50 protein-coding genes and 6 pseudogenes (1 of these 56 cut by a window edge) are annotated in these 56,596 nt (G+C 70.3%); 35 read left to right on the forward strand and 21 right to left on the reverse strand.

The features are described 5' to 3' along the window. Window positions 1-202 precede the first annotated feature (202 nt). From ACZ3X1_RS34980 to ACZ3X1_RS34990, 3 genes are all read left to right on the forward strand, one after another. Complete coding sequence (locus tag ACZ3X1_RS34980; RefSeq protein WP_467283275.1) at window positions 203-661, forward strand: hypothetical protein; 459 nt, start codon at window positions 203-205, stop codon at window positions 659-661. 818 nt (window positions 662-1,479) lie between these two features. Beyond that, entirely contained in the window at window positions 1,480-1,686 is a 207-nt protein-coding gene (locus tag ACZ3X1_RS34985; protein ID WP_467283277.1) for a hypothetical protein, read from the forward strand. A 199-nt stretch (window positions 1,687-1,885) separates the two neighbouring features. After that, window positions 1,886-2,170: a hypothetical protein gene (locus ACZ3X1_RS34990; protein WP_467283279.1), complete on the forward strand. Its 285-nt coding sequence runs from the start codon at window positions 1,886-1,888 to the stop codon at window positions 2,168-2,170. Window positions 2,171-2,473: 303 nt separating this feature from the next. On the opposite strand, the gene ACZ3X1_RS34995 is transcribed toward ACZ3X1_RS34990, so the two are convergent. Further along, window positions 2,474-3,739, reverse strand: a complete 1,266-nt coding sequence (locus ACZ3X1_RS34995; protein ID WP_390077400.1) for a cation:proton antiporter — start codon at window positions 3,737-3,739, stop codon at window positions 2,474-2,476. 94 nt (window positions 3,740-3,833) lie between these two features. On the opposite strand from ACZ3X1_RS34995, the gene ACZ3X1_RS35000 reads away from it, so the two are divergent. The 5 genes from ACZ3X1_RS35000 (at window position 3,834) to ACZ3X1_RS35020 (ending at window position 9,092) form a co-directional block, all read left to right on the forward strand. After that, on the forward strand, window positions 3,834-4,367 hold the full coding sequence (locus ACZ3X1_RS35000) for a DUF4241 domain-containing protein (protein ID WP_467283283.1): 534 nt from the start codon (window positions 3,834-3,836) through the stop codon (window positions 4,365-4,367). Between the two features lie 238 nt (window positions 4,368-4,605). Beyond that, complete coding sequence (locus ACZ3X1_RS35005) at window positions 4,606-6,213, forward strand: hypothetical protein (protein WP_467283285.1); 1,608 nt, start codon at window positions 4,606-4,608, stop codon at window positions 6,211-6,213. A gap of 218 nt (window positions 6,214-6,431) precedes the next feature. Beyond that, window positions 6,432-7,019, forward strand: coding sequence for a hypothetical protein (locus ACZ3X1_RS35010; RefSeq protein ID WP_467283288.1), 588 nt, complete (start codon window positions 6,432-6,434; stop codon window positions 7,017-7,019). A 438-nt stretch (window positions 7,020-7,457) separates the two neighbouring features. Continuing rightward, entirely contained in the window at window positions 7,458-8,099 is a 642-nt protein-coding gene (locus tag ACZ3X1_RS35015) for an esterase/lipase family protein (RefSeq protein ID WP_467283389.1), read from the forward strand. Between the two features lie 231 nt (window positions 8,100-8,330). Continuing rightward, on the forward strand, window positions 8,331-9,092 hold the full coding sequence (locus ACZ3X1_RS35020; RefSeq protein ID WP_467283290.1) for a hypothetical protein: 762 nt from the start codon (window positions 8,331-8,333) through the stop codon (window positions 9,090-9,092). Window positions 9,093-9,551: 459 nt separating this feature from the next. On the opposite strand, the gene ACZ3X1_RS35025 is transcribed toward ACZ3X1_RS35020, so the two are convergent. Next, a complete protein-coding gene (locus tag ACZ3X1_RS35025) occupies window positions 9,552-9,842 on the reverse strand; it encodes a hypothetical protein (protein ID WP_467283292.1) in 291 nt (96 codons plus the stop codon). A 602-nt stretch (window positions 9,843-10,444) separates the two neighbouring features. Then, the gene (locus tag ACZ3X1_RS35030) at window positions 10,445-11,038 is read right to left on the reverse strand and encodes an MBL fold metallo-hydrolase (RefSeq protein WP_467283293.1); all 594 of its coding nucleotides are present in this window, start codon (window positions 11,036-11,038) and stop codon (window positions 10,445-10,447) included. 130 nt (window positions 11,039-11,168) lie between these two features. Between ACZ3X1_RS35030 and ACZ3X1_RS35035 the strand changes: the two genes are divergently transcribed. Both ACZ3X1_RS35035 and ACZ3X1_RS35040 read left to right on the forward strand, forming a co-directional pair. Then, window positions 11,169-12,077: a GlxA family transcriptional regulator gene (locus ACZ3X1_RS35035; RefSeq protein ID WP_467283391.1), complete on the forward strand. Its 909-nt coding sequence runs from the start codon at window positions 11,169-11,171 to the stop codon at window positions 12,075-12,077. A 515-nt stretch (window positions 12,078-12,592) separates the two neighbouring features. Continuing rightward, window positions 12,593-13,027 (forward strand): hypothetical protein, encoded by a 435-nt coding sequence (locus ACZ3X1_RS35040; protein WP_467283295.1) that lies wholly within the window; start codon window positions 12,593-12,595, stop codon window positions 13,025-13,027. A gap of 838 nt (window positions 13,028-13,865) precedes the next feature. Here ACZ3X1_RS35040 and ACZ3X1_RS35045 read toward each other — a convergent pair. Beyond that, on the reverse strand, window positions 13,866-15,293 hold the full coding sequence (locus ACZ3X1_RS35045) for a lipase maturation factor family protein (protein ID WP_467283297.1): 1,428 nt from the start codon (window positions 15,291-15,293) through the stop codon (window positions 13,866-13,868). A 623-nt stretch (window positions 15,294-15,916) separates the two neighbouring features. Between ACZ3X1_RS35045 and ACZ3X1_RS35050 the strand changes: the two genes are divergently transcribed. The 4 genes from ACZ3X1_RS35050 to ACZ3X1_RS35065 all read left to right on the forward strand — a co-directional run bounded on the left by ACZ3X1_RS35050 (window position 15,917) and on the right by ACZ3X1_RS35065 (window position 19,689). Beyond that, a complete protein-coding gene (locus tag ACZ3X1_RS35050) occupies window positions 15,917-16,348 on the forward strand; it encodes an Hsp20/alpha crystallin family protein (protein WP_467283299.1) in 432 nt (143 codons plus the stop codon). Between the two features lie 299 nt (window positions 16,349-16,647). Continuing rightward, the gene (gene dnaK / locus ACZ3X1_RS35055; protein ID WP_467283301.1) at window positions 16,648-18,510 is read left to right on the forward strand and encodes a molecular chaperone DnaK; all 1,863 of its coding nucleotides are present in this window, start codon (window positions 16,648-16,650) and stop codon (window positions 18,508-18,510) included. Next, entirely contained in the window at window positions 18,507-19,160 is a 654-nt protein-coding gene (gene grpE, locus ACZ3X1_RS35060; protein WP_467283303.1) for a nucleotide exchange factor GrpE, read from the forward strand. Before dnaK ends, grpE begins: the two co-directional genes overlap by 4 nt. 121 nt (window positions 19,161-19,281) lie before the next feature. Further along, entirely contained in the window at window positions 19,282-19,689 is a 408-nt protein-coding gene (locus ACZ3X1_RS35065) for a J domain-containing protein (protein WP_390077374.1), read from the forward strand. A gap of 294 nt (window positions 19,690-19,983) precedes the next feature. On the opposite strand, the gene ACZ3X1_RS35070 is transcribed toward ACZ3X1_RS35065, so the two are convergent. Beyond that, a complete protein-coding gene (locus ACZ3X1_RS35070) occupies window positions 19,984-21,108 on the reverse strand; it encodes a heparin lyase I family protein (RefSeq protein ID WP_390077372.1) in 1,125 nt (374 codons plus the stop codon). Between the two features lie 1,147 nt (window positions 21,109-22,255). On the opposite strand from ACZ3X1_RS35070, the gene ACZ3X1_RS35075 reads away from it, so the two are divergent. Beyond that, a complete protein-coding gene (locus tag ACZ3X1_RS35075) occupies window positions 22,256-23,023 on the forward strand; it encodes a sigma-70 family RNA polymerase sigma factor (RefSeq protein WP_467283307.1) in 768 nt (255 codons plus the stop codon). Beyond that, on the forward strand, window positions 23,007-23,837 hold the full coding sequence (locus tag ACZ3X1_RS35080; RefSeq protein WP_390077368.1) for a hypothetical protein: 831 nt from the start codon (window positions 23,007-23,009) through the stop codon (window positions 23,835-23,837). The genes ACZ3X1_RS35075 and ACZ3X1_RS35080 overlap by 17 nt, the downstream gene beginning before the upstream one ends. Before the next feature lie 160 nt (window positions 23,838-23,997). Here the strand turns inward: ACZ3X1_RS35080 and ACZ3X1_RS35085 are convergent, their stop codons facing one another. Continuing rightward, window positions 23,998-24,780 carry a VOC family protein gene (locus ACZ3X1_RS35085; protein WP_467283313.1) on the reverse strand — a complete coding sequence of 261 codons (783 nt, stop codon included), beginning with the start codon at window positions 24,778-24,780 and terminating at the stop codon, window positions 23,998-24,000. A 507-nt stretch (window positions 24,781-25,287) separates the two neighbouring features. On the opposite strand from ACZ3X1_RS35085, the gene ACZ3X1_RS35090 reads away from it, so the two are divergent. Further along, window positions 25,288-26,181, forward strand: a complete 894-nt coding sequence (locus tag ACZ3X1_RS35090) for a LysR family transcriptional regulator (protein ID WP_467283317.1) — start codon at window positions 25,288-25,290, stop codon at window positions 26,179-26,181. 415 nt (window positions 26,182-26,596) lie between these two features. Here ACZ3X1_RS35090 and ACZ3X1_RS35095 read toward each other — a convergent pair whose 3' ends face one another. Continuing rightward, entirely contained in the window at window positions 26,597-26,881 is a 285-nt protein-coding gene (locus ACZ3X1_RS35095) for a hypothetical protein (RefSeq protein ID WP_467283319.1), read from the reverse strand. A 479-nt stretch (window positions 26,882-27,360) separates the two neighbouring features. Here ACZ3X1_RS35095 and ACZ3X1_RS35100 point away from each other — a divergent pair. Together ACZ3X1_RS35100 and ACZ3X1_RS35105 are read left to right on the forward strand one after the other, a co-directional pair. Beyond that, window positions 27,361-27,618: pseudogene (locus ACZ3X1_RS35100) on the forward strand (response regulator); the annotation flags it as partial. Between the two features lie 82 nt (window positions 27,619-27,700). Then, on the forward strand, window positions 27,701-28,228 hold the full coding sequence (locus tag ACZ3X1_RS35105) for an Orn/Lys/Arg family decarboxylase (RefSeq protein WP_467283321.1): 528 nt from the start codon (window positions 27,701-27,703) through the stop codon (window positions 28,226-28,228). Window positions 28,229-28,462: 234 nt separating this feature from the next. Here the strand turns inward: ACZ3X1_RS35105 and ACZ3X1_RS35110 are convergent, their stop codons facing one another. Further along, window positions 28,463-29,311, reverse strand: coding sequence for an SDR family NAD(P)-dependent oxidoreductase (locus ACZ3X1_RS35110; RefSeq protein ID WP_467283323.1), 849 nt, complete (start codon window positions 29,309-29,311; stop codon window positions 28,463-28,465). A 158-nt stretch (window positions 29,312-29,469) separates the two neighbouring features. Between ACZ3X1_RS35110 and ACZ3X1_RS35115 the strand changes: the two genes are divergently transcribed. Continuing rightward, window positions 29,470-30,027, forward strand: a complete 558-nt coding sequence (locus ACZ3X1_RS35115) for a CGNR zinc finger domain-containing protein (RefSeq protein WP_467283324.1) — start codon at window positions 29,470-29,472, stop codon at window positions 30,025-30,027. A gap of 1,053 nt (window positions 30,028-31,080) precedes the next feature. Continuing rightward, entirely contained in the window at window positions 31,081-31,467 is a 387-nt protein-coding gene (locus ACZ3X1_RS35120; protein WP_467283327.1) for an ANTAR domain-containing response regulator, read from the forward strand. Window positions 31,468-32,521: 1,054 nt separating this feature from the next. Here the strand turns inward: ACZ3X1_RS35120 and ACZ3X1_RS35125 are convergent. Continuing rightward, entirely contained in the window at window positions 32,522-32,665 is a 144-nt protein-coding gene (locus ACZ3X1_RS35125) for a hypothetical protein (RefSeq protein ID WP_390077356.1), read from the reverse strand. A 194-nt stretch (window positions 32,666-32,859) separates the two neighbouring features. On the opposite strand from ACZ3X1_RS35125, the gene ACZ3X1_RS35130 reads away from it, so the two are divergent. Beyond that, window positions 32,860-33,519, forward strand: coding sequence for a TMEM175 family protein (locus tag ACZ3X1_RS35130; protein ID WP_467283393.1), 660 nt, complete (start codon window positions 32,860-32,862; stop codon window positions 33,517-33,519). 53 nt (window positions 33,520-33,572) lie between these two features. After that, window positions 33,573-33,920: pseudogene (locus tag ACZ3X1_RS35135) on the forward strand (transposase); the annotation flags it as partial. Between the two features lie 90 nt (window positions 33,921-34,010). On the opposite strand, the gene ACZ3X1_RS35140 reads toward ACZ3X1_RS35135, so the two are convergent. Then, complete coding sequence (locus tag ACZ3X1_RS35140) at window positions 34,011-34,583, reverse strand: DUF4262 domain-containing protein (protein WP_467283332.1); 573 nt, start codon at window positions 34,581-34,583, stop codon at window positions 34,011-34,013. Window positions 34,584-34,787: 204 nt separating this feature from the next. Here ACZ3X1_RS35140 and ACZ3X1_RS35145 point away from each other — a divergent pair, with 204 nt between their 5' ends. Continuing rightward, window positions 34,788-35,000, forward strand: a complete 213-nt coding sequence (locus ACZ3X1_RS35145) for a hypothetical protein (RefSeq protein WP_467283335.1) — start codon at window positions 34,788-34,790, stop codon at window positions 34,998-35,000. Window positions 35,001-35,257: 257 nt separating this feature from the next. On the opposite strand, the gene ACZ3X1_RS35150 is transcribed toward ACZ3X1_RS35145, so the two are convergent. The 3 genes and pseudogenes from ACZ3X1_RS35150 to ACZ3X1_RS35160 form a co-directional block, all read right to left on the reverse strand. Then, window positions 35,258-35,962 (reverse strand): hypothetical protein, encoded by a 705-nt coding sequence (locus ACZ3X1_RS35150; protein WP_467283338.1) that lies wholly within the window; start codon window positions 35,960-35,962, stop codon window positions 35,258-35,260. Between the two features lie 292 nt (window positions 35,963-36,254). Continuing rightward, window positions 36,255-37,313 (reverse strand): annotated as a pseudogene (locus ACZ3X1_RS35155) (RHS repeat-associated core domain-containing protein); the annotation flags it as partial. Next, window positions 37,235-37,429, reverse strand: a complete 195-nt coding sequence (locus ACZ3X1_RS35160; RefSeq protein WP_467283397.1) for a hypothetical protein — start codon at window positions 37,427-37,429, stop codon at window positions 37,235-37,237. The pseudogene ACZ3X1_RS35155 and the gene ACZ3X1_RS35160, both read right to left, overlap by 79 nt. A gap of 222 nt (window positions 37,430-37,651) precedes the next feature. Here ACZ3X1_RS35160 and mscL point away from each other — a divergent pair, with 222 nt between their 5' ends. Further along, window positions 37,652-38,095 carry a large conductance mechanosensitive channel protein MscL gene (gene mscL, locus ACZ3X1_RS35165; RefSeq protein ID WP_390077350.1) on the forward strand — a complete coding sequence of 148 codons (444 nt, stop codon included), beginning with the start codon at window positions 37,652-37,654 and terminating at the stop codon, window positions 38,093-38,095. Window positions 38,096-38,354: 259 nt separating this feature from the next. Here mscL and ACZ3X1_RS35170 read toward each other — a convergent pair whose 3' ends face one another. Then, window positions 38,355-38,741 (reverse strand): hypothetical protein, encoded by a 387-nt coding sequence (locus ACZ3X1_RS35170; RefSeq protein ID WP_467283340.1) that lies wholly within the window; start codon window positions 38,739-38,741, stop codon window positions 38,355-38,357. Between the two features lie 188 nt (window positions 38,742-38,929). Here ACZ3X1_RS35170 and ACZ3X1_RS35175 point away from each other — a divergent pair, with 188 nt between their 5' ends. Together ACZ3X1_RS35175 and ACZ3X1_RS35180 are read left to right on the forward strand one after the other, a co-directional pair. Next, the gene (locus ACZ3X1_RS35175) at window positions 38,930-39,790 is read left to right on the forward strand and encodes a hypothetical protein (protein ID WP_467283343.1); all 861 of its coding nucleotides are present in this window, start codon (window positions 38,930-38,932) and stop codon (window positions 39,788-39,790) included. 355 nt (window positions 39,791-40,145) lie between these two features. Continuing rightward, a pseudogene (locus ACZ3X1_RS35180) lies at window positions 40,146-40,967 on the forward strand (IS5 family transposase). Here ACZ3X1_RS35180 and ACZ3X1_RS35185 read toward each other — a convergent pair. Then, on the reverse strand, window positions 40,964-42,475 hold the full coding sequence (locus ACZ3X1_RS35185; RefSeq protein WP_467283345.1) for an oxidoreductase: 1,512 nt from the start codon (window positions 42,473-42,475) through the stop codon (window positions 40,964-40,966). The pseudogene ACZ3X1_RS35180 and the gene ACZ3X1_RS35185 sit on opposite strands and share 4 nt — an antisense overlap. Window positions 42,476-42,649: 174 nt before the next feature. Between ACZ3X1_RS35185 and ACZ3X1_RS35190 the strand changes: the two genes are divergently transcribed. Beyond that, window positions 42,650-42,931 (forward strand): TetR-like C-terminal domain-containing protein, encoded by a 282-nt coding sequence (locus ACZ3X1_RS35190; protein ID WP_467283347.1) that lies wholly within the window; start codon window positions 42,650-42,652, stop codon window positions 42,929-42,931. Window positions 42,932-43,209: 278 nt separating this feature from the next. On the opposite strand, the gene ACZ3X1_RS35195 is transcribed toward ACZ3X1_RS35190, so the two are convergent. Continuing rightward, entirely contained in the window at window positions 43,210-43,470 is a 261-nt protein-coding gene (locus ACZ3X1_RS35195) for a hypothetical protein (RefSeq protein WP_467283349.1), read from the reverse strand. Window positions 43,471-43,600: 130 nt separating this feature from the next. Next, entirely contained in the window at window positions 43,601-43,987 is a 387-nt protein-coding gene (locus ACZ3X1_RS35200) for a winged helix-turn-helix transcriptional regulator (protein WP_362628050.1), read from the reverse strand. A gap of 112 nt (window positions 43,988-44,099) precedes the next feature. Here ACZ3X1_RS35200 and ACZ3X1_RS35205 point away from each other — a divergent pair, with 112 nt between their 5' ends. The 4 genes from ACZ3X1_RS35205 (at window position 44,100) to ACZ3X1_RS35220 (ending at window position 47,747) form a co-directional block, all read left to right on the forward strand. Continuing rightward, window positions 44,100-44,753 (forward strand): NADPH-dependent F420 reductase, encoded by a 654-nt coding sequence (locus ACZ3X1_RS35205; protein WP_467283352.1) that lies wholly within the window; start codon window positions 44,100-44,102, stop codon window positions 44,751-44,753. A gap of 593 nt (window positions 44,754-45,346) precedes the next feature. Further along, a complete protein-coding gene (locus tag ACZ3X1_RS35210; protein WP_390077331.1) occupies window positions 45,347-46,150 on the forward strand; it encodes an alpha/beta fold hydrolase in 804 nt (267 codons plus the stop codon). Then, a complete protein-coding gene (locus tag ACZ3X1_RS35215; protein ID WP_467283354.1) occupies window positions 46,150-47,412 on the forward strand; it encodes a PP2C family protein-serine/threonine phosphatase in 1,263 nt (420 codons plus the stop codon). Before ACZ3X1_RS35210 ends, ACZ3X1_RS35215 begins: the two co-directional genes overlap by 1 nt. After that, on the forward strand, window positions 47,409-47,747 hold the full coding sequence (locus ACZ3X1_RS35220; protein WP_467283358.1) for an STAS domain-containing protein: 339 nt from the start codon (window positions 47,409-47,411) through the stop codon (window positions 47,745-47,747). Before ACZ3X1_RS35215 ends, ACZ3X1_RS35220 begins: the two co-directional genes overlap by 4 nt. Before the next feature lie 964 nt (window positions 47,748-48,711). Here the strand turns inward: ACZ3X1_RS35220 and ACZ3X1_RS35225 are convergent. Together ACZ3X1_RS35225 and ACZ3X1_RS35230 are read right to left on the reverse strand one after the other, a co-directional pair. Next, the gene (locus ACZ3X1_RS35225; RefSeq protein WP_360588939.1) at window positions 48,712-49,374 is read right to left on the reverse strand and encodes a response regulator transcription factor; all 663 of its coding nucleotides are present in this window, start codon (window positions 49,372-49,374) and stop codon (window positions 48,712-48,714) included. Then, on the reverse strand, window positions 49,349-50,521 hold the full coding sequence (locus ACZ3X1_RS35230) for a sensor histidine kinase (RefSeq protein ID WP_467283362.1): 1,173 nt from the start codon (window positions 50,519-50,521) through the stop codon (window positions 49,349-49,351). The genes ACZ3X1_RS35225 and ACZ3X1_RS35230 overlap by 26 nt, the downstream gene beginning before the upstream one ends. A gap of 175 nt (window positions 50,522-50,696) precedes the next feature. Between ACZ3X1_RS35230 and ACZ3X1_RS35235 the strand changes: the two genes are divergently transcribed. Further along, entirely contained in the window at window positions 50,697-52,961 is a 2,265-nt protein-coding gene (locus tag ACZ3X1_RS35235; RefSeq protein ID WP_467283365.1) for an MMPL family transporter, read from the forward strand. Between the two features lie 717 nt (window positions 52,962-53,678). Here the strand turns inward: ACZ3X1_RS35235 and ACZ3X1_RS35240 are convergent. Further along, window positions 53,679-53,876 (reverse strand): annotated as a pseudogene (locus ACZ3X1_RS35240) (hypothetical protein); the annotation flags it as partial. A 1,076-nt stretch (window positions 53,877-54,952) separates the two neighbouring features. Next, window positions 54,953-55,045, reverse strand: a pseudogene (locus ACZ3X1_RS35245) (DUF6233 domain-containing protein); the annotation flags it as partial. A gap of 448 nt (window positions 55,046-55,493) precedes the next feature. On the opposite strand from ACZ3X1_RS35245, the gene ACZ3X1_RS35250 reads away from it, so the two are divergent. Together ACZ3X1_RS35250 and ACZ3X1_RS35255 are read left to right on the forward strand one after the other, a co-directional pair. Further along, window positions 55,494-55,712 (forward strand): hypothetical protein, encoded by a 219-nt coding sequence (locus tag ACZ3X1_RS35250; RefSeq protein ID WP_467283368.1) that lies wholly within the window; start codon window positions 55,494-55,496, stop codon window positions 55,710-55,712. Between the two features lie 675 nt (window positions 55,713-56,387). Further along, a protein-coding gene (locus tag ACZ3X1_RS35255; RefSeq protein WP_467283371.1) for a sugar phosphate nucleotidyltransferase crosses the window boundary here: on the forward strand, window positions 56,388-56,596 show its 5' portion. The gene runs 160 nt beyond the window's last position; 209 of the gene's 369 nt are visible here — the first part of the coding sequence; its start codon is at window positions 56,388-56,390; the stop codon falls past the right edge of the window.

Genomic DNA, 56,596 nt, shown 5'->3' on the forward strand with positions numbered 1-56,596 from the left:
CGGTGGCCGACAGATCAAACGCAAGGCACCAGGGCCAGTCGTAGCGCGAGTCAGGCCACCGCGTGGAGCGGCACCCGAACATCCTCACAGTCGTAGCGAGGGGCGAGGGGCGAGGGGCGAGGGGCGCGTGGCGAGGGGCGACTGCCACGGTCTGCTACCTCCACGGCCGACCACCACATGCGATCGGATAGCGTCCCGGCACATGACGGCCGGTGACAACGACGAGCGAAGAGACCGCAAGGCGCACGGGGTTCCCGAGAAGGCTGCTGCCGGTGTACGGCTCGTGGACGATCTGGTTGCCCAGGTGCCCGGATTCGAGGACGCCTACGAGTGCCACGTGTGCAACGAGAACGGGGTGCTCGCGCACGTGTTCTTCTGGGACGTCGTGCAGGACACCGTGCGCTCGTATCTGGGGGAGGGTGACCCGGACGGTCCTGCCTGGCGCGGGGTCCTGGCGTTCCTGGAGGAGGAGACGCGGCGTCGCGTGCCGGGTGCGATCGAGGTCATCGTGACGTCGTTCCTCTACGACCTTCCGTACGAGGGGGAGCCCGGGTTCGGGATCGAGAGGCATCTCGGGCCGGCCATGAAGGCGAGGTACCTGCAGCTCCGGCCCTGGTACGAGTCAGAGGACCCGGTCGCTGCGGCAAAGCCGGAGGCGTAACAGGATTCCTCATAGGAAGGGGCCGTGCTGGGGCGCCGGCCGTACCTGAATCCCGTGTTCCCGCCTGCACCACCGCCCGCGACCAGGCGCCCGGACGCGCGCCCGCTGCCGGGGACGTCCCCCTGTCGCCCGGCCACGCGGAGGACGCGGAGGACCACGCGGTGTCCCACAGCGACCGCTCGGACGCCCACGCGCCCGCAAGGTCTCGGCGCGGGGGCGGCGGCCCGGCCGTCGTCCGCAGGGGGACCCCGCCACCAGCCGCTACGGCCGTCCCTGAACGGCAGAATGGCAGGAACGGCCGCAGCCGCTCCATCCGGCGGCATCTGTCAGGTCACCGGCCCCATGACCGCCTGGTCATCGTCCGGGACGGCTGACAGCACTTGCTGCGCGACCCGCGAGAGCCCGGAATGGCCCCCGCGAGACGATCGACGAGTGGTGGTGGGGTCTGCTCCGCCGTCCGCGGCCCGCCGGCCGTCCACCACGACCTGCCGAGCGTTGAGCACCGCCAGGAGGCCCCGGAGGCGGCTGGCGCAACCGGGGTACGCCCGCCGACGGTGCGCCGCCGCAGAGGTCCTTGACCCGCCTGTACCCCGGGCGTCGGCCTGATCAGCCCGCAGGCCGGCGCTGCCGGGGCGAGGATGCGGCGGCTGACCGCGCCCCCGCTCGGGGCTTGTCTCGTCCGCCTGTTGCGCTGAACCTCCACCCAGGCGGCCCGCCGAAGAATGAGGGAGGATGGGCGCGTTCGCCGGCCTGGCATGGCCCGACCTGACCTGACCTGACCCGACCGCCCGGCCCCGTCCCGTGCCGAGGAGCAGCCCATGAACCACCCCGTCCCCACGACCGGTACCGACAGCGAAGCCCTGCGTACGGTCATCGAAGCCGCGATCGTGAACTACGTGGACGGCGCTGCGGAAGCCGAGCCGGACGCGGCCGACCTCGCCGTCCACGTAACTGCCGCCGTCGAACGACTGCTTGCCGCCGGACCGCCGGCCGAACCGGCCCCGCCGGAAGGCGACGAGATCTGAAGTCGCGCCGACCGCGGGGCCGCTACTCGGCGCTCGCATCCAACGCCGGCGCGCGGAAGCCGGGCGCTCTGCGGCTGAGGTGCTCGGGTGCAGTCCTCGTGGGCGCCCCCGAGGGGCGCTGACAGCCCGGTGTTGCGGGGGCGCGTCCCCCGCTGGTCTCGGAAGACAACTGTCCTCGGAACGCTGTGTGTGGGGAGTCATGACCGTCACCTACTTGATGCTCGCGCGGCTACCGGAAGGAGGCATGGAGGCGTTCGACGCCTACGAGAGCGCCGTCTTGCCGCTCCTCGCCGAGCACGGAGGGCACCTCCAGCGAAGGCTGCGCACTCCGGACGACCGGTTTGAGGCCCACCTCGTGACCTTTCCTGCCCCCGAACACCTCGATGCGTACCGGGCTGACCCCCGGCGTGCCGCCGCCGCACCCCTGCTGGAATCTTCTGGGGCAGCGGTCGAACTGATCGCGGTCCGCGACGTGGAGTCGTGAGGGGCCGGCCTGGAAACCACCCCGGCGCGTGCCCGCGGCGCGCTCACTCTCGGCGGCTGCGTCAGCCGCTGCCCGGTCAACTGCACCGTCGACGTGCCGGCCGGTGTGCCGGTGTGCCGGTGACAGGCGAAGTGTCCAGTGGACGGACGCGCCTGACCAGGTGGCGGCCGTGAAGGTGGCCCCGTACTGGTCGGATCCGACATCGGGGCCGCATTGAGCGGGTGGAGGGCAACCCTCGAAGCACCACGAAGGGGCGGTACCCCCCGGCCCGAGTGTTCCGTTACCGCCGAGATCACGCCCGGCTCACGGAGGCGCGGGGGAGACGTCACGGAGCCTGTCCAGGCGGTGGATGACGGGGGTGGCGGTGGCGCCGTGCAGGAGGACGGACAGCATGACGGTGAAAGTGACGACGGCCCAAAGCTGCCGTTCGTGAGAGCCGAAGTGGTCGCTCTGTCCGAGGGCGTGGGCGAGGTAGAACAAGGAGCCGATACCGCGGATCCCGAACACGGCCGTGACGATGCGTTCACGACGGCCGGCCGCGCTGCCCAGCAGGCCCGCCCAGCCGGCGGCGGGCCGGACGATCAGGACGAGCACCAGTGCCACCACGGCTTCCCGCCAGGTGAGCGACGGCAGAGCGTCCGCGACGAGGTAGCCGCCGAGGAGGAAGAGCAGAAAGGCGGTCAGCAGCCGTTCGATCTGCTCGGTGAACTCGTGCAGGACCTTGTGGTAGCCGTGGCTGCGTTCGGCTGCCCGGATCGTGCAGGCGGTGACGAAGACGGCCAGAAATCCGTAGCCCCGCAGCAGTTCGGTCGCTCCGTACGCCGTGAACGTGGCACCGAGGGCGACGAACCCCTCCATGTGCTCGGAGAGCCGCAAAGCCGAAGGGCGGGCCCGGAAGAACATCAGCCCCAGCAGCCATCCCGCCAGAAGGCCGACGGTCACCCCGATCGCGATCCGGGCCAGGACGTCGACGAGAACCCAGTTCGTGATCCAGGCGGTCGCGGACTGCCCGGCGGGGACCGCGGCGAGGGCGAGGGCGGCGAGCACGAACGGGAAGGCGAGTCCGTCGTTCAGGCCTGCTTCGGAGGTGAGGCAGAACCGGACCTCGTCCTCGTCGTCGTCCTCGTCGGTCGGCTCACCCACCCGCACCTCCGCCGCGAGCACCGGGTCAGTCGGCGACAACACCGCCCCCAGCAACAGCGCCGGCGCGAGCGGCCAGTCGAGCACGACGGCCGCGATCACAGCCATCCCGGCGATCGTCAGAGGCAGGCTGATGCCGAGCAGCCGCCACGTGCCCATCCAGCTGCGTCGGCCGACCGCCCGGTTGAGGGCCAGCCCGGCTCCCATCAGGGACACGATCACGCACACCTCGGTGGCGTGCTCCACCCACAGCCGCTGCCGCTGCGGATCAACCACCGGCACCGAGAACGGCAGCACCGCCACGAGGGCGCCGGCGGCGAGGAACACCATCGGCATGGACAGTGGCCGGCGAAAGACGAGCCGGGGCAGGACGGCCGCGCCGAGCGCACCGATCCCCAAGGCCAGGTACACCGCATCGGAGAGCGTCACCCCTCCCATACTGTCCCAACCGGACACCTTCACACGGCGGGCGGCGGAGGCGTGGCGGGGTGTCGTCCCCTCCCGCGGCTGTCGGGCGGCCGCCATGGTCACGATCCGCCCCGTCCGTCACCACAACGGAGGTCCCGCGCAGCTCCCCCAAGCGGGGGAGCGCGGTGGCCTGCCCACAGGGCTGGGACGAGGCGCCGAGCATCAGGGTGGCCGTGTCGCCGGGGGCACGTACCCGGTGAAGGCGCCTCTGGTCGAGGTCACAGATCAGGGCCATGGGTCGTGCGAGGAGGTTGCGGCCGTCCGGTTGCAGCTCGGCGACGCCACCGTGGCGGCCTGGGAGATGGCGCTCGGGCCGCCGGGTGACGACACGCTCCGGTCGGCGTTCACCGCAGGAGCCTTCGGCTTCGGCACGGACGGGGCAACGGGCGCTTTCGCCGATGCCGGGGTTCGGCAGGATCTGCGGGACCAGCTGGAGCCGGCGAACCGGCAGGTTCCCGAAGGCCGACAGCTCGCGGATTGCGGAGCCGGCATGCACCTCGACGGCGGCAGCCCGGGCGCGGACCTGGCGGTCATGTGCACCGGCGGCGACGGCGTCCATCCTGTGGGGGTGGACCGGTCCGCCCCTTGAGAGGCTGTCTGCGTCGACGTCCGGCTCGAAGGCGCTCGCTTCCCGTTGGCGTGCCCGCCAACGGCGCTGCCCCTGCGCCGCCACCTCGCCCCGGGTCGGGCCCGACTACCACATACACGAGATCCGCAGCCGCTGCGAACGGACCGGTTGAGCCGGGTGCCCGAGTCGACTGGCGAAGGGCCGCCGCACGCGTCAGCGTGGCGGTGCTTCTGCCACCGCTCCTCGGGAGGTCCGGCCCATGGCCGCCCAACGTTCCGTCACGGCGCCCAGCCCACCGGATGGCCGCGGCGCCGAGCGCCCCCCACAAAGGCCGCGCCGAAAGGACTTTGCCGCGCTGGGCAGCGTCGCCGCCGCCTACGCGCTGGCCCAGATGGCGTTCATGGCGCCCGGCACCGGGCTCGGGTGGGACGAGACCGTCTACGTCAGCCAGGTCTCGCCGGACATCCCAGCCGCGTTCTTCAGCGCCCCGCGCGCCCGCGGGATCAGCTACCTCGTGGCCCCCCTCGTGGCGCTCACCCCCTCCGTGCCCGCCCTGCGGGTCTTCCTCGCCCTGCTCTCGGCAGCGGGCCTCCTGGCGGCACTGTGGGCCTGGCGCAGGCTGCTGCCCCTGCACGCCCTCACTCTGGCCGGAGCGCTCTTCGCCGGCCTGTGGGTCAGCCTGTTCTACGGCCCGCAGGCCATGCCCAACCTCTGGGTGGCCATCGCCGCGCTGGCGGCCACGGGCTGTGCCCTGAGAGCCGCCCGCGATCCCGGCGACCGCCTCGCGCTCGCCGGGATCACCGTCGCAGTCGCCCTTGCCGCCCTCATGCGACCCTCGGACGCCGTGTGGCTCGTCCTCCCGACGGCCTGCGCGACAGCTCTGCTGCCCGGCCCGCACAAGCCCGCCCGCCTGGTGGCGCTCGCGGCGGGGGCCGCACTCGGCGCCGCGCCCTGGATCGTGGAGGCCCGGCTGCACTACGGCGGCCTCCTGGCCCGCCTCCACCGCGCCGGCGAGATCCAGGGCGGGTTGGGCTGGAGTCCCTCGTTCGGCGACCACCTGCGCGCCCTCGGCGGCCGCACACTCTGCCGCCCCTGCGACATCCCGTGGACCCAGCCGGTCACCTCCCTGTGGTGGCTGTCCCTGCCCCTGTTCGCCGCGGCAGGCGTGGCCATCGCCTACCGGAGCGGCCGGACGCACGGCCGTGCGACGGCCGTCGCCGCCGTGACCGGGCTGTCGATGGCGACCCCCTACCTGCTGTTCGTGGGGTACGCCGCCCCCCGCTTCCTGCTTCCCGCGTACGCGCTGCTCTCGCTCCCGGTGGGCGTGGCCCTCGCCCGCCTGTTCGCCGCCGCCCGCTCCAAGCCCGTCTGCTTCGGCACCATCTGCCTCGCGCTGGCCGCGCACCTTACGCTCCAACTGATGATCACCGCCCAGCTGGCCGCCCGCAGTCGTACGACCCATGCGGCCTTCGGCGCCGTGGCAGACGCGCTGCGCCGCCAGGGCATGCGTGCGCCGTGCGTGGTCAGCGGCGAGGAGGCCGTCCGGGTCGGTTTCCGTACAGGGTGCGCCTCCCGCCAGCTCTACGGCGGCCACGACGGCAGTATCAGCGCCGCCGCCCTGGCCGCCCTCGCCCGTACCCGGCCGACCGCTGTGCTGGTCACGGGCCGCGCGCCGGTACCCGCCTGGGCCCGCACCTGGCGCCCGTACGAGCTGCCGGAACTGCCGGGAATGAACGGCTACCGCGCCTATCTCGGTCCCGCCGCACGGCCCGGTTCCCCGGCGACCGACCCGAGGCCCGGCCCCGGACCCGGTGGCCGTTCGGGACGCGGGGCCGTGAAGCCCGAGGGCTCGGGGTCCCGGGGCTGACGGTCTCCACCAAGACGTGGGGGCCGCAGGTGGTCATGCCGGGCAGGCAGCGCTGTACCGGCGGCGGGGACGGCGCCGGCCGCACGCGGCCGGCGGCCGACCCGTCCGGGGTGCCGCTGAACGCGCCCTGTCCACCGCCCGATCCGGACCGGGCGCCGGACGCCCCGAGGAGTATGTGTGAGACTCCCTCTGAATGATCACTCGGGGGGAGTTTCGCGTTGAACGCGCTGTTGAAGAGGGTGTGGATCGGGCTGGCCACGGCCTTGATCGTGAGCCTGGCCGCCGGGGTCCTGCCGGACCACATCCAGATGTACGACGACGGGCGCATCCACCTGGGCGCGCCCGTGCCGACGCCGTCCCCGTCCACGGCGGCGCCCACACCGGAGTCCACGTCACCGCCCCTCACACGGGACGCCGTGGACGAGGTGATCCGGACCGCGGTCAGCGCGGCGGGCCTCGACCCGTCGCAGGGCCGCCCGACCGTCGCGGCCGGCGCCAACTCGAACAGGACGGGCTGGGTGGCCGTCCGCGAGAACACCGCCGCGCAAGCGGAGATGAACGCGATCGGCGCCGACCTGGAACGCCAAGGCTGGACGCTGAACCCGAACCCGAACGGCGACCGCTCCGACGCCTCCCGCAGCTACAAGCGCGGGGGCTGGTACCTGCTGGTGAGCACGCGCGGAAAGACCCAGGCGCCGTCCACCACCTCCACCTTGACCGACTCGCAGACCTACCTGACCCTGACCGGGCTCCAGCTGAACCTTGCCGACATACCCCTCCCCGAGATCACCGTCCGCATCGGCTGACCCTCGCAGAGAAGCCCACCCTCCCGGCGCCTTGGCCCGGCCGAGTTGGCCGGCTCTGTGCGGGAGCGCTTGTCCCACCTGATTCCAGGTCCGGCGGTGTGGCGGTGGCCGGCCGCAGCTGAACAGAGCGGATGCGGCCCGGGCGCCCGGAGGAGCGGACGGGCTTGCAGGTGGGGCGTGAGGGCCGGAAGCAGGATGTGCTCCCGTGCCGGCCCCGCGGCTCCCCCCCCCCAGGTCGTCACCGGAGCAAGGGGAGGCAGCCGGGCCCGGCGGCGTGAAGTTGGCCGTCCTGCGCCGTCACGTTTCTGCGGTGAATTCCTGACTCCGGGCGAGTGAGTACGCGGGGAGCGCCCTTCAGGATCAGCCCGGCGGCACGCTACACACCGGGGCGTGATCAAAGAACTGGTACGGAGCGCGCAGGTACTCCTCCTTGCCCTCATGCCGCTGCTTCCCACCGCCTCTACCGCACCCGCGCATGGCATCCAGGCCAAGGCGCTCACCCCCGATCCGGTCGTGTTCGTGCACGGCTGGAACCCGGACCCTTCACCGTGGCAGTCCATGGCCGCCCGACTCCAGACCGACGGCTGGCCGCAGAGCCACCTGGACCAGTGGAGCTACAACTACACACAGTCCAATGCCACCACCGCCGAGGAGCTTGCCGAGGAGATCGACCGTGTCCTGAGTCGTACGGGCGCCACCAAGGTCGACATCGTCACCCACTCGATGGGCTCCCTGTCCTCCCGCCACTACCTCAAGCACCTGGGCGGCGCGGACAAGGTCGACGCGTGGGTTTCCCTGGCGGGCCCCAACCACGGCACCCACGCCGCCCGCCTGTGCGCCGGCGCTCCATGCGTCGAGATGCGACCGGGCTCCACCTTCCTCAACGACCTCAACGCGGGTGACGAGACCCCGGGCGCCACGCGCTATGCCACCTGGCGCTCCCCCTGCGACCAGGTCATCAACCCCCAAGGAAGCGTCACTCTGACCGGGGCACTCAACCGCACCACCGATTGCTTGGGCCACAGCGAACTGCGCACCGACGAAGGTGTCTACGACGAGGTCAAGGCACACATCCGGTAGTGCCCCGCTCCTGCCGTTCCCCGGTGTGACGGGGACAGGTCTGTTCCTCCCCAGGGCTGCGGCGGGTCCTGCCCAGCCAGGGGAGGTACGGCGCGGGGGGCCCTCGGCAGCGGGCAACCCCGTCGGCCACTGCCCGCGGACCATCGGATTCCGCCCGCACCCTCGACAGGGTGGCCGGTTCCAGTAGCATGCACCCCACTAATTGAACGTGCTCAAATCGTGGGGGCTTTGGTGGGGGAAGAAGCGACAGGCCGCTGGCTCGCCGTCGTGCAGTGGTCGGCGCTCGCGGTGGAGGTCGCAGGCCTGGCGGGGACGTTCGCTTTGGCGGACACCACCATGCTGCTGCCGACATGGGACGGGACCCTCGTCCTGGCGTGCGCAATGCTCCTTGCCATGACCCTGGCGGTCCTGCCGATCGTGATCGTGGTGTTGACGCTGCGCAATGCCCGGAACGCTACTGCCGTCTGCCGGGCTGCCGCCTCGTGGATCCTCGCGCTCGCACTCCTGGTCATGCTGGTCAGGGCGGGCACGGGGACCTGGGTCGTCTGGTGCGCCGTCGCGATGGCCGCCTCGTGCGCGGCCACGGTCCTGTGCACGGGCAGCCCGACGGGGCTGTCGATCCAGCCATCCCGCGCCGCAGTCGCAATCGCCGTCGTCGCGCTGGTGGCGGCGGTCTGCGGCTCCTGCTCCGGGCCGTACACGGACTATCCGGGAGTGTGGACCGCCTCGAAGGACGCTGCGTCCCTGACCCTGGGCGAGCAGACGGCGCCCGGGCAGGGTGGCCAGTACACCCTGCGGGTCGGCACGTGCACGGAACAGGGCAGTTGGGTCTTCGACTACCCGCAGATGTCGACTTCCGTTCAGATGTGGCTACATCGTGAGGGCGCGCTGGCGTGCATCCCGGGCGGACCGGAGACCTGGGTGCGCATCGTCGGCGGCAACCAGGCGGCTCCGGTCATTGCGCTTCCCGGGCTGCTCCTGACGAAACAGTGAGTCCTGATCACCTGGACGGCCGAGCAGCCCGAAGCTTCGGGTGACAGCATGATGGCCATCGTGCAGGCGGCGGTCTCCGGCTTGCTGGTGCAGCTCGGACACACGGTCACACAACCATTCGGCGACGATGGCCTGCTCGTTCTCGCCGAGATCCTGAGGCCTGCGCCTGGCCTTTCGCGCCATCGGGCAACGTCCACCCTGTCGACGACGGCGAGCTCTGGTGACCGTGGCACGGCAGTCGTCATAGTTTCCCGCAGCCCCCGGAAATGAGGAGTCTCGGCGCCGCCGTCGTCGCGAAGGGAGCGCCCGGCCGGCGGGCGGTTGTCCGTCGGGGCAGGAGGGATTCGGTGTGACCGTGGGCGGCCCCCAGGGGCGGGGGTTGCCGCCCACTGCCATGTGTCAGGAACAGGGCGAGGGGCGGTGGTGCTGCTTGCTGGTGGAGGGGGGTGTGTGGGGTGGTCAGCAGTGTCCGACGCGGATTTGGTTCACGATCTTGGTGGCTGGTACGTAGCCGACGACCATGATCGGGCGGCCGGTGCAGGGGCTGTAGCCCGCGCCTTGGACTCGGAACCAGCGGTTCGTGCCGTTGGACCACACGTTGTCCACCCAGCAGTACATCGTGACGGGCGCACCGCTCCAGATTCCGCCGATGAGCTGGGAGTGCGGCGTCGGCGCGGCGTAGGCGTCGGTCAGGCTGTTCGTCTTGGGCGCGGCAGCAGCCTGCGCAGGTGAGGCCGCTGCGACAACCACTGCGGCGCAGGTCGCACCGATCGCGATCGCACGTCCTGCACGCTTCCCTGTCTCACCTATGGACAGGGTTCATTTCCTTGCGAGGGGCCAACGCGGACGGGTGATCAGCTCCGCGGCTGACTGATTCTTCCGTTGACGAGCTCGTGGGCAAGGGCAGTCGCCCCGGCGCGCAGATGCACGAGTGGTGGTACTACCGGCGTGCAGAGCGCAGCGAGCACGGCCTGACTCCGCAGTGGACACCCGACCCGATGACCACGGACCCGGCCCCAATACCGGGGCTGGCCTCTTGACGACAAATCAGGCGTGGAGCGCCTGGCCCGCCTGGTCGGGCAGCGGCTGGTGGCATCGCCATGCTCCCCGACGCGCGTGCGTCTCAGCTCACCGGCGTTACCGCCATCGAGGTCACTGACGCGCCGGCCCGCGTCGACCATGTCATCCGCGGCCGCGTCAGCCGCACGCCCGCGGCGACAGCCTTCCTTGCCGTTCTTGCTGTCCCCCCACGCTCCGCTCGAAAGGAACGGGCGACCAGATGTGCGGTCAGGTGCGCTTCAACGCATACGCGGCGCGGGGGCAGACTCTGAACGGAATCCCGACCAGGACGACTAGCGTGGCGTGGTGTCGTCCGCCCTGAACGGGCCGCCGTGGCCGGGCACGATCAGGTCCGCGGCCGCCAGCACCCGGAGACGGGAGGCGCGCAACACCTCACGGTCGGGGGCTACCGGGTCGTCCGCCGGGCCGTTCGCGTGCCACCACAGGTCACCGGCGAAGGCGACCACGCCCGTGTCCGTGCCGGCCAGCAGGGTGATGTCCTCGGTGCTGTGGCCCGGAGTGCGGATCAGCCGTAGTGACGGGGTCAGTTCGTAGCCCTCGGCATCCCGGTTTGTCCACTGATCGCCCAGGTATTCCACCTTGTGATCGTGCACCCGGGCCTGCCTGAACAGGCCCACGTTCATAATGTTGTCGGGGTGGTGGTGGCTGAGCACCACATCGGTGATGTCGTCGGGCTCGAGCCCCAACCCGGCGAGCGGGGCGAGGATGAGGTCGGGACTCGCCACCATGCCCGGATCGAAGATCACATGTCGGCCGGCGTCGGATATGTAGGAAACGGTAGCGGCGACTCCAGGGCCGGTGGAGCCGACGTATCCGGTGGTCAGGATCGTGTACACGGCGCTGCGGCCGAGCGGTGCGTCTGTCATGTCCCCAATCCTTGTGGCCAGGCCGGTCGTTCACGAGTGGCACAGCTGCCACTGATCGCAGGATTAGTGCCACACTGCACGCGTGCCTCCCTTCGTGTCCGTCGCCGCATACGCCCCGCCCGGAGTCGGCATGCTCGCGGTCGGCATCGTCACCGAGGTCTTCGGCCCGCACGGTGAGGAACTGCCCGGCTTCGACTTCACCTTGTGTACAGACCGGCCCGGGCCGGTCCCCACTGACTTGGGCGTGCCGCTCACCATCGCGCACGGCCTGGACCGGCTCGCCTCAGCCGATCTTGTGATCGCCCTGCCGTGGGCCGGGTTCCGCACGCCACCCGCTCCCGCTGTACTCGACGCGCTGTCGGCCTCACACGAGCGCGGCTCGCTGGTTGCGGCCCACTGCGTCGGCGTATTCGCGCTGGCTGCCGCCGGACTGCTCGACGGCCGCCGGGCCACCACCCACTGGCGGTTCGCCGAACTGCTCGCCCGCCACCACCCCGAAGTCTCCGTAGAACCCGACGCCCTCTACATCGACGAAGGACACATCCTCACGGGCGCCGGAGCCGCCGCGGGCTTCGACCTCTGCCTGCACCTGCTGCGGAGGGAGTACGGAGCCGCGGTGGCCAACGCGGTGGCCCGTGACGCGGTGCTGCCCTCCCACCGCGACGGCGGGCAGGCACAGTACCTGGCCGCCCCCGTCCCAGAAGACTGCGGCGACGAGCGACTCGCCGAGGTACTCGCGTGGGCCCGCGCGAACCTGCACGAGCCGCTTCCCGTCGCGGAACTGGCCCGGCGTGCCGTGATGAGCAAACGCTCCTTCGCCCGCCGCTTCACCGCCGCGACCGGCACCCCCCCCCACGCCTGGCTGCGGAACCTGCGTCTGAGCAGCGCCGAGGAGCTACTGGAGACCACGGACCTGCCCGTCGAGGAGATCGCCCACCGCGTCGGGTACGGAAGTGCGGCCATCCTGCGGGAACAGTTCGTGCGCCGCCGAGGAGTGCCGCCCCGCTCCTACCGCCGCTCTTTTACCAACACGCCGTAAACGAACATGACGGGCCAGTCGGGCGGCGAGGGGCGAGTGGTCGGACGCCACGACGGTGATGCGGCAGCCGCGGACGAAGCCATGGAGGCCGGGGACGTCGCCCGCGTGCCGACAGCCGTTGGAGAGCAGCTCACTCGCCCCCCCAGCAGGACGTACGGGGCTCCGGTATCCGGGCGGTCCCGGTGGTGGCCGCCTACGACTACGCAGAACGGGTGTGGAGCCGCTCATGCCCCCTCAAGGACGTGTTGGCCGCCGGCGGCCTGACGCCCTCGGCGGGCACAGGCGCCCGACGCTGTTGAGGGAGTCGACTCCCCGGCACCATGCACTTCGGCGGTGGCACCGGATGTCAACACGCACTACATCGTTGGCTTGGCCGGTCGGCTTGCCTACGGTCCGGAGGCATGGCTCGGACGGTCAGAACCGGTCGCTATGCGCTACTTTCTGTCGTCTCCTTGCGCTCGGACGCAGCTGGATCGACGGTGGGCTGAACGCTCACCGCAGCGCCTGGAGGTTCCATGAGCAAGGCCCGACGCTCGGCGGCAGTATCCGGCGCGCTGCTCTGCGCACTGCTCACCCTCGGCGCCTGCAACGGGAGTGGGGGCGGGGGCGGGGGCGGGGGTGGCACTGGTGGCACTGGTGGCTACGACGGTCCTGGTGTGTCGGGCGGCGGCGTCTCCGACGACCGGGGCGGGGGGACCGGCGTTCCGGCCGCGCTGATCGGAAGTTGGAGCGGAGGCAGCTCTGACGGCTTCAAGTCCTCGGTGTACAGCTTCTACCCGGACGGCTCGTGCAGGATGGACATCTGGGGCACGAGCACCGTCGGCCGCTTCACGGTCGAGGGAAACCAGCTCACCATCTCCACCGAGGGTGGAGCGCAGAACTACCTGTGGGGGATCGGCCCCCAGGGGTACCTGTTCCTCAACGGAGAGAGCTACGTCCCGTTCGGCTGACCCGTCGATCGGCGTCTCCTTTCCCCCCGGGGTGGAGCCCCGCCATCTGGCGGCGTCCGGGGGGCGTGTGCGTGGCATGGGAGCCGTGCAACCACCTCAAAGGAGCCACGAGCGTGTGACATCACCCAACGGAGCCTGATGGGGTCGACGCCTCATCCAGACGGCCGTCTTCGGCCGTCTGGCCCGGATCCAGGACTACTCATCCGTGCCCCTTCGGCTCCTGAAATCCCCCCAACGCTGTCGACCGGTCCGCTCGGTTGGCGCCTGGGTTCCGAGCCGGGCGAGGTTGTCGCGACTGCGGCGGGTGCGGGGGTGGTCCGGCCCCAGCGTGCGCTCACGGTCGGCGAGGGTCTGCCGGTGGAGGCGCCGCCGCCCCAGCCCGAAGTCCGCTGTCCTGACCGTGATGAGGACGCACGCCGCGCCGGTTCAGCCAGCGCACGCAGACACGCCGACTTGCGGGTGATCCGGTGGTTGTGGGGGGACTCCTTCCTGCCCTTCCACTTTCAGCTGACCGTGAAAGTCTCCGTCAGGGGGCGTCCTGGAGCTCCACCCCGTTGTACACGCGGCGCAGCCGCGCTGGGAACTTGCCGCGGATGAGGCGGAGCACGAACGATGCCCGTTGATGGAACGAAAGCCGCCGCGGATGAGGCGGTCGTACGAGCCGGTCCCGCGGTGGGTTGCCCGCGCGTTCTTCGGGGACCCTCACCGGACAGTGGCCGGCGCAAGTACCTCGCTTCCGCCGCCATCCCGCCCGGACTCGCGGCATCCGGCTCGCCCTTCCCGCGGAGCCCATCATGTGAGGCGCCCGTCCGGCAGCCAGGGGCGGGACGGGAAGGCCTCATCCTGCCTTGGTGACGGCGGGGACGTATTCCCCCACCAAGGTGCGGTGCCACCAGGCGCGGGTTTCTCGCAACTCGTGGCGGTCGGTGAAGCGGTAGCGGTAGAGGCGGGCGCGCAGGAACGTGGGCGGGGACGACGGGAAGGGGTTGTGACGCAGCAGCTTGAGGACGACCGGGTCGTTGTCGAGCAGTTTGACGAGGAAGGCCGTGAACCAGGGCCTGGCGTATGCGGGTGAGATTGCCGCGAACCACATCATCCAGTCGAGCCGCAGGTGGTAGGGGGCCACCTGCCGGGGCATGCGGCGCACGTCACCGGGCTTGCCCTTGAATTCGTACTCCTGCCACACCGTGTCGTCGCTGATCTCCGGTTCGTCGGTGCCTTCGAGCACCACCTCGTAGCGCGTGCGCTCGATGCTGCCGAAGGCTCCGTAGGTGTTCATCAGGTGGAAGGGGTTGAAGGAGTAGTTCATGACCTGGTGGCGGGAGAACAGGTTGCGTACCGGCCAGTAGCTGAGCAGCGCCATGAGGCCGGTGACGACGAGCACCGTGCTCTCGTACCAGCTCGGCGGGGCGGCAAAGGCAGGGGGCTCGGACAGGCCCAGCGCGTCTGCGGCTCGCGCGCCGTCGATCGCGGTGACGGCGAGGAGGATGGTCAGCCAGTTGAGCCATGCGAAGTTTCCCGACGCCACGAGCCAGAGCTGCGTGACGACGATGAACCCGGCGGTCACGCTCGCGATCGGCTGTGGCGCGAACAGCATGACCGGAGCGACGAGCTGCGCGACGTGGCTGGCCGCGACCTCGACCCGGTGCAGCGGCCGGGGCAAGCGGTGGAAAAACCAGGTCAGGGGGCCTGGCATCGGCTGGGTCTCGTGGTGGTAGTGCAAGCAGGTCAGGTCGCGCCAGCACGGATCGTGACGCAGCTTGATCAGTCCGGCGCCGAACTCCAACCGGAACAGCAGCCAGCGCAGCAGGAACAGCACCAGCACCGGAGGCGCCACGTCCTCGTTCCCGAGGAAGATCGCCAAGAAGCCCGCTTCGAGCAGCAGCGACTCCCACATGAAGCCGAACCACGTCTGACCGACGTTGACGACGGAGAGGTAGAGGACCCACAGCACCGCCCACATCAGCATCGACGCCCACAGCGGTACCCGGTCGGCCGCGCCCACGGCGAGCGCCACGGAAAGCACGGTGCCCGTCCAGGCGGTGATCGCGAAGAAGCGGTCGGAGTAATGGAGCTGGAAGATGCTGGGCGATCTCCGGAAGGGAACGGCCGCGACGAAACGCGGAACCGGCAGCAGGCCGCGCTCACCGATGAGCGCCCGGAACTGATTGACGGTGCTCAGGAAGGCGATGGCATAGAGCACGGCCAGACCTCGCTGGAACACGAGTCGGCTCAGCCAGTAATCACCGTCCGTGAACCACTCCACGACTCCTCCTGGCGTGGCGTCCTGCGTCCCGCGTCCATCCCGGCCGCGTGCCGGGATATCCGCTTCGCCTTCCCCACCTCCACCTTCCCTCCGGCGGGCGGCCAGTGCAGAGGCCGCGCCGGAGGGCGCCCGCCCGTTCCACCTCCCCTCACCCCCCCCGCCGGCACACGACCTGGGCGAAGGCGGCCGAGGCCTGTTTCCGGTCGGTCGGCTCTCCAAGCGCTGAGGCACCCGGCACAACTCGACCGGCAAGACCATATGGGCCGAGCAGTCCTGGCGCGACGAACCGCGCGGATCCGCTGACCCCGGTTTCCCTGCGGCGACGTAATACCGTCGAGTCGCCGACGCGTGACCTCCGGCCCGTAGCGTTCGCAATCGACTCCACGGCCACGCTCGGCCATGCCGCAGGACCCTGGCGCGCGCTCGTCCACGAACAAGGGTGGAGCTACCGACTCGGGCTTGGGCCCGGTCTGACGCGGGGGCCCGACCAGAGGTGTGGCCGCGGTGCCTTCGATGTGATCGTCTCCCAGCCTGCTTGAGTCGACTCTTGTCAACTTTCTTAGTGCGCGCTATATAGGTGGTGTTGCCATGTGCATCTGCGACGAGTGGGAAAGGAGTGAGCGATGATGCTCATGCGGACCGATCCTTTCCGGGAACTGGACCGGCTGACTCAGCAGCTTCTGAGTACTGGGGCCCGGCCGGAAGCCATGTCCATGGACGCCTTCCGCGAGGGGGAGGCCTTCGTCGTCGAGCTGGACCTGCCCGGGGTCGACCCCGAGTCCATCGACCTGGACGTCGAACGGAACGTCCTCAGCATCAGGGCGGAGCGGCGAACCACCGCCTCCTCACAGAGCAGTGACGTGCTGATCGCGGAGCGCGCCTCCGGGACCTTCAGCCGCCGGCTGTTCCTCGGAGAGACGCTGGACACCGACCGCATCGAGGCGTCCTACGAAGCCGGCGTACTGAGGCTGAGCATCCCCGTGGTCGACGAGGCGCCGCCTCGGAAGATCGAAATCAGGGCCGCAGAGGGCTCCCGCAAGGCGATCAACGCCTGACGGACGCCCCGCAGGAACACGCAGGGCGCGGGAGGGTGCGCCGGCCGCCTTTCGGGGCGCCCTCCGGCCTCCCTCCGTAGCTGCCGAGCCGGCCAGGAACGAGGGCGAGGTGGCGGCCATGCCCGAAACACCGCCTCCCACCGCCGTGATCAGAGCGCGCGCCGACGGACACCTCTGCGACTGCTACGGCCTCGACGTCCTGCGGCCCTGCTCGGCCCGGCCCGAGGATGTGAACACGAGGAAGTGGACAGCCGAGAGACTCATCGATTTGGAGTTCGTTGACTGGAGAGGAGCGGATGATGGCACGCGCAGTCGGGATCGACCTGGGCACGACCAACTCCGTCGTCGCGGTCCTGGAGGGCGGCGAGCCCACGGTCATCACCAACACCGAAGGAAACAGGACCACCCCTTCCGTGGTGGCCTTCGGCAAGGGCGGAGATGTCCTGGTCGGAGAGATCGCCAAGCGGCAGGCGGTGACGAACGTCGACCGCACCGCACGGTCGGTCAAGCGCCACATCGGCGACACGGACTGGCGCTTCCCCGTCAGCGGCGACATCGACGGCAAGCGGTACACGGCGCAGGAGATCTCTGCGCGGGTGCTGCAGAAACTGAAGCGTGACGCGGAGGCGTACCTCGGCGAGGACGTCACGGACGCCGTGATCACGGTGCCGGCCTACTTCAACGACTCCCAGCGCACCGCGACGAAGGAAGCCGGCGAGATCGCGGGTCTGAAGGTGCTGCGGATCATCAACGAGCCCACCTCCGCCGCGCTGGCGTACGGCCTGGACAAGGAGAACGACCAGACGATCCTCGTCTTCGACCTGGGCGGCGGCACCTTCGACGTGTCGCTGCTGGAGATCGGCGAGGGACTGGTGGAGGTCAAGTCCACCAACGGCGACACCCACCTCGGCGGAGACGACTGGGACCAGAAGGTCGTCGATCACCTGGTGAAGCAGTTCCAGAACGGCTACGGCATCGACCTGTCCAAGGACAGGATGGCGCTCCAGCGTCTGCGCGAGGCCGCCGAGAAGGCGAAGATCGAACTGTCCGCCGCGACGGAGACGACGATCAACCTGCCCTACATCTCGGCCTCCGCCCAGGGCCCGCTGCACCTGGACGAGAAGCTCACGCGCTCGCAGTTCGAGCAGCTGACCGCCGACCTCCTGGAGCGCTGCAAGGCGCCTTTCCACAACGCGGTCAAGGACGCGAAGATCAAGGTCGCGGACATCGACCACGTCATCCTGGTCGGCGGCTCCACCCGCATGCCGGCCGTGACGGAGTTGGTGAAGGAGCTGACGGGCAAGGATCCCCACAAGGGCGTCAATCCGGACGAGGTCGTCGCCATGGGCGCCACTCTCCAGGCCGGTGTCCTGAAGGGTGAAGTGAAGGACGTTCTGCTCCTCGACGTGACCCCGCTGTCCCTCGGCATCGAGACCAAGGGCGGCATCATGACCAAGCTCATCGAGCGCAACACCACGATCCCGACCAAGCGGTCCGAGATCTTCACGACGGCCGAGGACAACCAGCCGTCCGTGCAGATCCAGGTCTACCAGGGCGAGCGCGAGATCGCGGCGTACAACAAGAAGCTCGGCATGTTCGAGCTGACCGGCCTGCCGCCGGCCCCGCGTGGCGTCCCGCAGATCGAGGTGTCCTTCGACATCGACGCGAACGGCATCATGCACGTCACGGCCAAGGACCTCGGCACGGGCAAGGAGCAGAAGATGACCGTCACCGGCGGCTCGTCCCTGCCCCGCCAGGACATCGACCGCATGGTCCGCGAGGCCGAGCAGCACGCCGAGGAGGACCGCCGCCGCAAGGAGGAGGCAGAGACCCGCAACAGCGCCGAACAGCTCGTCTACCAGACCGAGAAGCTGCTGCGCGAGAACGAGGGCAAGATCCCGGCCGACCTCAGGACCGAGGTCGAGTCCGCCGTCGCCGAGCTGAAGGAAGCGCTCAAGGGCGAGGACGCCACGGCCATCCGCAACGCGACCCAGCGCGCCAGCGCGGCCGCCCAGAAGATCGGCACCGCTCTCTACGCCGACAGTCAGGGCGCCGCCGGCGGCGGCGCAGCGGGATCCGGCGGCGGGCCGTCAGGAGAGGACGAGGAAGTCGTCGACGCGGAGATCGTCGACGAGGAGAAGGCGAGAGGAGACGCGGGATGAGCCGGCCGAGGTCCTTCGACGAGCCGCGCAGGCAGCCGCCCGTCGTCATCCGCGACAAGCGACGCATCGACCCCGTCACCCTCCAGCTGAGGGCCCCCGACAGCGCTCCCGCGCAACAGGAGGCGCAGCCACGCGCCGGAGGGCCGGGTACTCCCGGCCCTCCTGCCACGGGCAGCCCGCCCGACGCCTGGGAGACGCAGCTCGCGGAGCGCACCGCCGACCTGCAGCGTCTGAAGGCCGAGTACGACAACTACCGCAAGCGGGTGCGGCGCGACCGCCTCGCGATACGGGAAATCGCGGTCGCCAACGTCCTGGGAGGGCTGCTTCCCGTCCTGGACGCGATTGACCGGGCACGCGAGCACGGTGAACTCGACCCGGGCTTCCGGGCGGTCGCCGACACACTGGAAACCCAGCTCGCCACCCTCGGCCTGCAGGAAGTCGGTACCCCGGGCGAAGTCTTCGACCCCACCCGGCACGAGGCGATCTCCTATCAGCGCTCCGACGAGGTCGACCAGCCGACCTGCACAACGGTGCTGCGGCCCGGCTACCGCGTCGGACAACACCTCTTGCGCCCGGCCCAGGTCACGGTGGGCGAACCACCGGACCAAGCCCGGCCAGGACACGGCAGCGCCAAGCCGCCATCCGCCTGACACAGCACCGTCGGGTGTGGGGGAGGTGGGGAGGCCGAGAAAACCGACCTCCCTTGACAGCATCCCGCGAACGTTTTAAGACGGTGAAAGGGCAGCTCCGGACACTTCGGAGGTGAGAGAAATGAGCGGCTCGCGCCCGGCGCGCGACCATTACGCCGTCCTCGGCCTCCGGGCGGAGGCGTCGCCGGAGCAGATCACCAGCGCCTATCGCATGCTGATCCGTGCCCTGCACCCTGACGCCCGCCCCGGCGTGGCCTCGGCCGATGCAGAACTCGCCGCAGTCATCGACGCTTACCAAACCCTGCACGACCCACTGAGGCGCTCCGCCTATGACACCGGACGCGGCCCAAAGCGGAAGGCCGCGAGTCGTCCGGTACGGATACCTGTACGAGTGAGGTCCGCAACGGACACCGGCGCCCGACCGCACGGCCCACACCTGCACTCCGCGGAGTGCCCTCGCACGCTTGTTTCGCTGCCGCACGGAGACCCGTTCGACCGACTCGTGGCCTGGCTGTTTTACGGCATGTAATTCCTGCAATGGCTTCCGGAATACGACGAGCGCGCTCTGGCCTATTCAGGTGGCTGGCCGCAGCCGGACGCAGCATTGTCCGGGGCGGGGTTCCAAGCAGGCCTCGATTAGCGGCCGGGGGCCGGATGAAGGTCCGAGATGGGCGCGCGTGCCCGCAGGGGGCCGCCGGGCGCCCTCCGCGGGCGGGTCCACCCCCTCGGAGCGCACGCGGTACGACCACCGCAGCCGGGCACCGCGTCCGGCGGTGGCGGCCACCGGACGCGGCGGGGTGCCTCCCACTCACGAGGCGGTCGCCTACAGCCCCAGGGGTCGGGCCTCTGTGATGCTCGCCCAGTCGTTCTCCGGATTCGCCCAGAACGAGATCTTCACGTAGCGCGCGTCCAGGGACCCCTGGCCGAAGAGAACGGTCTCGGGTGACAGGGTCGTCCCGGAGCTGCGGCCTTCCCAGGCCTTGGTGTACGAGACGCCATCCGCCGACACGTGCACCGTGTAGTCGTTCCACCTGAGGTCCCCGCGGTGCCAGGCCGTGGTCGCGCCGCACAGCTGTCGGACCGCGCCGGTGTCGATGACGAGCGCTGCCCCGAAGCCCTGGCCGGACCAACGTGTCCCCAGGTCGCCGTCGACCGCGTGGGCCGGCGGGTTGGCGGGCTCGTGGGTGGAGGCGGAGGCGGCTACAGGGGTGACCGGCCGTGTGCAGGTCCGCTGCGGCGACACGTCCCGGTGGGCGGCTCGCTCGTCACCCAGACGCACGGCGTCGTAGTACATGACGCGCTCGGTGGTGTTGGAGGGGGCGCCGGTGTTCCAATCCCATTTGTAGATGCCGAACTTGAAATACGGCGAGCGCGGACCCCCACCGTGCGTCGCCCCTGTCCGGTGTAGGACCCGCTCACCATTCCTCCATACCTGGAGCAGGCCTGTGCTGTCCGTACGCCAGGTCACGTGAAAGACCCAGTCGACCCAGACTCCCGTGGTGTACGGGCCCAGGTCGATCATCTCGCCCCGGAAGTCGATCTTCCAGCGGCCCTCGTCGGTGAGCAGGGCCAGAGGAGGGGAACCGCCGGGACAGCCCGAGTCGCACTGGTGCCACTGGCTGACGATCTCAGCGGAGGTGTCGGCCACCCAAGTCGACGGCAGGTTGATGCTGAAGCCGTACCAGCGCTCGGCGCCGGCGGGTTGATCGTCACGCTGGGACACTTCAGCGCGTTTGCTGCTGGAGACGACGGGGTCGGATTTGCGGAGTTCGAATCGGGCGGCGTGGGAGCCGTCCCGAACGGGGGACGTCACGTTGGTCGCGCCGTACGCCGTCGCCCAGTGCTTGTTGAGGTTCGGGGGCGCCGCGGCGGGGAGGGTGCGGTCTGCGGACTGCTCCCAGTCGAGGGTGCGCAGTACACCGGCGGGGTCAGCCTGCGCCGTTTGCACGGGTGCCAACGCCACCCCAACGGCGGCCACGGCCGACACAAGAGCCGACAACCAGGCCCTGGCATGCGATCGGTTCATATGCGAGCTCCTCCGGAGACGCTTCGCGGATCGGTCCGACGCTCTCGGTGCTGGGCACGGACTCTCCCCCCTGCGGTGGGGCCGTGCAAGGGCCGACGGCCCGGCGCACGGTGGTGTTGGGAGCGTCGAACGCGCCACCGCCGGACCGCCGGTGCCATTCCCCGAGGCCAGGTGCCCGAGCGGCCCGGCGCCAGCAGCGCGCCGGTCAGGCGGGGCGTCCCCGCTTCTTCCCCGCGCTCCACACGCAGCACGACCTGGACCGGCCGAGCAGTCCGTCACCACGGCCACCGACACCGCCTGCCGGCGTGTGGGCGGCTGGGCGCAGGTCATGGCTGTGCCCCCTCGTCTTGGCACGGGAGGGGGCACAGGGCCTTCCGGATGGGAAGGGTTCGACGCTGGTGGGCGCCGGTGTTCCCCATTGACCGCTTCGCGGGGTAGTGACGCAAGCCGGTTGCGGGAACTGGCCCGTGAATGCTGCGAATGCTGGAGAATTCACGCCCGCGTGCGGTATCCGGCCCGGCGCTGCGGGCGTGCGCCCGGTGGAGGGCATTGTTCCGTGATCTCTTGATCGTGTCGCGTTGGCGCTCGTCTCCGCATCAAGCTGTCGTCCCGGCAACCCGTCGTGTGGCACGCGCGGCGGTCAACTGCCTTCCGGATGAACGCATTTGTCTACTTTGGAGACAGGTTCGATGCTGCTTCAGCATGTGCGCGCCGGCGCTGCCTCAGCGCCGGTCCTGGTGGTCGGGGCGGTGAGGCCCTCGCGCAGCCCGGCCGCTGCGCCCGCTTCGGCCGACCGCGCGTCAGCCCTCCCGGCTTCGGGCGGCCCCGCCTCGTTCCGCCTCGCCTCGGTTTCGGCTTCCGTCCGAGCCCGGCTGTGGTTGGGGGCGCCGATACACCCGGGGCCGGACGCGGAGGCGCGGCGATGACGCCGATGTCACCGACCGCGGGAACGGGGGGCGCGGAGCCTCCCAGTCGCCCCGGTCGCAAACTCGGGCCGATCGTGGACGGCACGGGCCCGCAGCATCGGGCATGGCTCGAGCCGATGCGTGCACGTCTGGATGCCAGCGGGATGACCGCCAGCCACCTTGCCGAACGCGCCGGGTTCTCGAAGTCGAAGGTCACCGAGCTGCTGCGCGGTGTCGGCCTGTACCCCCACTGGGAGATAACCTACGCGCTGGTCAGGGTACTGGGGATGCCGGTCACGCCGATGTGCCGCCTGTGGGCGGCCGCCGCTCGCGAGGCGCAGAAGAAGAGGGGCTGGATCCAGGGGAGCATAGCCAAGATCGTCGTTTCCACCGGGCCGTCCGCCCCGCCGCTGGAACACCACGCCTTCGCGAAGACCAACGGCGCACGCTACGAGAGCTACGCCAACGTCTTCCTCAGGGACTCAGGGGAAACCAGCCGCGTCGTCACCGAAACCTTCGACATCCTCTGGCTGTGCTGGCACGAGGCTCTGGCCAGCTCCCACGTCCAGCACTATGCCTGGCAGGTTCTCCGCCGCGGGGTCATGGCCCGCGCCCCCCACACCGACGGCTACCCCGAGCTGGCCGGCGCGGCCTTCAGCACCGTCGCCCTCGACAACGCCACCGTACTTGCGGCCTTCACCCAGGCCGAACAGACCCTGGCTCTCTTCCGCGCCGTGAGCCGGCTGCCCGAGGTCCAACTCGACGTCATCGTCCTGCGCCACCTGCGCGGCATGGACACCACCCCCGTCGCCGACCTCCTGGGCGTCACGCCCGCCTTCGTCATCTCCACCGAACGTCACGCCAGGCGCTCCCTGACCACCCGCCTCAACCTCCCCGCCCATCCGGAAGGCCCTCATGCATCCGATCGATGAGTTCCTGGCCGCCGCTCTGTTGCGCGACGACCTCGACATGCCACGCGACGTGGTCCCCCGCCACGCGGAGGACCACATGGTGCTCCCGATGGAATGGGGACCGCACGGTTCTGACGCCGATGAGTACACTGCCGCGCGGTACCTACTGACCTTGTGCGAGACCGTCGTCGCCCGCACCGCCGCGGAAGCGCTGCAGGACTTCCTCACCGACAAGATCCCCGGCCCACCCGGGGCCCGGGTCCTGGGCTGCATCCTCCAACTCGCCGACGCCGCCGACAGCGCCCGCTTCTGGTGGCAGTACGCCGCCGGAGCCGGCGATGACGCCGCCTCCTACTGCCTCTACCTCCACCACCTCGCCCTCGGCGAAACCGACGCGGCCGCCTGGTGGCGCCTCCAGACCCAGGTCGACACCGACCCCGCCCCCGAAACCACACCGCTGTCCAGCGACCGCGGCCGCATCAGGAACCTCGACTCCAGCACCACCACCGTCCTACGCGTCCTGGGCAAACTCCACCACGAGGCTGCGCACCCCCGAACCGAGCTCACCGACGCCATGATCGACTACGTTCCCGCAGCCGTCGCCGTAGGCCAGCTGGGGAACCCCGACATCGACATCCCCGTGCCCGCCGACGACTTCGCCGGCAACATCACCATCATCCTGGCCGTCACCTCCAGCCTCCTTGGTGCCCGTACCCCCGCCCAAGGCGAACCCTGCACCACACCCCGCCTCTCACGCCGCATACGCCCCACCAAGCCCACAGCCAACGCCTCCCGCCCCGAACGCCCCCCGGTCAAGTACCTCCAGCCCCGGTGACTTCGGAGGAAGGGCTGGCCCCGGGTGGCGGGGACCGGCGTCGCACACACGCATTGAGCGACTCCCATCCCCATGGACGCCGGCCGCGGCCGTGGTGTGCCGGGCACGGCCTGGGCCGCCAAAGCCCCCCTGGGGCCCGCCGTGTCCGGAGCAGCGACGGCTACCGGGCCCATGGCAGTTCACGGCTGCCCTCGGTGCCGGGTACGGAGGCGGCTCCGTCGGAGCGCATCGAGACATGGGCTTGGACCTGCTCGTGCGCGTGGACCCGGCGGGTCCGGTCCGCCGGAAGGATCAGGGTCTGGCCGGCCGAAACCTGCTGGCCACGACCGTCGCACGTCACCTCGAGGACGCCCGCGGTGACCGTCCAGACCTGTTCGCGACTGATGGAGTGTTCGGGGCCGGTCGCACCGGCCTCCATCGTGACCGTCCAGGTGCTGAGTTCCGCGCTGCCGCGACTGGGGGACGCCAGGCCGGTCATGGTGGCGTTCGGGGAGACGGTGACGTTCTCGGCCGAGGGAGTGATCACACGTGCGCCCAGATCCTGGTCCCGGTCCTCGGGGTGGTCGGGGGAGGCCCATTCGACGAGCTGGACGACGACGCCGTTGGGGTCGGTCATCTGGAACAGGCGCTCGCCCCAGGGTTCTTCGCGCAGCGGCATGGTGATGGGCGCGCCCGCCGCGCGTAGACGGGTCTCCTCGGCATGGAGATCGGTGACGGTGAACGCGAGGATGAGGCCGCCCGCCTCCCGGTCCCGCTGCTCAGCCGGGAGGACTTCGGTCCCCTTGCGGAGCAGGACGAGGTCGACGCCGGCATCCTTGCGGGTCAGCGAGCAGAAGCCGTCGTCAGCCATGGCCACCTCGTAGCCGAGGTGGGTGACGAAGAAGTCGCGGGAGGCGTGGACGTCGGAGACGGTCAGGGAAACGGTGGACGCGGACACATGCATGGCAGCTCCTCATAAGTTGTCGGGGGTGGTGGGTGAAAGCGGAGACGTCGGCACGATGCGGTGAAGCAGGGGTTCTGCGCGTGTCAGAGCCAGGTTCGTCCGGTCGGCACGCACCGCCGAAGGACGCCGCGTGACGCGCGCGTCCAGCTGGAGCGGATCAACCGTCGAGGCCACATCAAGGGCTCCGTCGGCCCACGAGGACTTCGCCTTCGCCGGTCCGTAGGCGCGTGTGGCCGTTGAGATCAGGCCGAGGTCAGGCTGAACCGGCGGTCAGGTCAGCACCCGGGTCGCGTCCTCTTCAACGGCGTCCATCCGGCAGCGAAGGACAGGCACCCGCCGCGCAGAAGCGCGGCACGCGCGCGCCACGCCGGCCGGCTGACGGTACCGAGGCAAGGTTGTCCAGGGATGCGTGCATGGCTTAACGATCCGGGGGTTCGGACATATGATCAAGGCAGACTTCCACGCGGTTCGATAACCCGTGGGTTATCGACGGGGGCCGGGGGGCCGGTGGAGCTGCGGGACATCGAGATCTTCCTGACACTGGCGGAAGAGCTGCATTTCGGCCGGACGGCGCAGCGCCTGCACGTTTCCCAGGCTCGCGTCAGCCAGGCCATCAAAAAACAGGAACGGCGCATCGGCGCCGACCTGTTCACCCGTACCAGCCGCACGGTGAGCCTGACCGAAGTCGGCCGCCAGTTCCGCGAGGACCTGCGACCGGTCTACGCGGGCCTCCACGACTCCCTGCAACGCGCTCAGCTTGCGGCCCGGGGCATCACCGCCCAGCTCCGCGTCAGCCTGATGCCCTTCAACGTCGCCGACCTGCACCCTTACTGGAAGGCGTTTCGAGCCCGGTATCCGCACTGGGGACTCCAGGTCCGTCAGGCGACCTACACCGATGTGTTCGGCCAGCTTCGCAGCGGTGTCATGGACGTCCTCGTCGCCTGGCTACCGGTGGAGGAACCGGACTTCACCGTCGGACCGGTCCTGTGCACGGACTCGCGGATCCTCGCCGTGGCCGCCGACCACAGGCTCGCGGAACGGGACACCGTACCGCTGGAGCTGTTCGCCGACTTCCCGCACGGCACAGTCCACGGCCTGCCGGACTACTGGGAGGACGGCTACCTGCCCTTCTACACCCCTCGGGGCCGCACGATCGAACGCGTCGAGTCCGCAGTCTCGGACACCGGCGACGACCTGATCAACTACGTCGGCATGGGCGAGATCATCCATGCATGGCCTGGCCACGTCACCAGGCACTGGGGCATGCGCAACATCCGCTGGCTCCCTGTCCCGGACTTGCCTCCCATGCACTTCGTCCTGGTCTGGAGGACCGAAGCCGAGAACGACCTCATCCGCGCTCTCGCCGAGACGGTACGAGATCTCGGGGCGTACCGGTTCTGACGTGCGCGAAATCCGTGACCGTTTCACCGGCCCGCGGAGGTGGGCCAGGTCGCGGGAGTCGGTGAAGTCGGCCACCCGCACGGGGATGCCGGGGGCGGCGGCGTCGTACCGGGGGAGGCCCGGCCAGGGTCAGCAGCCCGTCGCTGCCGGCGACGTCGAGCTCCATCACCGTCACACCCGGTGTCCAACATCTCGCCCTTCCAAGGTGGTTGACGCGTCCGACAGAGGGACACGGTCATACCGTGCCCGGAGCCGGCGGCCGCGTTGCAGGGCTGCGAAACAGATGACGGGGGAGGAGGGCGGGGCTGCCAGCCCGTAGGCAGCGCAGCCCCAGTCTTCCGCCGGCCGGACCACGCCTTACCGGCCCGGCCGAAACCGGCGCTTTCCGTGTGCGGGCAGGTCACGACGGCCGTGCTCAGCCGTTACCCGGTCCGTCCGATGACAGTCGGCGATCTGACCCGTCACGACGCTCACGCAGCATCTCCTGGGCTTCAGGGCTGGCCTCGGTCGGCTCGCGCTTTCCGGTACCCAGGGCCTCCCGCGCCGCGTCCTTGACCTTCTCCGCCATGTCCTGGAGCCGGCCTTTGTCGTCGGACGAAGCCGCGTTACGCTGCCGCTCCTCCTCGGGGGACACATCGTTCTCGCCGGTCACGCGCTCCAGCGGCGACCTGTCGTCCTTCTTCTCCTGTCGGTCAGGCATGGCGGCGCTCCCTTCGTTCGTTCGTGCCTGGACATGGCACCTTTCCCTTCCCCACCGCTTCAACCGCTCCACGGCGGTCCCGTCCGGCACGTACTGCGAGGCGAGGAGCGATCATGACCCTTGCCGCGCTCGTGACCATGAGCCAGCGCCGGGCCCGGCGTACCTGAGGTCGTCGCCGGACGGGACACGCTCGTCGTCAGCCGACAGGCGCTGGCAGCGGGATGGTGCTGACCCGCGGGCTGTAGCCCTGGCCGTGCCGCCCGCCCGGGCCCTGCCGTGCGGACAGCCCTTACCGTCGTGATCAGGGACGTGTCTGGCCGAATCGGTGGATATCGTCCGTGCGGGTGAAGCGGACGGTGAAAATCGGTTGTGGGGTGGGGGGCTCGGCCAGGCTGATGACTGCCCGCACGTAGCGGTGTCGGGCGGTCCCGTCGGCGTCCCGCCTGTCGGGCCCCTTGTGAGCGAAAGCGGGTGGGGTCATGGCGATCGGTACGGTGCTGCTGGCACTGCGGGAGGACCCCCTCGGAGGTGGGGTGAGTGCCGAGCAGCTACGGAGGATCGGCAAGGAGCTGGAGAACCGGGGCTTGGAGCTGCGGCCTGTCGGTGACGCGCGTGACGCCCGGGCGATGCTGCAGACGGAAGCCGGCATCGCGGCCGCGGTGGTGGCTTGGGACCTCCCCTCCCGCGCCGCCCGCCGTGAGCCGGCAGGAACGACGCCCGACGGGCTGGAAGTGCCGACGGGCGGGGCGGAGGTCCTGGACAGGATCCGGCACCGTTTCAAGGACCTGCCCGTCTTCCACATACCTCATCCTGTTCTCCATGGGCATCACCAAGGGCAAGTGGGACACGCTCATGGACGCCCTGATGGACTTCAAGGCCCTCTACGACACCGATGCCCTCGACGGGGTCCTGCCCGCCCTCGTGGCACGCCACCGGTCCCGCTACCGCGACACCACCCTGCGCGAACTGTGCACGCAGATGCACGAGCACCTCACCCGCGGCGCCTTCATCACCGCACTCGACGAGGCCTTCCACGACCTGCCCGTCCCTGTCCACCCACCCCGCCACTGCTACCAGCAGCTCATCCGGGGCGGCACCGAACGCGTCCGCCTGGCCGACGCCGCCGACCGGATCGCAGCCGCCATGGTCACCGTCACCCCGCCCGGGATCCCCGTCCTCATGCCCGGCGAATCCCTCGGCGCCCCCGACGGCCCCCTCCTGCGCTACCTCACAGCCCTCGAGGCCTCCGACCGCGCCTTCCCAGGCTTCGGCAGCGAAGCCCACGGCGTCACCACTGACCCCGAAACGGGCTACTACCTCATCGAATGCCTCCGCACCGTTTCCTGAAGGCCACTGACGCGGCCTCGGGGCCGAGTGTCGCGGGGGAGAACGGTCGGGAACCGGCGGCGTATGCCGCCCCTACGTGTGCCGCGCACGGGACCAGGACCCGATCAGGGGGCCCCTGTGCCGTCGCCTGGTCGGACGACGCGGCTCGAGGTGAGGGCCCCCGGAGCTGTTGGTCAGCCGGCTCCGGGGCCTGGGGCTCTGGCTGTCAGCGCTGGTCTTCGGCGGGACTCGCGCTCACCTGTCGACGGCGTCAGTCACGCGCTTCCAGTTGTCCAGGTCTGCGGTGCGGGCCTCCAGGGCGGTGCGCATTGCGGTGGCACTGGAGGTGCCGAGGGCCAGGCGGAGCGGGGGGTTGGGGCTGTCGACCGCGGTTCGGATGCCTTCGGCGATCCGGGCTGCGGAGGAGAACGCGGATGCGGGCAGTTCTCCGATGCCCTTCTGAACCGCGCGGACGGTCTGGTCGTAGTCGTCGAGGCCGACCGCGACATCGAGGTTGGACAGGAAGGGGGTGGCGGTCAGTCCGGGCTGGATGATCGTGACACTGATGCCGAGCGGTGCGACTTCGGCCACCAGCGCCTCCGACAGTCCCTCGACCGCGTACTTGGTCGCGGCCAGTAGTCCCACGCCGGGGTGGGCGGACTGCCCGTAGACCGAGGAGCCCTGGAGGATGTGTCCGGATCGCTGGGAGCGAAGTACTGGCAGCGTCGCGCGGAGCACGTTGAGCACTCCGAAGACGTTGGTGTCGAACACAGCGCGGACCTGCGTGTCGGAGGCTTCCTCGACGGCCCCGAAGAGTCCGTAGCCGGCGTTGTTCGCCACCACGTCGATGCGGCCGAACCGCAAGAGCGTGTGTTCCACCGCTTCCCGGACGGCCTGCTCGTCACGCACGTCTGCCCCTATGAGGAGCAGGCGGTCGCCGTGCGCTTCGGTCAGTTCCTGCAGGGAAACGGTGTTGCGGGCGATCGCCGAGACGACATCGCCGTTCTCCAGTGCCTGGCGGGTCAGTTCGCGGCCGATGCCGGAGGTCGCGCCGGTGATGAGCCATGTGCGGAGGCTGGTCTGCTGACTTGAAGTTCCGTTCATGTTGCGAACGTAAGCCGTTAGCTCGCAACGAGTCAAGCGTGGGGACGCTTTGAGTTGCCCGTTAGGCGGTTTAGTGCCTCGCTCTGCCGGTGTAGGATGGCGTGATGAGTAGTGCTTCAGCCGAATCTGCGAAGCCCGGCCCGCGCACTGTCGCGCCGGTGGTGGAGACCGTGCTCACGTTCGTGAACACGCGCGCGGACGGAGGCGGCCGACGAGAGATGTTCGGGGACGGGCAGTCGTTCGCGGCATGGCTGGCGGAGCACGACGAGTTCGGCGGCCATACGGTGGCGACCGACGCCGATGCCGCGGCCGCACGCGAGCTGCGTGACGCCCTGGTCACCCTGCTGCTCGCGCACTCGGGCGACGAGGAGAGCCTCGGCGAGCCGCTCCAGCACGCCGAGCAACACTTGCGGCGCGCAGGTGCGCTCTACCCGCTGGCGACGATGGTCACCGCCGATGGCGTCGAACTGGCGTCGCCGCAGGCAGGGGTGCCGCGGGTGTTCGGGACCGTCCTGGCCGCGGTGACCACCTTCGCGCAGACCGGCGACTGGGGGCGCGTCAAGGCGTGCCGCAACCCCCCGTGCCATTTCGGCTTCTTCGACCGGACTCGCAACGGGGCAGGGCTTTACTGCAGTACCGGCTGCGGCTCCCAGGTATCCATGCGCAATTACCGCCGGCGGCAGCGCCGGGAGGGTGAGGCCACGCCCGAGGCGTGAGGCCGCGGCTCCACGAGTGACCCCCTCACGAACCCGCGGCCACCTCGTACGTCCGGTGCCCGCTCATGGACCGCCCGGAATCGCGAGGCTTGTGCGAACGATCCCGGTCCGCTGTCCTCCCTGGTCGCGGTCACCGCCCGCTCGAACAGGCAGAGAGCGATCGGGTCCCGGCCGAGTGGCTGCCGCCGTCCGCGGACGCGCCGTGCCGGTACGGGGCCGAGTGGACCGCAACGTGGCTCCGTTGGAGCCTTGCGGTGGATGAGCTGGAGCAGGGCCGGCTGCTGGACATCGCGGCGGGCCGCTGCGGCACCGAAGGGGAGTTCACTCCGGCCCCGTAGGGCTATGCGCGGCCTGCGTGTGCCAGGCCGTCACCGGACGCCGCGACGTCCTGGCCCCGCCGCGTCGCCGACTTCGCCCGGCACTGGGACGCCGGCCACGCCTGGCACACCGGCGCCGTGGAGACAGTCCAACCTTCCTCCTGCGCCACTGCCAGGGAGGGGGCCGGACGGCTCCCAGGAGCGTCGCCGGCCGATGTCGCGCGCACCGCCGGATGCGACGGTCGGCGACCTGCTCCAGCCGATCTCGGAGCACTCGGATCCGGGGGCGTCCCTGATCTGGTCCTTCGTCCGGTCGACGTACACCTGCTCCTCGATCGTTCGATCGTCCCCGACGGCAGCAACACGTGCCTGCCGAAGATCCACTTCCCTGGTGCTGAGGCATCGACCAGCACCTCCTTCGGGGTAATGCCCGGGAGCCATCGCGGAGGGTGCGGGGTCACGGGCGACTTCGCGCGAACACGCCCTGCCGCGGCCGCGGACCGGCAGACAGCGCCGCGGCGTGGATGGACTGGTCCGCGTACACGCCGATGACAGCATCCGGTTAGGCCCTTCAGGGGTTTCACCGAGACCGCTGAAACGGGGAGCCGACGTGGTCCCGTGGCCCGGGCCACGGGCTATACGGGCGCTCCCTGGAGCGCCGACTGTGAGTGTTGCTGGGAGAGCCGGCGGGAACGGTCTTCACGACTCCTGATTCCGACGAAGGGACGAGACGTCGATGACCGCGAAGCGTGTAGTGGTGGCGGACGCAGACTTGACGGTCCGAGCCGCTCTCAGGCCGTTGCTGGATCGGGGTGGCTACGTTGTTGTCGGTGAGGCTGAGGACTGCCGCGATGCCATGGCACTGGTCAGGGCCCACAGCCCCGAACTACTGATCATCGACCTGGCCCTTCCCGGGCTGGACGCCCTGGAATTGGTCAAGCGCGTGTCGGGCAAGACGGACACCCGCACGGTCGTGCTCACCGGCCGGCCTGCGGAGAAATACGCGGCCCGGGCCAGGAGTGCGGGGGCCGCGGCGTACGTGACGAAAACCGGGGATCTGGCGAACCTGGGCGACGCCCTGCAGGCGGTAGCCACGGGCGGGACGTTCTTCCCCGAGGAATGACGACCCGTGCGATGTCCGCGCCGGGCCCGGCCGGGCTTCTCCGACCGGGCCCCGCCTGCGTGGACCTCGCAGCGCCCTGCCACCGTGCCATGCCCGGGCCCAGGGATCCTGCGGTGAGCAGGCCCTCCCCCCGCAGTCCGGGCGGGGTGTCGCTGCGTGCGGGTACGGCCGCCTTGAACGGACGACCCGCCATAGCCCATCGGAGAGCGGGCGGGGCCGGGTGCGGTCGAGGGTGCCGATCGCAAGGCCGCTGCCGCCCAGGGGGAACACCGCGCGCACGCCGAGTTCGAGAGCCTGCGCGGCGAAGACCGGCCGGGGGCGTTCGCACCACTGGCCAGGTCGGCCACCAGCACCGGCGCCGCGTCGGCGATCGCGCTCCTGCAGGGCCCTCGCCGAGCGTGTACGGGGCTTCGGCCAGACGGCCGGCCAGGGCGTCGCTCGACCACCACAGGGTGCGGGTGTCCGCGTTCCCGTCATGTCGATCAGATCGACACAAGCCCCGGCCAAGGCGGTCGGCCCGTGCGTTGCGGTCACACCGCGCGCTGCCCCGGCGAACTACGCCCGCAGGCCTGGGCCGGTTTCGGCGTCGGAGCGCACGCCGTCTTGTCAGTGGGCCGCTCGTCGTCGGGATGGACAGACTGCGCAGCACCTCACCTCCATCAGCCCGCACGCTGCTTGTCCTCCACCCGGCCCGAGGCCCGCACCGTTGATTCCGCCGTCGCTTGCGCGTGTATCGGGTCGTGCCGAACATTCACGCGCCGTGGCGTCGCGGGGGATCGGCGCGTGGTGCCAGGCAGGTGCCCTCGGCCGGAACATGAGCGCCCGTCACCTCTCCTTGCGCACGTTGTGGGAGGCGTTCATCGACTGGAGGGCACGGGACGTGGCCACGGCAATGCGGAGTGGTTCGACCTCGGAAGGGCTTCGGCTCCCTCGCTCAGGAGGGTGGCGTCCCCCGGACGTCTTGGCCCGCTTCTCCGCGATCCACTCCGCAGGCTTCCGCGAGCTCCTGGAGTGCCAGGACGGAGCCGGGGGGAGGCCTTGGCGGCGGAAGCGCTCACTGGGCGGTCTTTTTCGTGGTCGTGTTCGCGGCGAGGTCGGTGTGCAGGGCAATCGGGCAGCGGTCCAGCGGGCGGCCCCAGACCGCGTACCGGATCCGGATCCACGGCTCGGTCTGGGCCGCGACCGCTCCTGCGGCCAATAGGCCGACGACGGCCGGGGCCGTCAGCAGCCCGGAGCCGGGCGTACGGGCGGCGGCGGACCCGGCCCGCAGGTCGAGGCGGGGCGGGCCTGTGTCGCGTCAGCTGGCACGGATGTCCTCAGAGCCCTTGACCGAGTTCACATAACGCGCACGCGGCAATCAACATATTCCGGGAGGTTCAACCCTATTGTGGCCTGGTGAACGGTCATCAGCGAGTGCGGGACGACGAGGGTAGTGCGACCCGGATCCTGGCGCTGTCGGACGGTGTTTTCGCCATCGCGATGACGTTGCTGGCGCTGGACATCACGCTGCCCGCCGAGCTCGACCCGGCCGGCTTTGAAGAGGCGCTGGGGGAGGTGATGCCGAACCTGTGGGCGTACGCCCTCAGCTTCGTGGTCATCGCAGCGTTCTGGCGGGGCCACCACCAGCTCTTCCGGTACGTGCGGGAGGTGGACGGGACGGTCCTCAAGCTCGGGCTGCTGAACCTGGGGCTCATCGCCCTGATGCCGTTCCCCACCACGCTGCTGGCCGAATACGGGGACCGGCCGCAGTCGGTGGCGGTCTACTCCGGCGCCGTCGCGGCCATCGGAGCCGCACAGCTCGCGCTTGCGGTCGTCCTGTGGAAGCGCCCGTGGCTCAGCAGTACGGCGATGCCCGATCCTGTGGCGCGCAACGATGTGCTCGATCTGGCGTCGATGGTGCTGGTCTTCGCTGTAGCCGTGCCGCTCGCCTTTGTCTCCCCGACGGGCGCGCAGCTGTGGTGGGCGGTGCTGGTCCCCGTGAAAGTGGTGCTGGGCCAGCGGGGCAAGCGCCTGCGCGCGGCCACCCAACCGCCTCCCGCCCCGGGCGGCTGAGGCGTCTAAGGTCTGTTGCGAAAATGGATCTTGTTCTTTCGTGATCACGTCTTGTGGGACGTGGAGATCTAGCGAACGGCCGGTGGGTCCGGCTTGAGCCGCTGCTGCCGCAGGGCATCAAGCCGGGTCGGCCGCCGGTGTGGACGCGCCGTCAGCTGATAGACGGCATACGGTGACGGACCCGCACCGGCGCCCCCTGGCGTGACGTGCCGGAACGCTACGGGCCCTGGGACCGGGTCTGTGACCTGTTCCGGCGATGGCAGCGGGACGGCACGTGGGCGAGGATCTTCACCCAGCTCCAGGCCGAGACGGACGCCAAGGGCCTGATCACCTGGGAGGTCAACGTCGACTCCACCGTCTGCCGGGCCCACCAGCACGCCGCCGGGGCGGCGAAAAGGGGCCATCGACCTGCCGACGGCGTAGCCGCTCTCGTCATCCTTCTCCTGCTCAACAACGACCAGCAGGTGCTGGCTCCCGCCCGATGGCAGGGCTCAGTGCTCGGCAGCCTCCTCGGTCCAGATCCCAGTCGGGTGCTCGTCGACCGGAAGCCACAAGCTGGGCTGCGCGCGGCACCCCGGACTTGCCTGCTCGTCCGACGGCCAGCGGTGATCCCGGTCCGGCCAGACCAGCTGGACGACAGGGGCCGGAGTCCGGCGGTAGAAATTGACGGCCGTACCGAGCAGAGGTCGGTGCCAACTGACATCGACGGGTTGGAGCCGGACCTCGTGCCCCTCGATGACGCCTGGGAGCAGCGTGCCCGGCTCTGTCGCGGGCCCGTTGCGCAGTTCGGCGGCCGCGTCATTGACCCAATGCATCAGCCCCTGGAGCTCCAAACCGAACATGGCGACCTCGGGGATCCGATAGGAGTGCCACAGGCCGACGGTGAAGGCCCAGTCCGGTATGTCTTCACCGCCGACACCCACTACGTGCCAGCCGTGCCTGCGGACGTCTGCCATCTCACGGGCCCAGGATTTCTTCCGCTGCCGGCGTGTTCGGAAGGTCGCCGCGGCTGCGGGATCGCACAGTACGCATGGGCACGACGAGGACATGGTCAGGTCAGTCACCCGGGCATCCAAGCAGATCAGGACCGGCTGCCCGCCATGCGGGGCGCCACGGGGCCACGGCGCTAAGGCAACTGCATTGGGCTGCCGCGCCCCCGTCGGCGGCCGCAGGCGCCCGGCTCGCGCACACGCGCTGCCCCCAGCCCGCGCGAGCGCCTGATCCTGTCCGACGTCGTGATGACGAACCGCCTGAAAGGGACGAGGCCTGTGGACACCATTCCCGGCCACCCGCACGGGCGGCACTTCCGGCACTGCTACGCCTACGAGGGGAGCTTCTGCTCCTGCGGCGGCCGGTACACCGGGGACGACGTCGGCCCCCGCCTTGAGGTGCCTCCCGCGCCCTTCAACCTGCTCGCACTCCACCGGGTACTGCGCGAGGAGCCGCAGTACGGCCGGGGCCGCGCCACACCGGCCGCCTGACTCGGATCGGACGCGCTGCGCCGCAGCGGCCTGCGGGCCCCAACTCGTTGTCTCCCCAGGGGTTCGGGATCCGTCCTGGTGCCGCTGCCTGACCGCTTGGTCGCCCTCGGCGCGTCAACCCGACGGGCGGCATGAGCGCCTCCAAGCCGCGGAGTTGAAGAATGAGCCCCTCCCCGTCCGGCCCGCGGGCCGGACGGCCCAAGAACGTCGCGCCCCGGGCCTGCAGTCGGGAGCGCATCGAACAGGTACGGCGGATGTCAGCCGTTCTTATTCGGGTCGTAGACGTCCTTGTCGGCCGGGACGTCCACCTGTACGGGCTGGTTGACGCCGGTGAAGGCGAGATTGATCGTGTTGGCGCCGCTGGTGGTCACCCTGAGCAGAAACGGTTCACCCTTGGTGGCCACGAGGAAAACCCCTTCGGGCGTGTTGATCGTGACCGCCTCCTGACCGTCGATCTTGGTCAGTGCGCCCTTTTCCGCGGCCTGGATGCTGTACATGTCCTTGAGCAGGCCGTCCCGGTCACACAGGCTGGTCAGTCCCTTCAGGGCAGGGTCCGAGGCCTCTACGCGCATCCAGCGGCCCGACATCTCCTTGCGGGCCCGGCCCGCCTGGTCCTCGGGCATGTCCTTGGTCTGGGCGAGCATGTAGGCCTCGTCGCCGCGGAGGAAGGTGTGGTCCCGGGTGCGGACCACTTCGATGTTGCCGCTGCTCTGGGCCGACATCGTGCCCTTGCAGTCGCCGGTGCCGCTGATCGACAGGTTCACCTGCGTGGGTATGCCCTGGCTGGACGTTGTTCCGGCGACAGTGAAGGTGGACGCGCCGCGCAGCGCGGTCACGGAGTCGTTCAGCACGCGGGAGGCCGGCTGGCCGGGGAACGGTTCGGACGACAGGCATCCGGTGAGCCCGAGGGCCGCAGCACCGGTGAGAGCGACGGCGGCGAGCAGGCGGTGAGCGGTGTGCACGGAGACTCTTTTCAGTGGGGGAGCGGGTCGGAAGGAGGGTACGGGCGTCAGGACGGCGCCCCGCGGTCGGGTCGGACTGCCGATGCGCCCGCACCGGCCGCCACACGACCGTGCCGGGCGCGCCACGCCCGGCCCGGCGGCCTCAACCCGCCGCCGGGTGCTCGGGATCCGTCCCGGCGCCGGCCGTTTCGTGGGTACGCACGGCGGGGGAGCAGGCCGGATTGCAACCGGCGTCCCGCCTCTTGCCAAGAGGGCGCATCTACCTCTGCGCTACAGCCCCCGCCGCGGTGTCGACGTAGGCGACAGGGTTCGGGGCAGGTGCCAGGCCGAGAGGATCCGGTGAGGCGTAGCGGCCGGTTTCGGGGTCGTAGTGGCGGAAGTAGTTGCAGTGGAGGCCGGTCTCAGGGTCGTAGTAATAGCCGGGGAAGCGGAGCGGGTGTATGTGCCGCTGTCACGTTTCCATGCGGTGGTGCCCCACAGGGTTGCGCGCGAACGCCACGCTATCTCGCCACATTCGTCTATCAGTTCGATGGGAGTGCCGATGACGTCCGTGGCGAATGGCGAAGAAGCGGCGGTCGATCTCCCCCTGGCCGCCGTCGGCCGCGAGGGAAGGCGCTCGGTCTGAGCCAGCGAGACGGCCCCGCGGTGATCCCAGGTGAGGGCGAGCGTGGTCGTCTGATCCGGTCGGTGGCTGGTCTGCTCACACAGCATCAAGCCGTCCCAGGCGAAACGGACCTCCTCGACCACGCGGTGACCGTCAGCCGCCAGCCGCTGCTTGGCGATGCGGCGGCCGAGCGGATCATAGCCGTACCTCCACCGCGTCCCGTCGGGGGTGGTTACCCAGGTGAGGCGGTTCTCCGCGTCCCAGGCGTATCGCCAGGTGTCCGGCTTCCGGGAGAGCCGAGTCTTCTGCCGCAGTGTGACTCGGCCGAGGGCGTCGTGCTCAAAGCGGACGTCGCCCGCACGGAAAACAGCGGTGCCGGTGTAGGTCCGTGATCCGGTGGCCTCGCTGCCGGGGTGGTCGGCCGGCCAGGACGCCCAGGTCTGGGTGCCGGTGTCGTCGTAGGCGTACTGCTCTGTCCAACCCTGGGCGCGGACGCCCGTGACCCGGCCCGCTCCGGTCGAGGTCAAAACTGCGGGTGCGTTACTGCCGGTCCGCAACGGATATCAGGTGGCCGTCGGTGCGATATGCATAGGTGCGGCTGCCGACAGTGCGCTCTGCGGCGGTGATGTGCTGCTCTGAAAGCCGCCCCGCTTTGTCCCAGGCACAGGTCATGGTGACCGTCCCGCCGAAGACGCGCTCCAGTTCGCGTCCGGCGGCGTCGTGGGTGAACTCGACGCGGCGAACGCCATGACCAGCGCGATCAGCCGGGGCGGATCCCGTACGAGCGAGCCCACGGCCGCCCCCACCAGCAGGGCCGCGCCCGCGAACAGGCCCCACCCGCCCGCAACCAACGCTCCGCCCACAACCGCCCCTCTCCCACACTGCCTGCCCGATACGGCGCACCTTGAGGGAGTGCCTGCGGTGCTCACTCGCGACCTGCCCCGTTCCCGCGTCGCACACCCCCGAGGGCACGCACCCATTGCCGGCAGGCATTGGAGAGGAGTCAGGGGGCATCCGGGAGAAGGGTGGGTCGACCGCGGCCCCGGTCCCGCCCATCGATGTCGGATAACCAGGGGAGTGAGAAGGTGAAAGGCTTCCGCAGCTTCATCCTGCGCGGCAACGTGGTCGATCTGGCGGTCGGTATCGTCATCGGGGCGGCGTTCACCGCCGTCGTGAACGGCTTCGTCGGTGCCTTCCTGACCCCGCTCGTCGGGCTGGCGACCGGCGCCACCGGCGACATGAGCCGCAAGACTTTCACCGTGGGCGCCACCGAGTTTCCCTACGGCGCCTTCCTCAACGCCGCGATCAGTTTCCTCCTCCTCGCCTGCGCCTTGTACTTCCTGGTCGTGCTCCCGATCAACAAGCTGCACGAGCGCCTCGCTCCGCACCAGGACGTCCAGGCCCCCAAGCGGGACTGCCCCGAGTGCCTCAGCCCCGTCCCCGCGCTGGCTCGGCGCTGCGCGGCCTGCACCGTCCCCCTGCCGGTGGTACCCGCCCAGGCGGGGGAGGCGACGCAGCGCGCCGGGTGACCAGCCACCCGTGCACCTTCCGCCGATGGCCGACTGGACGGTCATAGCGCCCAGATACTCCGCACGAGACAGGCCAGACCGCCGCAACGCGTGCCCCATCACACCGTCGACTGGTCGTGGGCAGCTTCTGTCCGCAGCGCAGGGTCGGCATGTGCGAGCTCCGATTCCGCTCCCTTCGGCCGTCGGCGCTTCTGGGCGCCGAGACCTGGGCAGGCGAACCTCGCAGGCGGAACGCCTCAGGAGGGGAGGAACCATGGCCTCACCTGCGCTGGATCAGGACTTGCCGCACGAGAACGGAGCCGCAGCCTCGGCCCGAAACGCAGCACGCAGCTTTCTCGACCTCGCTGCCCGCGCCCGGCTGCCTACCGAGCAGCGGCAGCAGCAGCGGCCGCTCGACCTGGAAGTACTCATCGATCGTCCACAGCCGCGAACAGATCCGGCGCCGCCCGTCATGAAGATCCCGCTGATCGACCAGCTCGTTCAGCACGGCCAGCGAGTCGACCTCGGGCACGGGGGTGAAGTGCTTGCGGCGGAAGCACGGACCTGCGTGGGACAAGCAGTCCAGGAACACCTTGGGACGTGGCTGGAGGAGCACCCGGAACAGGCCTTGGCCCTCGTCGGTCGAATCCAGGGCACCCGCCAGCACTGAGCGAAGCAGACCACCCGCGCCGGTCCCTGGGAACGGTACGTGCAAGACGTGAACTACGCGTGGGCGTGACCCCTGGACACGCCCACGCCGAGGGGGTGGTCGGCCGTGGCAGGCCCGCCCCGCTGACCGGCGATGATTGATGCGGGCTGGGCAGAGGCGTCCGGCGGGTTCTCGGGGGTGGGGCAGTGATCGAGGTCAGGCAGCAGGGCGCGTTCAGCGTGAACAGTGTCGGCATGGAGCGCCGGCCGTTCCCCTTGAGCTTCAGCGTCCGCGAGGCCGAGGGGCTGTGGCGGGTGAGGGCGGGTGCGGCCCAGGCGGGCGAGCTGGCCGACCTGCTCGTGTCCGTGGCGAACGACGCGGTGGCGGTGGTGTCGCTGGAGACCAACTCCTATCTGGATGAGGACTGGCATCCTGTGCGGCCCTCGCTGATCGCGGCTGAGCTGGGCGTGCCGTGCACGGTCCACTCCCTCGGATCCTGGGCGGCCGGCACGAACGGACTCGCGGAGGAGTTTTTGGTGTTGGACCGCGACCTCCTGCCCCGTCTACTCGACGGCAGCTGGTCGCCGTACGAGCTGACTCTGATCGACGTGCCCGCCGACGTGACCGAGGAGCAGCTCGACGAGCTCGCCCTCGTGCTCGGCACGACCGGCATTGACCATTCGCTCCTGAGTCGCCTGGGAGACTCCCGGGTCTGGTTCTCGGGCCACGACGACTGCTACGTACTCCTGGAAACCCTCGACCCCGCCCTGCCGGCCGCGGTCCTGGCACGGCTGCTGACCCTGCTGGCCGGCTCCGCCCTCACCGAACTCGCCGAGGAGCCCTTCTCGCGCGTTCCCGAGCCCGGGCCCCGCCTGACTGAACAGCTGATCGCCACCGCACCCCACTGGATCGGAGCCCTGGGCAACGTCACCGAGGACCTGGTCACTATCAGACTGGCCGCCCTGCCAGGCCCGTGGCGGCTGGGCGTCTCGTTCCCGGAGCAGGCCGACCTCACGGCGACGCTCGACGTACGTCACGGCACCTGGCGGATCTCGCCCGCGGAGTAACGCGAGGAGCCACCCCGGCGGGTGCCGGGTGCCAGCAGTGGCAGGTCACGCAGCCTACGGAGCGGCACCCGTAGGTTGAGCCGGGCCGGGGTCCAATCCATGTCTTCCTGACCGGCCACGGGGTGCCATCGGACTTGTCGCACTGCCCTGCGCGCCAACCAAATCGCTCAGCCGGGCCAACTGGAAAACCACACCCGGCACCCCTGGGCGGCCCAACCATATGAAGGGCTCGACCAACCCGTCCCAGGAACGTAAGGCCTCCTACGGCGCGAGTCCCAGTTGAACTTAGAACTCCTAACGAAATGATCTTCAAGATGGTTGGATCACTCCGGGACGGAATATCCGGGGGTGCGGGGTGGCGCGGCTGAAGCCATGGGAAGTCGACGACGAGCTGTGGGCGGTGGTCGAGCCACTGCTGCCGAAGGTCGAGCGTCGGGCTCGGCACCCCGGACGTATGCGGGCATCCTGACCGGCTGGTGTTCCAGGGCATCCTGTTCGTGCTGCACACCGGGATCGCCTGGGAGCAGCTGCCGCAGGAACTCGGCTTCGGCTCGGGCATGACCTGCTGGCGCCGTCTGGCCGAGTGGACCAAGGCCGGGGTGTGGCCTCGGCTGCACGCGCTCCTCCTTGCCGAGCTCCGCAGCGCGAACGTCCTGGACTTCTCCCGTGCGGCGGTCGACGGCTCCCACATCCGGGCGTTGAAGGGGGCTCCAAGACAGGACGAAGCCCTGTCGACCGGGGCAGGACGGGCAGCAAGCACCACCTGATCACCGACGCCACCGGCATCCCGCTCGCCGTCACCTTGACCGGCGGCAACCGCAACGATGTCACCCAGCTGATCCCGCTCCTCCAAGCCGTGCCGCCCGTGCGGGGCAAGCGCGGCCGGCCCCGGCGCCGCCCGGACGTGGTGCTGGCCGACCGCGGCTATGACCACGACAAGTACCGCCGCCTGGTCTGGGGTCTCGGCGTGAAGCCACTGATCGCCCGCCGGGGCACCGAGCACGGCTCCGGACTGGGCACCCAACGCTGGCTCGTGGAGGGCGCGTTCGCCCATCTGCACTGGTTCCGCCGCCTACGGATCCGCCGGGAGATCCGCGACGACATCCACGAAGCCTTCCTCACCCTCGGATGCGCACTGATCTGCTGGCGACGGCTGAACTCAACTATTGCTCACTAGTTTTTCTGCAGGGTGCGGGTGATACCGGCGATGATGGCGGTCGTCAGCATCCAGCCGAAGGCGATCAGCAGGTAGGCCAGCCACTGGAGGCTGCTGTTCGGCCAATACCACCCAGTGCGCTGACCCAGACCACCGAGGGGGATCAAAAGGTCGAGCGTGTAGACGAGGGGCTGGAACGGGCTGCCTTCGTCTCGTTTGACCGGGCTGGGAGAGTGAGTGCTAAAGGCCAGCGTGCCCAGTAGGGTCAGCGCGAGGAGCCAGACGCCAGCCAGCCAGGGCCGATAGCCATAGCCCACGGTCACGTCCAGCAGGTGCCCCCATACCCGGGCCGGCGGGGACAGGGTGAGACGCCGGTGGCGCTGCTTGGCCAGGAGCACGCGGCGGGCGTCATCGTCATGGCCGATTTGCCGGTACCAGCCCGCGAGTTGCTCGTACGGCTGCGGGACATAGCCAGGATTCCGGCGGACCCAGGCCAGGCGACGGGCCACGTCGTCCCTCGCAGGCGGTGCGTCGTCGCCTGCCGCGGACGGGGCGTCCCCGAATCGGATGGACCCGTAGGTGAACCCTTCCAGGAGCACCTTCTTCGGCCAGCTCTGCTCGCTGTCCTGACACCAGGTGGCCTGGGCGGACCGGAGATCCACCAGTCCTGAGAGCGGTGCTGCGGTTCTGTAGTCGAAGTCGCCCACGTGCATGGATACGCAGTCCAGGGCTACGCCATCCCCGTTCAGATGGGCTCCTTCGAAGGTCAGCAGACCTTCTATTCGGGCCCTTCGCAGCAGTACGCCTCCTTGCGCGGTGAACCCCTGGGAGCAGTCCACCGTCGAAGCGGCCATACTTCCTGCGGCAAGTGCGACGCCCGCGGTGTTCCCCAGCCGTGCGCCTTGCAGGAACAGGCCGCTGAGCAGCTGTGCGCCGGGCAGCCGCAGTCCGCCTTGCGTGCTGAGCCGCTGGCCGAAGACGCCGCCATCCAGGACGAGGCCGCCCGCGCGCACTGCCCACTCTTCCGCGCCCGAGATCCTGGCATCCGAGATCACCAGATTCCCGGCCATACGAGCGTTGACGAGTATGAGGGAGCCGCCTTCGAGAGTCGACCGCCTCAGGTCCAGGTCACCCTCGATTCGGGCGAGCTCGGCGTTGATCCCCGGCACCCAGCTGTCCGATATCTCGATCGTCCGGGTCATCGCACCGTGCAGTTGCACCGCCTCGTCCAGCCGACAGCCCTGCAGCAAGAACGTGTGACAGATCTCCGCCCCGGACAGGTCGAGACGACCGGTGATACGCGCGCCGGTGAGTCGCAAGGCGGCTACGGTGCCAGACCGGTCTTCGTTCGCGCCGAGCAACAGCGTCGCCACGACGGCCGCGCGGACAGTACGGTCGGGGCCCCACCGGTCACCCGCAGCGGGAGCGTCCGCGTCGGGTACTCCTGTGCGCAGGTCAACGCGACGCCCCTCAGGGAAGGCGTCCCACAGCTCGCGCTCCGGCGGGGTCATCTCGTCATAGGACAGCACCCATGCAGAGTAATGATCTACTCACTCAGGCGCGCCAAGCGGGTCACCGGTTCATTCCGTTAGGAGTTCTAAGCGGCCTCGGCCGCCCGGACCCCGGTCCGAGCGGCCGAGGCCGCTTTTTGCGTTCCTGGAGTGGTCAGCTCCTGGGTGGTTGCACGGCCGTAGAACCCTCTTGTGCGGGGTTATCCCGTCCCGGGAAGCCTTGACCGATCTCTGGAGGCCCGGCGCGTCACTGGCGACGCAACGGCGATCGCTCTGTCGATCTGGGCGACCATGCACGGGCTCGTGACTCTCGAACTGGCCGGGGCGCTCGACGCCGCTACGGCCGAGGCCGCATTCCGCTCGTCGATTCACGCCACGCTGCGCGGATGGGCGACCGCGGAGGTGTTCCGCAGTCTTCACCAAGCCGAACTCGCTCAGCGACAGGATCAGGGCCGGTATCCGGGCTCTCAATGACTAGGCCGAGCGGGCTTCTGCTGCCATATGGGGCCCCACGGGAAAATGCGGAGGCTCTGTGGAGCGGGTGCAGCTCCCTCGCCCACGGAGACCTCTCCGGTGCTCTTGTCTTCCTCGCTCGGGAAGCCATCTCCCAGGACGAGAACGTCATGCTGGCCAGGATTACGGGCAACTTCGGCATGCTCAGGCACTGCACGGCGGTAGGCGTGGCGTTCCTCGGTCGAGGTAGCGCCCTGTACCGCAGCCGCGCCAGCGAGCCCGTAGGCGGACCGTGCAGCTCAGGGCCGGTCGACCAAGGCCCGGATGCGGTCAAGGCGCTCCGTGGTTGCCTCTTTCCCGTACACGGCCACGCAGCGGGCCACGGCCGACAGCGCGAACACCGTGGTCAACCGTGCGTCATCCCAATGGAGAGGGGGCGCTGCGCCGTCGCCGGCGAGAGCCAGCACCGCATCCTGGACGGCCTCCTCCATGGGGATGCCCTCCAGCCATGCGAGCCCTGCCGGCCCAAATGCGATGGAGGATACTTCGGTGGTACGCACTCAAGGTTCGCCTTGTTGGTGCTGTGGGCGCGTGCGCGGACGGGGCAGGGGCCCGGAGGCGTCCTGGGGGTAGGCGACAGGCAGGGCAAGGCCGGCCGCCGTCACGGACCACTCCCCGTACTACGCGGGCTCAGCGGGTCTCGTACCGGTCCTGCGCGTCGAGCACGTCGTCCGCGTATCGCGCGGCCCACGCGCCCATCGCCCGCATCGGCGTGAGTAACGCCGTGCCGGCTTCGGTCAGGGCGTAGTCCACGCGCGGCGGGGCCTCGGCGTACGCGTGGCGTTCGACGAGGCCGTTGTACTCCAGCCGTCGCAGCGCCTCGTTCAGAACTTTCGGGCTGATCCCGCCGATCCGCGCCACCAGCGCGCGCGGCCGCATCGGGCCGGTCACCCCGAGCGTAAAGACCACGACGCTGTCCCAGCGGTTTGCCAGCACCTCGAAGGCGACGCGCGCCCGACAGTCCGCCGTGTACGCGAGGTCCGGCAGGTCCGCCGCCGGATCGGTCAGCTTCTCCATGCCGCCCATTCTGCCTCCGCCGATGGACACCGAACGGTGCGCGTCGGCGTCCGTAGCGTCATCCCACAGAACGGAACGAGCAGGACGAGACAGGACGAGAAGGAACACGACGATGCGCATAGGCGTACTGGGTACGGGGGACATGGCGGCGGCACTGGGCGGCGCGTGGGCGCGGGCCGGGCACGAGGTGTTCATCGGCGGGCGGGACGCGGCCGCTGCCGAGGCGCTCGCCGGGCGGATCGGGGCGGCCGGACACGGGACGCCCGCGCAGGCGGCGGGGTATGGGGAGGAGGTGGTACTGCTCGCCGTACCGGCCGGGGCGGCGCCGGCGCTGGCCCGGGAGCACGCCAGGGCACTGGCTGGGCGGACGGTCGTGGACTGCACGAACCCCCTGGCCCCTGGGCCCAGCGGGGTGATGCTGACGACCGGCGCCGGGGAGAGCGTGGCCAGCCTGATCGAGGAGGCGGCGCCAGGCGCACACGTGGTGAAGGCCTTCAACCTGGCCCACGCGAGCATCTGGGAGCACCCGGCGGCCGCCTTTGGCGCGACCCCGCCTGCGGTGCCGTTCTGCGCGGACGACCCGGGGGCTGCCAAGCATGTCACGGAGCTGATCAGCGCCATGGGGTGGAGCCCGATGCCGGCGGGCGGCCTGGACCGGGCGGCATACGTGGAGGCCACGGCCGCGTTCGCGATCGGCGTGTGGTGGGCGGGCGGCTCGCCCGCCGTGGCCTTCCCGGAGCCCCCGAGGGCCGCTGAGGGCCGGTGAGGGCCGGTGAGGGCCGGTGAGGGCCGGCAGGCTCCGCGGAGCCCTGGCCGGGGGGCCGGTGAGGGCGGGACAGTCTGCGCGAGCGCGGGTTCGCGCATGTTGATGTGTGAGGCACATCAACGTCCCCGGCCAAGACCCTCTGACCCCCGCGACGGGCGGCACCAACGGCTGCGAACGACGCTGCCGGCCCCAGGCCGGCCCAGCCCGCCCTCAACCGGAGCAGGGGGCAGCTACATCGTCCCCCAACCGTCACGGAGCTGGGCACTACGTTCGTCACCGACCCGACCCGACCCGACCCGACTCGACATCGCCGCAGCCGCAGCCGCCAAGGCCCGCCTCCACAGGAGACCTGGGGTCGACGCCACCACTGACCGGTGTCAAGGTGTCGGCGGCCGCCTGGACGGCGGGCGGCCGCCGGCACCGCACCCGGAGGGAGCCCGCCGAAGCCGATCAACCTCCATCCCCTGGGCCCGATCGCGTCGGCAACGGTTGGTCGGCTCCCTCAAGGCTGGCTCAGTGACCTGTGAAGGCGTGGGGTGGGGTGCTCCGGGGGCTTGCAAGAGTGATGGGTAAGGCCTGAGAGACTGCGGGGTATGGATATCCAGCGCAGAAACAATGTCACGGTCACTGGCAATCCCCATGGCCCGACGGTCGTTCTGGCGCACGGGTTCGGCTGCGACCAGAACATGTGGCGCCTCACCCTCCCCGCCCTGGTAGAGGACTACCGGGTGGTTTTGTTCGACTACGTGGGCTCGGGCCGCTCCGATCTCTCCGCGTTCTCCGAGACCCGCTATGCGTCCCTCGCCGGTTACGCCCAGGACGTGGTGGACGTATGTGACGCGCTCGACCTTCGCGGCGCGGTGTTCGTGGGGCATTCGGTCTCCGCGATGATCGGTGTGCTGGCCGCCCAGATCGCTCCGGAGCGGATCGGGGCGCTGGTGATGGTGGCGCCCTCTCCCCGGTACATCGACGACGAGGCATACCGGGGTGGCTTCTCCGCCGAGGACATCGAGGAGCTGCTCGATTCCCTGGAGTCGAACTACCTGGGCTGGTCCGCGGCGATGGCGCCGGTGATCATGGGGAACGCCGAGCGGCCCGAGCTCGGTGAGGAGCTGACCAACAGCTTCTGCGCCACCGACCCGGCGATGGCACGCGTCTTCGCCCGCACCACCTTCCTGTCCGACTCGAGGGACGACCTCAAGAAGGTGAGCGTGCCGACGCTGGTGCTGGACTGCACCCAGGACGCCATCGCCCCGCGCGAGGTCGGCGCCTTCGTGCACCAGGCGATCCCCGGCTCGATACTGATCACCCTGGATGCGACCGGGCACTGCCCGCACATGTCCGCCCCCGAAGCCACCAACCAGGCGATCACCGCCTTCCTGGCCGGCCTGCGGTGATGTGCCGCACCGGTCAGCACCCCGACCCGTACGACGCCGACGACGAGAAGACCTCGGATGCGGCCTTCGCCGCGCTGCTGGAGGACAGCGCGGAGGAGCTGTACGAGCGCGCACCGTGCGGCTATCTGTCCACGCTGATGGACGGCACCATCGCGAAAATCAACACGACACTGCTGGACTGGCTGGGCCTGAACCGGGAGGCGGTGGTGGGCCGAATGCGGTTCACCGACCTGCTGACCGTAGGCGGCAGGCTCTACCACGAAACTCACTTCGCGCCCCTGCTGCGCATGCAGGGCGAAATCGGCGGCATCGCCCTGGAAATCAGAAAGACAGACGGCGACCGGATACCGGTGCTGGTCTCCTCCGCGGTCAAGCACGGAGCCACGGGTGAGCCACTGCTGATCCGCACCACCCTCTTCGACGCCCGCGACCGCCGCGCCTACGAAGAAGAACTCCTGCGGGCCCGCAAAGCCGCCGAGGAAGCACACCGTCAGGCCGAAGCCGACCGGTCCCGGCTCCAGGACGCCCTCGCAGTGCTGCAGTCGTCGCTGCTGCCCGACACCCTGCCGCCCATACCCGGCATGGAGAGCGCCGCGCACTACCGCACCGCCTCGCCCGACCGGCTCGGAGGCGACTTCTACGACGTCTTCCCCCTCGACGCCACACGCTTCGCGTTCTTCCTCGGCGACGTGTGCGGCAAGGGCCCACAAGCCGCCGCCGTCACTTCGCTGACTCGCTACACCCTGCGCGCCGCAGCCCTCCACGACCCCGACCCCGTCTCCGCCCTCACCACCCTGAACAAAGTCCTGCACGAGCGCTATAGCAGCGGCGACCCCCGCTACTGCACCGCCGTCTTCGGCACCCTCGAACCCGACCCGGTGACCGGGAAGGTCACGGTCCACCTGGCCTCGGGCGGCCACCCGCCGGCCCTGGTCCTGCGCGCCGACGGCACAGCCGACTTCCTACCCACCCCCGGCGGCATCCTCGTCGGCATCCTGCCCACCGCGCCCTTCACCCCCGCCACCGCCACCCTGGGGCGCGGCGACACCCTTCTGCTCTACACCGACGGCCTCACCGAAGCCCGCACCGGGCAAGGACGCACCGACCTGTACGGAGACGAAGCCCTGCGCGCCTTCGCCAGCACTCACGCCGGCCGGTCCCCGCATGCGGTCATGGAGGCACTGACCGGCCTGCTGGACGGCCTCGACGACGACACCGCCCTCCTCGCACTCGGCGTCCCCGCCCCTTTGGAGCCGGTATGAGCCCACTTGATCTCACCGTCCGAGACACCCCGAAAGGCCCGGTCGTGGAAGTCATCGGGGAACTCGACTACGACACCTCCGCAGCCCTGCGCGACCTCCTCCAAACCCTCCCCCTGGAGCGGGGCCAGCGCCTCGTCCTGGAGCTGGCACGCATGGAGTTCTGCGACTCCAGCGGCATTTGCGCCCTGATCGCCGCCCGCAACCACGCCCAGTCGGCCGGAGTCGACATCGCACTCGCCGCGGTCCCGGCCAACACGCGGCGCGTCCTGGGCGTCGTCGGACTGGACCAGGTGTTCCCGCTCCATCCCGACGCCGAGTCCGCAACCGGGGCCTGACCGTAAGGCAGGCGCCCTTGTGCGCGGCGGACCGAGCCGGCTGCCGTCCGCGCGGGGTGCCGCCGCGCGGCCGTGGCCGTCGGCCTGCGCGTACCCATCCCCTTCTGACCTGCGTGGGAGGGGCCGGTAGTCGGGGCGGCGCCCAGACCGGCGGGGAGCCGGGCGGGACGGTCCAGGTGTGGGGGCGGGAGGAGCGGTCGCCTCGCGGCTGAGGGCCCTGGAGGGCTTCTGGGTGTCGTCGGCGATGGCGGGGCGGTCCGGTTCGTCGTCGAGGAAGCCGGGCAGCCCGGGGTGCCCGTCGTCGCCGTGCGCGCAGGGGTGGTCGAGGGCATCGAGGGGGACCTTCTCCAAGGTCCCGATCAGGTCGTCGAGGACCCATCGCTCGCGCACGACCCCGGACAGCGCGTAGCAGGACGCCGCCGTCGCGACCAGCACGCCGCCCGCCCGGTCCCCGTCACTTGTCACGAAGCGGAGTTCCGAACCGGCGTCGGCGATCTCGTTGTAGGCGTCGAACCCGTACCCCTCCAGGACGGAGTTGAGCCTGTCGAGCGTGTCCTGGGCGTCCTCGGAGAGGCGCGCCGGCACGTCGGCGGCGGAGCCGGGCTCCAGCCGCTCCATGCCCACGCGTGCGAGCCCCGCGATGTTGCGCGGGCAGGCCCACTGCTCGCCGGTCCAGCCGATCGCGGAGAAGTCCGTGTCACCGTGCGCCAGGGGGCGGGCGACGTCCTCCAGATAGTGCGGCGGGTCGTCGAGGCCGTCCTCGTACGGGTGCTCGGCGTGCGTGCACGGGCGGTTCTTGAGCGCGCGGTCCGCCCGGTCGAGCGCGTCGTGCACGGCGCCGGACACCCGCTCCGGCCTCCTGGTACGTCTCGCTCTGGGGCGGGTGAGGCACGTGGAGCCGACGTGAGCGACCGGTGCACCGGTGCCCGGGCGGGGACTCGTGGGACATGGCCCGGCACCCGGCTCAGGTTGCGGGGAGGATACGGCGCGTTTCGTAGGCCCACATCGCGATCTCGACCCGGTTGCGGGCGCCGAGTTTGGCCATCAGGCTGGCCAGATGCGTCTTCACCGTGCTGAGGCTGATGTGCAGTGCATCGGCGATCTCGGTGTTGGTCAGCCCGCGAGCGACGGCGAGGAGCACCTGCTCCTCGCGGGCGGTGACGGGGGAGACCGGCTGGGCCACGGGCCGGCCGGCGGGCAGGTCCGCGAATGCCTGGAGCAGACGGACGGTGACGCTGGGCGCGATGAGCGCCTCACCGTCGGACGCCGACCGTACGGCCTGGGCCAGAAGGTCCGGTCCCGTGTCCTTGAGGAGGAATCCGCGGGCGCCGGCACGCAGTGAGCCGTAGACGTACTCGTCGAGGTCGAACGTGGTGATGACGACCACGGCCAGCGGGTCGGCGACGCCCGGGCCGGCGACCAGCCGGGTGGCCTCGAGCCCGTCGAGTACGGGCATGCGGATGTCGAACAGGCAGACGTCGGGGCGTAGTTCGCGGGCCAGACGTACCGCTTCCCGCCCGTCGGCGGCCTCGCCGACCACCTCGATGCCGGGCTGGGCGTTCAGCATGATCCGCAACCCGGTGCGGATGATCGTCTGGTCGTCAGCGACGAGGACGCGAATGGACACCGCTCTCGCTCCTCGCTCTCGGCAGTTCGGCTTCGACATGCCAGCCCCGGTCGGTTCCCGGGCCGGCTCGTAGTATGCCGCCGAGCAGGGTCGCGCGCTCGCGCAGTCCGGTAAGTCCGTATCCGTCGCGACCCCGGCCGGTGCGCCGGCCGTTGTCGCGCACGCTCACCCGTACCGTGTGCCGTTCCGCGGCGACCCGAACGACGAGCTCGGTCGCGTCGACCGCATGGCGCAGTGCGTTGGTCACCGACTCCTGCACGATCCGGTAGACGGCCGCGTCCACGGCCGGGGGCAGCGCGTCCAGTTCGCCGTCGAGCCCCAGGTCGACCCTGAGGCGACCACCCGGGGTGCGCACCAGGCGCTCCAGATCCGCGACTCCAGCAGGGGGCGCCAGCTCGGCGCCGACCCCGCGGTCGCGCAGCGCGGCGACCATGGCGCGCATTTCCTCCAGCGTGCGCGCCCCTTCCTCCTCGACCCCCTCCAGCGCCTCGACGGCGGCGGACGGGTCGGTGCCCGCGAGCACCCGGCCCGCCTGGGCGATGATCACCATGGCCGACACGTGGTGGGCCACCGTGTCGTGCAGTTCCCGGGCGAGCTGCTCGCGCTCGCGGGAGCGCACCTGCTCCAACTGCCGCTCGCGAGCGGTCACCCGGAACCGCACGGCAGCCCCGACCACGCCGGGCAGCATCAGGAAGACGAGGCCCACGATCTTTTCGACGACCGGGGTCTCGTCCGTGACGACACACAGCGCGCCGGTCGCGAGGATCACCGCGCCGCCCAGCACGATCTCCCGTCCCGATCCCCACCGGGGCAGCGCGTACACCAGCACGAGCACGACCGCGCCGGTGTACAGGCCGACGGGCTCGCGCGGTGCGGCGACGAGCGAGGCCACCGGAAGCAGGGTCACCGAGCCGAACGCCAGCGTCACCATCGCCAGCGGGCGGGTCCGGCGCCACAGGGGCAGCAGGCACAGCCATACGGCGAACACCACCGCCACCGGCCGCCACACGACGTTCTCGCGCAGGGTGGCCTCCAGCGCCACACCGGCAAGGCCGGCGGCGAGCAGCGCCCAGTCCCGCCGCACCCGGGCGGGCGCGTCGGGCGGCCGGGGTTCGGTCCACAGGGTTCGCAGGTCGTCTCGGAGCACGGTTCTCAGCCTTAGGGACTGCGGCGCGCCGCGCATCGGCCGAAAGGACGGGTCGTCACTCCGCCCCGGGGCCGAGGGATTCGCGGCCCGCGGGCCGATGCCGTGGAGCTCCGTGGCGACGAGCCTCGGATCGTCGGCCGTACAAGGACGGCCGACGAGGTGGTTGGAGGACCCGATGCTCTCGAAAGCCCTGTTGCGCCTGGGCGCAAGTGCCGCCCGCCATCCCTGGCGGGTGATCGCGGCATGGCTGATCGCCGCCACGCTCGCCGTCCTCGCCGCCGTTGCCTTCGGCGGGCGGACCGCGGACTCGATGACCGCTCCGGGACTGGATTCCCAGCGGGCCGCGGAACTGATCGAGCGGGCAGGCACCGGCCAGGAGGGGATGACCGCCCAAGTGGTCGTCACGCCCCTCGACGACGGTGCGACGTTCTTCGGCGACGACGGCGCGCGCACCGCTCTCACGCGGCTGCAGACCGAGGTGAAGCGGCTGCCGCACGTGCTCGGCACGAGCGACCCGGCGGGGGCGCTCGACACGGGCGGGGACACCGCCGTGCGCGGCGGCCTCGTCTCGGCCGACGGGCGGATCGCGGTCGTCCGGGTGCAGTACCCCGACCAGAGCCGGCTGTCGGCCGAAGACCTCGACGCCCTCGTCGCACTCGGCGACCGGCTGCGCGCCGAGCTGCCCCTGCGCGTCGAGATGGGCGGGAGCCTCTTCTACGCCTTCTCCGACCCCGACGGCGGCGTGAGCGAGTTGATCGGCCTCCTCGCCGCGGCCGCGATCCTGTTCCTGGCGTTCGGTTCGCTCGTCGCCGCCGCGCTGCCGATCGGCATGGCGGTCCTCGGACTGACCGTCGGGGTCGCCACGATGACGGTACTGGCGGGGGTGACAGACGTCCCCACCTTCGCACCGGTCCTGGGCAGCATGGTCGGGCTCGGAGTGGGCATCGACTACGCGCTGTTCGTGCTCGCCAGTCACCGGGAGTACCTCGCGCGCGGGCTCGATCCGCAGGCGGCGGCCGGACGAGCGGTGGCCACGGCGGGGCGGCCGGTGGTCTTCGCCGGCGGCACCGTCGTCGTGTCGATCCTCGGCATGGCTGTCGCGAACGTGCCGTTCATGACGGTGGGCGGGATTGCCGTCTCGATCGTCGTCCTGATCATGGTGCTCGCGTCGGTGACGCTGCTGCCGGCCTTCCTCGGCGCGGCCGGCCCGCGCCTGGCCCGGGCCGGCCGGATCGGCCGGGCTCTGCGGACCAGGAAGCCGGGCCGACTCGCACGGCGGCGGGACCCGGCGGTCGGCGCCGCCCAAGCCGCCGGGTGGCGTCGCTGGATCGGGCACGTCAGCCGGCACCCGGTGCCGTACGCGGTCGGCGCGGCGGGGCTGCTGCTGACCGCGACGCTGCCCGTGCTCGGCCTGCGCGTCGGCCTGCCCGATGACGGTTCACTGCCGCAGAGCCGTACCGAGCGCCGGGCCTACGACCTCGTCGCCGAGGGGTTCGGCCCGGGCACCAACGGTCCCCTCGTCATCGCCGCGGACCCCACCGGTGATCCGGGGGTGCTGGACCGACTCGTCGGGGCCGTCGCGGCGGATCCGGGCATCGCATCCGTCGCGCCGACGCACATCGATCGGGCCACCGGCATCGCGACCCTCGTGGTGTTCCCGACCACCAGCCCTCAGGACAAGGCCACGGCCGACACCATCGCCCGGCTGCGCACCGACGTGCTGCCCACGGCGATCGGGCAGGGCCCGGCGAGGGCCCACGTCGGCGGCGCCGCCGCGAGCCTGTCCGATGTGGGCCGACGCACCAGCCAACGCCTGCCGGTGTTCGTCGCCGCCGTGCTGGCGATGTCGTTCCTGCTGCTGATGCTGGTCTTCCGCTCGATACTCGTACCGCTCAAGGCGGTACTGCTGAACCTGCTGAGCATCGGCGCGGCCTACGGCATCATGGTCGCGGTCTTCCAGTGGGGCTGGGGAGGCGCACTCATCGGGCTGGAAGCGACGGTTCCCATCGTGTCGTTCATCCCGATGTTCCTCTTCGCCATCCTGTTCGGCCTGTCGATGGACTACGAGGTGTTCCTCCTCTCCCGCGTACGCGAGGAGTACCTGCGCACCGGCGACAACGCCACGGCGATCGTCGAGGGCGTCTCGCGCACCGCCCGGATCATCACCTCGGCCGCCCTCATCATGGTGGCGGTCTTCCTGTCCTTCGCCGTCGCCGAGGACCCCTCCACCAAAATGTTCGGGCTCGGCCTGGCCACCGCGATCTTCATCGACGCCACGGTCGTACGCATGGTGCTGGTGCCGGCGACCATGACACTCCTCGGCCGGACCAACTGGTGGCTGCCGAAGTGGCTGGACCGGATGCTTCCCGGCAGCCCCGCCGGCACCGACGACCCCGACGCGGAACCCACGGGTGCGGCCCCGCGTCCACGGCTGGTTTGACCATTGACTCAACTCCTGCCCGCTCTCGTCCACCTGGCCGGGCTGCCCTGGAACGTGGACCCCATGGCCGGGTTGAAGCCTGGTGAGCGGTTCTCCCACCGCGGCGACATGCCCGCCAGCCCCGGCTGGAGCGACGAGCAGAAGGAGACGGTGCGCCGCCCTCGCGGCGGTGGCGGAGGCCGGCCACCCCCGCGACGCAGTCCTGGGGGTGGCCGCTGTCCTCGCCGTTCCGGCGGGGGAGGAGGAACTCGGCCCAGTGGTGGATGACGTACGGCTCGTCGAGGAGCCTGAGGGTGAGCTGTTCCTTTTCCGGAAGTACCGGGATCGCAGGGTCCGCCGATCTTGCAGCAGGCGATGACCGGCGCCCTCCGCTGCTGGGACCGCACCCCGCAGCAGGTGGCCGCTCTTCTGCGGCTGCGCACGACGGCCCTGCACGGCGTGCAGACCACCTGTGCGGTCGCCCCAACCGGATGCTCGCCGCGGTGGCTGCCGCCTCGACCCGGCGGGCGCCAACACCGCGCTCGAAGCCCGAGACGCGCAGGCGTGGCTGCGGCCTCGCCCCGTCGCCGCTCTCCACCAGGCCGGCCCCGCGACCGCGGGCAAACTCCGCTCCTGCGGACTGCGCCGACGCCCCGGTGCCCACCCTCGTCCGTCGCTTCGAGGCTCCTTGGCCCCAGCCCGCCGGAAGGCTTCCGCCGACGCGCCCTTCAACCCGTCCGGCTCACCCAAGCCCTTCAGCCCGTTGCCGACCGCCTCGAACGACGTCTTGAAGTCGGTCAGGTGAGAGACTTGCTCGCGGATCTTGGCGACGCTAGCCACCTTGTTGCCACCCCACTCGACGAGGTCACCGGCATCTTCGGCCCGGTCTTCGACCCAGTCCTCCGCCGAGTCCGGAACAAAGTCCCGCCAGCCCATCAGCCTTGCCCCCCGCCGTCGGCATCATCCAGCAGGTCCTTCAGAGACCTGACGCGCCCCCTCGACGTCAACTCGCTGGCGTACGGACTGCCGAACAAAGCCGCGTTGGCCGCAATCTTGAACGAGCCCTCGATGTACTGGTCTTCCTCCCACACCGTTCCCGCCGCGACCCCAGATTCTCCGCCAGCGTCGACGCATCCTGGATCAGAGCGCGTACACCCCACTCCCAGCACTCACAGAAATCGTCGAAATCAGTCGTCGCACGCTCGTATCCGCCCGTGCCCATCCCGACCCGCGCATCCGCCGCTGGGCCGCAGCAGCAGACCGCAAGGGAGTTCGACGCTTACTCCTCCGGACAGTTACGGGACAGCTCTTAGACTCGGGCCGGTGCTCCGGTACGAGTCAGGGCAGGCAGCAGCGGGGAGGGTGCCTCTGCCGCCGGAGGATCTGCGGGCCGTCCTGGCTCCGGTTGACCTGGTGGGGGCGCGGCTGGACCGTGCGGCCCTCCGCCTCGTGGCGGCTGCCCCCCCGCAGCAAGGTGCGGGGGCGGGGCGCGGCGCGGACAGAATGACGCTGCGGCTGGAGACCCGGAGCGGGCCGGAGCGGGTCCGGGTCTCCTCGGCAGCGGCTGGCGGCTACAGCGCCGAGGAGGAGGCGCTCTCCCAGGGGCTGCTCGGCCGGTTCGCGGCGGGGACGGCCGACCTGCGGGCAATGGAGGCGTGGGGGCCGCGAGCACGGCCTGGAAGGCACCCCCAAGGCGCGCGTGCGCGAAGAGCTACTGCGGGCCTGGGCACAGGTCTGAGGCCCGACAGACGGACTGATGACATAAACGTGCTGTTGAGCTGAGTGACTCCGCACTCATCGACATTGATCATGGCGCCCAGGTGCCCAGCGACTCCCGAAGTCGTCGACAAACGACTCCCGTTCTCGGGCTCTGGCACAACTTCTGTGGAGTCGTAAGCCAATGCCTGCGCTTGGCTCCTGGACACGGGTCGGGGCGTGGCCCCGCCGCGGCTTCTGGTGGCCAGAAGCCGCGCCCCTTGCCTCCGAACGTACCTGCGCCTGAAGGCCGGCGGTCAGCCGCTCATGCCGAGTGCGTTCTCGGGGCTGCAGTAGGGACAGGGCTCTACGCCCTTCGCGAGCATCCGGCGGGCCTCCTCGCGGCCGAGGGGCTTGCCGCCGCTTTAGCATTTCCGCCTTCGCCCGAGCCGCCGAGAGGTTCAGAGTGCCCGCGGCAGGAGGCTTGGGCTTATCGGAAGAGGCGCAGACCGGGCCGGGACAGCGCTGCGCCCGCCCCACAGGGCACAGCACAGACAGCTCGGCCGAACCGGGCGTCCCGCCATGGGGGCCCACGCCCAGTCACAGCTACGCCGTAAGTGTTCTACTTGGCCTCTCGAGGCGTGGTCATCACGAAGCGCGGTCAGAGCTACCGGCAGGGCTCAGCCGTGAGCTCGCCGGTAGGCGGACTCCCCGGGCGCGCCAAGGCCTGTAGGCGTTCAGCGCAGCACCCTGCCACTTCCCCGGAATCACCCGAGTGGACTAGTCGTGCATGCCAGGGACACCCCGCGCAGTCATCCTGGGAAGGCCCAAACGGGCTAACCCCGAGAGGAGCAAGGCATGCGCGTTCGACGACTACTCGGCCTGGCGCTCGCAACCCTGGCCTTCGCAGGAATGAGCGCCACCGGGTCCTTCGCGGCCGAGGCGGCCACACCCCAGGTTTCCTCGGCGGACTGCAAGTACGGCGGCGGAAACCCGGTGAAACACAGCAGCGGCTACTGGTACTGCCAGGGCGGCACGTACTCCGGCCAGCGGATCTACGGCAGCAGCGGTTACTGACCACACGCGAGCCCGGGTCGTCGGCCCACTGCCGGCGACCCGAGGCGGCGCTCGTGCTGTCGGCGGCCTGCTCCTCGGTCATGAGCCTGAGCCGCATTCGGATGGCGCCCGCAAACTCTTGTCCAGGAGACCCTTGTCCTGGGAGCAGACCCTTGTCCTGGACAGCCACTCGCTAGTCATCGTCCTTGACCTCGCGATCGGACCGCGGGATAACCGTGTTCTTCCATCACCATCACGACGCGGCGGCCGGACTGCGGGCCTGGTGTTGTTCAAGTTGGTGACCACAAACTCGCTTTGGGGCCTACCTGGTACCAGGCTTCCGAGCCCCCTGGTCCGGGGGCTTGAGAACAGCTTTGCAGGCAAGCCCCGCCGCGGCGGGGCCTGCTGGACGGGGTTGGGGTCGGGGTCGGCCTTCTAGGTCATGCCGCTCAGGTGTGCGATGCCCTGTCCGAGGGTTTTGAGGGGGCCGAGGTGGTCGGTGTGAGTTCTCACTGATGGTGAGGCGGTCTTGTGTCTCTGGCCTGGGGCGCTGCAGATGCACTGAGCGGTGTGGCAGATCAGGAGCAGGCGGCCGGGCCGGCGGGGGTAAAGAGGATCGCGCGGTGGCCGTCGAACTTCTGTTCCGTCGCAAAGCCGCTCGCCAGGACGCCGGAGCCGGGGAAGTACTCGGCGGCCTTGTCGGGACTGTACTTCTACGACAACCGGGCGGCGGAGATCGCCCACGGCCTTCGCCCGAGCTCACGTGGGGAGTTGGAGGTCACGGAGCTCAACCGGTCCTACCTGGCCACCGGTGAGCTCTACGTCACCTCGCCCGACCGGGGCACGGCATGGCTGGACACCGGGACCTTCGCCTCAATGGTCCAGGCCTCGGAGTTCGTCCGGGT

The sequence above is a fragment of the Streptomyces sp. NPDC023541 genome, from assembly GCF_055559995.1.

What these genes read in the sequence shown, in the direction of transcription:
- ACZ3X1_RS34980 (WP_467283275.1), top strand. Translation starts at nt 203, where the DNA reads ATGACGGCCGGTGACAACGACGAGCGAAGAGACCGCAAGGCGCACGGG.
- ACZ3X1_RS34985 (WP_467283277.1), top strand. Translation starts at nt 1,480, where the DNA reads ATGAACCACCCCGTCCCCACGACCGGTACCGACAGCGAAGCCCTGCGT.
- ACZ3X1_RS34990 (WP_467283279.1), top strand. Translation starts at nt 1,886, where the DNA reads ATGACCGTCACCTACTTGATGCTCGCGCGGCTACCGGAAGGAGGCATG.
- ACZ3X1_RS35000 (WP_467283283.1), top strand. Translation starts at nt 3,834, where the DNA reads ATGGTCACGATCCGCCCCGTCCGTCACCACAACGGAGGTCCCGCGCAG.
- ACZ3X1_RS35005 (WP_467283285.1), top strand. Translation starts at nt 4,606, where the DNA reads ATGGCCGCCCAACGTTCCGTCACGGCGCCCAGCCCACCGGATGGCCGC.
- ACZ3X1_RS35015 (WP_467283389.1), top strand. Translation starts at nt 7,458, where the DNA reads ATGCCGCTGCTTCCCACCGCCTCTACCGCACCCGCGCATGGCATCCAG.
- ACZ3X1_RS35030 (WP_467283293.1), bottom strand. Translation starts at nt 11,038, where the DNA reads ATGACAGACGCACCGCTCGGCCGCAGCGCCGTGTACACGATCCTGACC.
- ACZ3X1_RS35035 (WP_467283391.1), top strand. Translation starts at nt 11,169, where the DNA reads ATGCTCGCGGTCGGCATCGTCACCGAGGTCTTCGGCCCGCACGGTGAG.
- ACZ3X1_RS35040 (WP_467283295.1), top strand. Translation starts at nt 12,593, where the DNA reads ATGAGCAAGGCCCGACGCTCGGCGGCAGTATCCGGCGCGCTGCTCTGC.
- ACZ3X1_RS35050 (WP_467283299.1), top strand. Translation starts at nt 15,917, where the DNA reads ATGATGCTCATGCGGACCGATCCTTTCCGGGAACTGGACCGGCTGACT.
- dnaK (WP_467283301.1), top strand. Translation starts at nt 16,648, where the DNA reads ATGGCACGCGCAGTCGGGATCGACCTGGGCACGACCAACTCCGTCGTC.
- grpE (WP_467283303.1), top strand. Translation starts at nt 18,507, where the DNA reads ATGAGCCGGCCGAGGTCCTTCGACGAGCCGCGCAGGCAGCCGCCCGTC.
- ACZ3X1_RS35065 (WP_390077374.1), top strand. Translation starts at nt 19,282, where the DNA reads ATGAGCGGCTCGCGCCCGGCGCGCGACCATTACGCCGTCCTCGGCCTC.
- ACZ3X1_RS35075 (WP_467283307.1), top strand. Translation starts at nt 22,256, where the DNA reads ATGACCGCCAGCCACCTTGCCGAACGCGCCGGGTTCTCGAAGTCGAAG.
- ACZ3X1_RS35080 (WP_390077368.1), top strand. Translation starts at nt 23,007, where the DNA reads ATGCATCCGATCGATGAGTTCCTGGCCGCCGCTCTGTTGCGCGACGAC.
- ACZ3X1_RS35085 (WP_467283313.1), bottom strand. Translation starts at nt 24,780, where the DNA reads ATGCATGTGTCCGCGTCCACCGTTTCCCTGACCGTCTCCGACGTCCAC.
- ACZ3X1_RS35095 (WP_467283319.1), bottom strand. Translation starts at nt 26,881, where the DNA reads ATGCCTGACCGACAGGAGAAGAAGGACGACAGGTCGCCGCTGGAGCGC.
- ACZ3X1_RS35105 (WP_467283321.1), top strand. Translation starts at nt 27,701, where the DNA reads ATGGGCATCACCAAGGGCAAGTGGGACACGCTCATGGACGCCCTGATG.
- ACZ3X1_RS35110 (WP_467283323.1), bottom strand. Translation starts at nt 29,311, where the DNA reads ATGAACGGAACTTCAAGTCAGCAGACCAGCCTCCGCACATGGCTCATC.
- ACZ3X1_RS35120 (WP_467283327.1), top strand. Translation starts at nt 31,081, where the DNA reads ATGACCGCGAAGCGTGTAGTGGTGGCGGACGCAGACTTGACGGTCCGA.
- ACZ3X1_RS35200 (WP_362628050.1), bottom strand. Translation starts at nt 43,987, where the DNA reads ATGGAGAAGCTGACCGATCCGGCGGCGGACCTGCCGGACCTCGCGTAC.
- ACZ3X1_RS35205 (WP_467283352.1), top strand. Translation starts at nt 44,100, where the DNA reads ATGCGCATAGGCGTACTGGGTACGGGGGACATGGCGGCGGCACTGGGC.
- ACZ3X1_RS35210 (WP_390077331.1), top strand. Translation starts at nt 45,347, where the DNA reads ATGGATATCCAGCGCAGAAACAATGTCACGGTCACTGGCAATCCCCAT.
- ACZ3X1_RS35215 (WP_467283354.1), top strand. Translation starts at nt 46,150, where the DNA reads ATGTGCCGCACCGGTCAGCACCCCGACCCGTACGACGCCGACGACGAG.
- ACZ3X1_RS35220 (WP_467283358.1), top strand. Translation starts at nt 47,409, where the DNA reads ATGAGCCCACTTGATCTCACCGTCCGAGACACCCCGAAAGGCCCGGTC.
- ACZ3X1_RS35235 (WP_467283365.1), top strand. Translation starts at nt 50,697, where the DNA reads ATGCTCTCGAAAGCCCTGTTGCGCCTGGGCGCAAGTGCCGCCCGCCAT.
- ACZ3X1_RS35250 (WP_467283368.1), top strand. Translation starts at nt 55,494, where the DNA reads ATGCGCGTTCGACGACTACTCGGCCTGGCGCTCGCAACCCTGGCCTTC.